Genomic DNA, 55,569 nt, shown 5'->3' on the forward strand with positions numbered 1-55,569 from the left:
TGCACGAGCAAGAAAGGAAGTCGCCCGCCGGGGCGAGTCCCGGCCAGCCACATCAGCAATAAAAACAATAGCCAAAATAGCCTGCAACGCAAGCCAGCCAATCGCCACAAGCTACAAAAGAAAGAGCACTCTCAGCATCAAGGCAGATCCTTGCTTGGATCCTCCCCCGCCGCATCCCGCGGCCCCACCACCCCCAAATGGCTCTTGAGCGACTGCGGCTGCCCCGTCAGCAGCGCCGCGTAGTTCACGGTGTTCGCCAGCACCTTCTTCACATAGTCGCGTGTCTCGCCAAACGGCACGTTCTCGGCCCAGATCGCCGCCTCCAGCACCGGACCGTTCCTCCAGTTGCGCGGGCGGCCCGGGCCGGCGTTGTACGCGGCGGCGGCCAGGGGCATGGAGCCCTGAAAGTCGTCCAGCGCCAGCTTCAGGTAGGCCGTGCCGATGGTGATGTTGGTGTCGGTGTCGTTGATCTGGTCGGGCGTGAAGCCGTCCAGGCCGATCTTGCGCGCCGTCCAGCGTGCCGTGGCGGGCATGACCTGCATCAGCCCCGAGGCGCCCACGCCGGAGCGCGCGTCCATGATGAAGCGGCTTTCCTGGCGGATCAGGCCGTAGACATAGGCCGTCTCCAGCCCGATGGCCCGGGTGCGCGCCAGCACGGCGTCGCGGTAGGGCGTCGGAAAGCGCTGCGCCATGTCGATGGCCGAGCGCGTGCGCTCGCTGGTGTTGATGCAGCGGTCCCAGACCTGGCGCTGGCAGGCGAAGTCGGCCGCGGCCAGCAGTTCGCGCTCGGCCATGCCGCCGGGGGTGTGCAGGTTGGTAGCGTAGTTCCACTCGCGCACGCCCTCGCTGCGCAGGCCCAGCAAGATGGCGTACAGGCCGCGGTTCAGGCTGGGGTTGGCGCGGGCGGCGGCCTTTTCCTCGGCCGTCAGCGGCGCGGGTGCGGGCGGCAGGGTGATGCGCGCGCCCAGCTCTTCCAGCGCCAGCTGCTCGTAAAAGCCCGTGGTGCCGGCGATGCGTTCATACAGCTTCCTGGCGTGGGCGCGGTCCTCGTCGCCGGGGCGGTCGGACATGTAAGCACGGGCGCGCCAGTAGGTCCAGGTGGGCTCCTCGCGCGCAGCGGGGCTCATGGCATCAATGCTCTTGGCCACCAGCTTCCACTGTCCGGCGCGCAGGGCGGCGCGGGTCTTCCAGCCCAGCATGTCGTCGGTCAGGTCGGCGTCGCGGCTGGCGTGGGCGAAGTAGCCCAGGGCGTCGGGGGACAGGCCCACGGCCGCCTGCTTGCCGATCAGGCCCCAGAGCCAGTTGCGCTCCTCGGCCGACAGATGCACGCCCCACTTGGCCTCCAGCAGCCGGGCGGCGCCGGGCGTGTCGGACACGGCCATGCGGGTCAGCGCCAGCACCACCAGCTCCTGGCGCTCGCGGCCGGTGGCGGTGGCGCGCCCGGTGAGGAATTTGGTCGGCGAATCCAGCGCCGCGCGCAGCGGGGTCAGCGCCTCGGGGGCAACGATCTCCACCGCCCGGCGCACGGCGCGCGGGCGGTTGGCCTCGGCGGCCAGGCGCGCCTTGCGCCACACGTCGATGGGCTTGATGCGGCCGGCGGCCAGCAGCTCGGAGGCGGCATAGGCGCAGCCGTCATCGGCGTCGCGCTGTGCGTACCAGTTGCTCAGCACCTGCTCGCCGGCATCGGCCGGGGCGCTGCCCTTCAGGTGCTCGATGGTCAGGGCGTAGCAGCGCACCTCGCGGTCGTCGCCCATGCGAAAGCGCGGGTGGTGCTCGGCAAAGCGCTCCCAGTCGCGCCGCTGGCCCAGCAGCAGCAGCCAGTCGTTGCGCAGGCGGTCTTCCTGGTAGGTGCCGGCCCAGCGCTGCAGGAAGGCGTCGACCTCGGGCGGGGTGGCTTCTTCAAGCCGCGCGCGCAGCTCCCAGTACGCGGCCCAGGGCTCCAGCGCATGGCCGCGCGCGGCCGGCAGCAGCTGCGCCAGGCGCAGCTTGTCGCCCTTGCGAAAGGCCTTTTGCATCTCCAGCACCGCCTCGTCACCCGACAGGGCCGCCGCGCCCGGCTGCTGCGCCTGCACCGCCGCGCCACCGCCCAGGGCGACAGCCACCAGCAGCGGTGTCAAAATCCCGAACCACTTTTTCATCGACAACACACTCCGGCCCGACTCCGCCCCCGCCAGGGGACAATGCGCCTGGAAGAGGCATGGCCCCCACCCAAGCTGTTCCGCCCGGTCAAGGGCATGGATAGAAACATCCGGGAAATTATGTGATGGACAAAGCAGCCCTGCGCCGCGCACTGGTGAATGAGCGCCTGCAATTACCCGACCGCATGGCCCGTGCCGAGCAGCTGCAGCGCGTGTTGCGCATTTGGCTGGTGGACAAGCCGCACACGGTGATCGGCGCCTATTGGCCCATCAAGGGCGAGTTCGACCCCCTGCCCGCGCTGCACCGCTGGAAGGAGGACGGCGAGCTGCTGGACGAGCCTCAGCGCCGGCGCATCGGCCTGCCGGTGGTGGACAAGGTGCACAAGACGCTCACCTTCCACGCCTGGTACCCCGGCTGCCCGATGGAGGAGGACGCCTATGGCATCCCCAAGCCCAAGGACACCGAGCCACTGGCGCCCACGCTGCTGTTCGTGCCCTGCGTGGGCTACGGGCCGGGGGGCTACCGACTGGGCTATGGCGGGGGCTTCTACGACCGCACCCTGGCCACGCTGCAGCCGCGCCCGGCCACGGTGGGGCTGGGCTACACGGCGGGCTACCTGGCCGAGTTCGAGCCCGAGCCGCATGATTTGCCGCTGGATGCCATCCTGAATGACAACGGGGTGGTCTGGCCGGTGGCCGGGACAACCCCCTGAGCGGCTGGCGCCGCTTCGCCCTTCTCTGGCGCACGCTACGCACGCTGGTAAGGGGGACGACGCCACCGGACCGGCGAAGCCGGATCCGCGGCGCCTGCTTGCACGGCCTGCTCCGCGGCCTTCTGATCGGATAACGCAGCTTCTCAACGTACCGAAGGGAATTTCCATGCTCCAGCTCTATATCGGCAACAAGAACTATTCGTCCTGGTCCATGCGGCCGTGGGTGCTGCTGCGACAGGCAGGCATCCCGTTCGAGGAAGTGCCGGTGCGCTTCGACAGCTTCGACGCCAGCTCGCAGTTCAAGCGCCAGCTGCAGGGCGTCTCGCCCACGGGCAAGGTGCCTGTACTGGTCGACGGCGACCTGACGGTGTGGGACACGCTGGCGATCGCCGAATACGTGGCCGAGACCTTCCCCGACAAGCAGCTGTGGCCGCAGGACATGGCCACGCGCGCCCACGCGCGCAGCGTGGTGGCCGAGATGCACAGCGGCTTTGCCCAGCTGCGCAGCCACTGCCCCATGAACATCGAGGCCCACCTGCCCGAGGTGGGCGCGCTGGCCTGGCGCGACCGCCCCGGCCTGCGTGCCGACGTGCAGCGCTTGGTGGAGATGTGGAGCGGGCTGTTGACGCGCCACGGCGGGCCGCTGCTGTTCGGCGCGCAGTTCACGGTTGCCGATGCTTTCTTCGCCCCGGTGTGCATGCGGCTGAAGACCTATGCCTTGCCCGTGCCCGCGGAGATCACTGCGTACGTCGAGCGCGTCTGCGCCCTGCCGGGCGTGAAAGCCTGGATCGACGGCGCCCTGGCCGAGGCCGACTTCCGCGAGTTCGAGGAGCCCTACCGCCTGCGGCGCGATTGAACGGGCCATGCAGATCCACCTTGTGGGCGGCGCGGTGCGCGATGCGCTGCTGGGCCTGCCGGCTGGCGACCGCGACTGGGTGGTCGTCGGCGCCACGCCCGAGGACATGGCCGCGCGCGGATACCTGCCCGTGGGACGCGACTTTCCCGTCTTTTTGCACCCCGAGACGCGCGAGGAATATGCCCTGGCGCGCACCGAGCGCAAGAGCGGGCGCGGCTACCGGGGCTTCACCGTGCAGGCATCGCCCGACGTGACGCTGGAAGAAGACCTGGCGCGGCGCGATCTCACTATCAATGCGATAGCTGCTCCCGCAGACTGGACGGGCGTTGGAGCCGTTTTTGACCCCTATGACGGCGTGGCCGACCTGCGCGCCGGCATCCTGCGCCACGTGACCGATGCCTTCCGCGAGGACCCGGTCCGCATCCTGCGCGTGGCCCGCTTTGCCGCGCGCTTTGCCGACTTCTCCGTCGCGCCCGAGACCATGGCACTGATGCGCGAGATGGTGGACGGCGGCGAGGCCGACCACCTGGTGCCCGAGCGCGTCTGGCAGGAGCTTTCGCGCGGCCTGATGGAGCGCACCCCCTCGCGCATGTTCGAGGTGCTGCGCGAGTGCGGAGCCCTGGCCGTGCTGCTGCCCGAGGTGCAGCGCCTATGGGGTGTGCCCCAGTGCGCCGAATACCACCCCGAGGTGGACACCGGCGTGCACCTGATGATGGTGCTGGACATGTCCGCGCGCCTGGAGGCGCCCCTGGCCGTGCGCTTTGCCTGCCTGACGCATGACCTGGGCAAGGGCACCACGCCCCGGGATGAGCTGCCGCGCCACATCGGCCATGAGCAGCGCAGCAGCCGGCTGCTCAAGGCTGTGTGCGAGCGCCTGCGCGTGCCCACCGACTGCCGCGAGACGGCCGACGTGGTCGCGCGCGAGCACGGCAACATCCACCGCAGCGGGTCACTGGGCGCCGCCGCCCTGCTGCGCCTGCTGGAGCGCTGCGACGCGCTGCGCAAGCCCCGGCGCTTTGCCGACGTGCTGCTGGCCTGCGAATGCGATGCACGCGGGCGCGGCGGCCTGCAGGAGCAGCCCTACCCGCAGCGCCAGCGCCTGGCCGCAGCGCTGCAGCAGGCCCTGGCCGTGTCCACGGCGGAGGTGGCGGCGCAGGCCGCCGAGCGTGGCGCCACCGGACCGCAGGTGGGCGAATGGATCCGCCGCGCCCGTGAGCGCGCCCTGGCCGCCTGGCTGGGGGATGCCGGCGGCGCGCCGCCCTCAGACGTTTGACTGCACCCAGCGCACGATGTCGGCGGCGCCCAGCGCACCGGAGATGCGCGCCACCTCCTGCCCGCCCTTGAAAACGATCATGGTCGGGATGCTGCGGATGGCATAGCGCCCGGCCACCTGGGGATCGGCCTCGGTGTCCAGTTTGGCCAAGCGCACCTGCGGCTCCAGCTGCCGCGCCGCCTGGGCGAAGGCCGGCGCCATCTGCCGGCAAGGCCCGCACCAGGGCGCCCAGAAGTCCACCACCACGGGAATCTGGCTGCGGCCCACGTGCCTGTCGAAGCGGGCACCGTCCAACGCCAGCGGCTCGCCGGTGAACAGCGGCTGGTGGCAGCTGCCGCAATCCGGCTGCGAGGCCAGCTGCGCGGACTGCACGCGGTTGGTGGTGTGGCAATGCGGGCAGACAACGTGCAGCGCCGTGGCGGAGGTGGGGTGGGCGGTCTGGGTCATGGCTTTTGCGGATCGGAAGGTGGCCCTGCAGCTGCAGGCCGGGCAGGGCTTTTTCAACCGGCCGGCCCCGCTTGGCCGGCAGACACCAGCTTGGGCCCCCGGCCTACACGGCGAGCGCGTACGTCCTGATACGGTTCCCGGCGATGCTGTTTCCACCTCCGCTCACACGGCGCCACGCGCTGTTTCTCGACTTCGACGGCACCCTGGCCGACCTTGCGCCGCAGCCCGACGCCGTTCGCCTGGCCCCAGGCCTGGCGCAGGATCTGCGCACACTGCACCACGTGCTGGGCGGGGCGCTGGCCATCGTCACCGGGCGCACCCTGGCCGACATGGACCGCTTCCTGGGCACGCTGGACTTGCCTCTGGCCTGCGAGCACGGCGCACAGCTGCGGCTGTCCACGGCGGACGGCCCGGCCGTGCCCACGCTGCCGCTGAGTGCCCTGCTGCACACCCTGGACGGCCTGGCCGCCCGCCATCCCGGCCTACTGGTGGAGCGCAAGAGCGCCGGCGTGGCCCTCCACTACCGCCAGGCGCCGCACCTGCGGCAGCTGTGCCACGACACGGTGGCGCAGGCCGTGGCCGAGCTGCCCGGCGCCGAGCTGCTGGCCGGCAAATGCGTGTACGAGATCAAGCCCGCCGGCACCGGCAAGGGCCGGGCGATTGCCCGCCTGATGCAGCAACCGCCCTTTGCCGGCCGGGTGCCGCTGTTCGTGGGCGACGACGTGACGGACGAAGACGGTTTCGCCGCCGTGCAGGCCCTGGGCGGCACGGGGCTAAAAGTGGGCGCCGGCGAGACGGCAGCGCGCACGCGCATTCCCTCGCCCGCGGCGGTGCGCGACTGGCTGCACGGCGCCGCACTGGCTCTGACCACCGACGCCTGCGAGGCCACGCCATGACGGCTACCGCGGACGGCGAGAACGCCCCCCACGCGCCTGGCACGGCCACGCCCTCGCTGGCGCTGGGCATGATCGGCAACTGCACCATCAGCGCGCTGGTGGACGCACGCGCCGCCATCGTCTGGGCCTGCATGCCGCGCTTTGACGGCGACCCGGTGTTCAACGCCCTCATCCATCCGGGCGCGGACGCGGGGCGCTTCGCCATCGAGCTGGAAAATTTCGCCTCCAGCGAGCAGTGGTACGAGCCCAACACCGCCGTGCTGCGCACGCGCATGACCGACACCGCCGGCAACTGCCTGGAGGTCACGGACTTCTGCCCGCGCTTTCACTCGCGCTCGCGCTTTTTCCGGCCGGTGTCGCTGGTGCGGCGGTTGCGCGTGGTGCGCGGCTCGCCGCGCATCCGCGTGCACTTGAACGTGCGCTACGACTGGGGCGAAACCACGCCCACGCTGACCCGCGGCAGCCATCACATCCGCTACGTGGGCGGCGCCCTCATCCTGCGTCTGACCACCGATGCGCCCGTGCCCTACGTGCTCTCGGGCGAGCCGTTCATCGTCTCGCGCGACCACAACTTCATCCTGGGCGCGGACGAGACATTGAACGAGGGCATCGCCGACACTGCCCGCTATTGGGAGCAGGAGACTGTCAGCTACTGGAAGCACTGGACCATGCGGCTGCACCTGCCGCTGCAGTGGCAGGAGGCGGTGATCCGCGCTGCCATCACGCTGAAGATGAGCCTGTTCGAGGACACCGGCGCCATCGTCGCGGCCATGACCACCAGCATCCCCGAATCGGCCAACAGCGGGCGCAACTGGGACTACCGCTACTGCTGGCTGCGCGATGCCTTCTTCGTGGTGCGCGCGCTCAACAGCCTGTCCGAAGTGGGCACCATGGAGGACTATCTGCGCTGGCTGGCCAACATCGTGGTCAAGGCGGGCGAAGGCCACATCCAGCCCCTGTATGGCATCGGGCTGGAGCACGACCTGCCCGAGTCCTTCGTGCCGCACATGGCCGGCTACCGCGGCATGGGGCCGGTGCGCGTAGGCAACCAGGCGGCCGAGCACTTCCAGCACGACGTGTACGGCAACATCGTCCTGGGCTCGGCCCAGGCCTTCCACGACCGGCGGCTGCTGCAGCCCTCGGGCGCGGCCGAGTTCTCGCGGCTGGAGCGCATCGGCGAGCTGGCCGTGCAGGTCTACGGCACGCCCGACGCCGGCATGTGGGAGCTGCGCACGCGCGCGCGCATCCATACCTCGTCGGCCCTGATGAGCTGGGCCGCCTGCGACCGGCTGGCAAAGATCGCCCACGCCCTGCTGCTGCCCGAGCGCGCCGCCTACTGGGCCGCTCACGCGCAGCGCATGCAGGAGGAGATTCTGGCGCGCTCATGGAACGCCGAGCGCGGCGTGTTCGCCGAAAGCTTCGGCGGACGCGAGCTGGACGCCAGCGTGCTGCTGATGGCCGAGGTCGGCCTGGTCAATGCGCGCGACGAGCGCTTCATGCGCACCCTGGACGTGATGGAGCAGGTGCTGTGTGACGGCCCCTTCATGCGCCGCTACGAGGCGGCGGACGACTTCGGCAAGCCCGAGACCTCGTTCAACATCTGCACCTTCTGGCGCATCGATGCCCTGGCGCGCGTCGGCCGGCGCGATCAGGCCCGCGAGATCTTCGAGTCCATGCTGGCCGTGCGCAACCCGCTGGGCCTGCTGTCCGAGGACACGCACGCCGGCACCGGCGAGATGTGGGGCAACTTCCCACAGACGTACTCCATGGTGGGGCTGATCAACGCCGCCATGCGCCTGTCCGCTCCCTGGGATAGCGTCATATAGAGGGCATCCCCGTGAGCGCCTGCGGCGCTTCCCCCTTCTCTCGAATGGCTACGCCTTTCGGGAAGCGGGACACCGCCAGTGCTGCGGGGCGGCCCTTGCACGGCGGTCCGCGCCTGGCGGGCGCGATTGCTGAGCTTGCGGTTGATGCGTACCTGGAAAGGGTCATCCCATGCGCCCGCAGTACGACGAACAATACCTAGGAGGATGTGTATGAGCCGACTTGTAGTCGTTTCCAACCGGCTGGCCGACCCGCGCCGCCCCGCCGCCGGCGGGCTGGCGGTGGCGCTGGGCGATACCTTGAACCGCACGGGCGGGCTGTGGTTTGGCTGGAGCGGCACGGTGGTGCCGGGCGGCGCGCCCGGTGAAGGCCAACTGCACGAGCGCCAGGCCGGGCGCGTCACCCTGGCCACGGTGGACCTGGCCGAGGAGGACTTCGCCAGCTACTACCAGGGCTACTCCAACAGCGTGCTGTGGCCGGTCTTTCACTACCGGCTGGACCTGGCGGACTTTCGCAGCGACTACGTGGAGGGCTACCGCCGCGTGAACCGTCTGTTCGCGCGCAAGCTGCTGCCGCTGCTGCGGGACGACGACGTGATCTGGGTGCACGACTACCACCTGATCCCGCTGGCGGCGGAGCTGCGCGCGCTGGGGTGTCGCCAGCGCATCGGTTTTTTCCTGCACATCCCCGTGCCGCCACCGCTGATCCTGGCCGCGTTGCCGCACCACGAGTGGCTGATGCGCTCGTTCTTCGCGTATGACCTGGTAGGCCTGCAAAGCCAGGCCGACGTGGCCCACTTCGGCCGCTACCTGCAGGACGAGAGCGAAGCCGAGCGGCTGGGCGAGAACCGTTTTGCCAGCCATGGCCGGCAGCTGCAGGTGGGCGCCTTTCCCATCGGCATCGACGTGCAGGAGTTCGAGCGCCTGGGCCGCGGGGCGGACGCCGTGCAGACCTACGAGGCCATGCGCCAGGAGTATTCGCGCCGCCAGCTGCTGCTGGGCATCGACCGGCTGGACTACTCCAAGGGCATCCCGCAGCGCGTGCGCGCCTTCCGCGAGCTGCTGGAACGCTACCCCGAGAACGAGCACAGCGCCACGCTGATCATGATCGCCTCGCCCTCGCGCGACGACGTGCACGCCTACGCCGACCTGCGCCAGGAGCTGGAGGGGCTGTGCGGCGCCATCAACGGCGACTTCGGCGATCTGGACTGGATGCCGCTGCGCTACATCCACCGCACCGTGGCCAGAAAGCGCGTACCCGGCCTGTGCCGCGTGGCGCGCGTGGGTCTGGTCACGCCGCTGCGCGACGGGATGAACCTGGTGGCCAAGGAATACGTGGTGGCGCAGGACCCCCAGGACCCCGGCGTGCTGGTGCTGTCGCGCTTCGCCGGCGCGGCCGAGCAGCTCAAGGAGGCGCTGCTGGTCAATCCCTACGACACCCAGGGCATGGCCGAGGCCATCCAGACCGCCCTGCGCATGCCCTTGCCCGAACGCCAGCAGCGCCATGCCCGGCTGATGGAGCGCATCCGGCAACAGGACGTGCACTGGTGGCGCCGCAGCTTCCTGGGCGCGCTGGGCGTGCAGGACGAGGTGCTGTCCGCCCCGCCCGTCGCGCCCCGTGCGGCGCGCTCGCACAGCGGCACGCGCTAGCGGGTGCCGCTGGCCTGCCCTGACAGCAGCGCCAGCGCCGCGTAGTCGCCCACCTGCGCACCCAGGCCGGCGGGCACGAGTTGCACGCCGCGCGTCAGCACGGGAAAGTGCTGGTGCAGCTGTTCGCGCAGCAGCGCCAGCAGCAGCGCCTGGTGGTGCAGAAAGACCGCACCGCCCAGGCTGATGCGCGCCAGGTCCAGCGTGGCCACCAGGTTGTAGAGCAGCCGCCCCATCAGCGTGCACAGGCCGCGCACCTGGGCCAGTGCCTGCGCGTCGCCCCGCTGGGCGGCAGCCAGCAGCGCCGGCCCCTCCACGCCCAGCCGGGCGGCCAGCGAGCCGCCGCCCACCAGCGACTCCACGTCGCCGCGGTTGCCGCAGCCGCACACCGGGGCACTCCCGGACACGTCGCCCACGAAGGTATGGCCCGCGTGGCCGGCGTTGCCGTTGCGCCCGGCCAGCACGCGGCCGTCCACGCACAGGCCCACGCCCACGCCGGTGCTCCATGTGACATAGGCGCAGTCGTCCACGCCGGTCAGGGCGCCCCAGCGGCGCTCGGCCTCCAGGGCGGCGACGGCGTCGTTGGCGATGTGCAGCGGTGTGCCGCCCAGGGCCTGGGCCAGCGGGGCCTGCAGGGGCACCTGCACCCAGTCGTTGTCCTGCGGCCCATCGGCCGCGCCGGCCAGGCCGCCGCAGATGTTGGGGTTGGCCACCTCGATGTGCCCCCCCTGCTTGACGAAGGGTCCGCAGCTGGAGACACCCACGCCGGCCAGCTGCGCGCGCCCCAGCTGCTGGCGGGCGCAGACCTCATCGAGCAGCGCCAGCGCCTGGCGCGCCAGGGCGTCCGGGCCGCCCGTCTTGGCGGTGGGCTGGTGCACGCGGTCCAGGATCTGCGGCGCGGCACCCGCGCCACCCGGGCGAGCCAGGCACACGGCCACCTTGGTGCCGCCGATGTCGATGCCGGCCAGCAGGCCGTTGGAAGAGGAGGAAGCGGGAGTCTGCGCCATGCCGCCATCATGCGGCGCGCCGGCCGGCGGCGCTGTCAGCCAATGGCACCAGCGCGGATCACTCCGTTTTTAATAGCTGCCGGCGCTTACTCAGCAAGGGCTGGAGGCCAAAAACACTCAAACTTTCACAGCCACTTCACGGCCAGCGCCACCAGCGAGCTGAGCACCACCGTGCTGGCCAGCGGCACCGACCATTCGCGCCCGAACAGGCGGAAGTGGAAATCCCCCGGCAGCCGCCCCAGCCCCAGGCGGCGCAGCCACGGGGCCAGCCCCTCGATCAGCACCAGGGCCAGGAAGACGACGATGAGCCAGCGCACCATGCGGCCAGTGTAGATGCCCATAATCGCCCGCCATGCGTCTGCGCCACATCGAAGTGTTCAACGCCATCATGCGCACCGGCAGCGTGAGCGCTGCGGCACGCACGCTGAACGTGACGCAGCCGGCCGTCAGCCGCACGCTGCAGCACGCCGAGCTGCAGCTGGGCTTCGCCCTGTTCGCGCGCACCGCCGGGCGGCTGCAGCCCACGCCCGAGGCGCTGGCCCTGCACCCGCATATCGAGCGGCTGTTCGACCAGCTGGACGACGTGCAGCGCCTGGCCGCCGGGCTGAAGGCCGGGCGCGGCGTGCTGCGCGTGCTCACCGTGCCCAGCCTGGGCCATGAGATCTTTCCGCGCGCCATGCAGCTGTTCCGCGCACGGCATCCGGACGTTCTGGTGCAGCACCAGGCGCTGCACACGCCGCAGATCATCTCAGCCCTGGTGCTGCAGGAGGCGGACGTGGGCTACACCCTGCACGCCGCCAGCCACCCGGCACTGGCGCAGGAGCGGCTGGCCGAACGCCGCCTGATGTGCGTGGCGCCCAAGGGCATGCTGGACGCCGCCACGCTGCAGGGCCAGGCCGTGGAGCTACCGGCCCTGGCCGGCCTGCCGCTGATCGCCCTGGACGGCCGCGACCCGCTGGGCATGGTGCTGGAGCACGCCCTGGGCGAGCAGGCCGCGCCGCTCGTGCCGGTGGTCACCGTGCAGACCTACCACGTGGCCCTGGCGCTGGCGCAGCACGGCATGGGCGTGGCGCTGGTCGATGGCTGCACCGCCGCGTCGGCCGACCGCACGCGGGTGGACGTGCTGCCCGTGGTGCCGGCCATCACCACCGGCGTGCACGCCCTGCGCGCGGCCCAGCGGGCGCAGCCGCTGACGGTGCGCGCCTTCACCCGCAGCCTGCAGCAGGCGCTGCAGCAGGTAGGGGCGGCGTAGCGCCGGTCGCTGTCAACCGCGCAGGCGGACGATCTGCGCGGCCACGCGCTGCGCGCTGCCGAAGGCCAGCGTGAAGCCCAGCGCGCCGTGGCCGGTGCTGGCGAACAGGTTGGCCGGCCCGCCGTGCAGCCGGCCGAGCACCGGCGTGCCCGTGGGCGTGGCCGGGCGCAGGCCGGCCCAGGGCTGGGCGGATCGGTAGTCGCCGCCGCCGGGGAAGACGTCCTGCGCCGTGGCCTGCAGCGAGGCGATGCGCCGCGGGTCGATGGCCCAGTCCTGCGCGTGCGTCAGCTCGGCCATGCCGGCCACGCGCAGGCGATCGCCCAGCCGCGCGAACACCACCTTGCGCGCGGCGTCGGTCACGTTCACCCGGGGCGCTGCACCCGGCAGGGCGCTGGCGGGCGCGGTGAAGCTGTAGCCCTTGAGCGCCTGCACCGGCACCTGCCAGGCCGCGCCCAGGCCCAGCGGCCGCAGCAGGGCCGGCGAGTCGGTGCCCAGCGCCAGCACGAAGGCGTCGGCCTGCAGGCGCGTGCCGCTGGCCGTCTGCACGTAGGCGATGCGCCCGCCGCCCTCGATCAGGGCGGTGGCCTGCTCGCCTAGCAGGAACTGCACGCCCCGCGCGCGCAGCACGCGCTCCAGTTCCAGGCAGACCTTGTGGCAGTCGGCCGCGCATTCGCCGGGCGTATGGATGGCGCCGGCGATGCGCGGCGCGTAGTGCTGCAGCGCCGGCTCGACCTGCACGCACTGCGATGGCGTCAGCGCCTGCTGCACGCTGCCCAGCTGGCGCTGCAGCTCCATCTGGCGGCGGGCGCCGGCAAAGGATTCCTCGCTGGCATACAGCACCAGCTTGCCCGTGGCGGAGAAGTCGCAGGCGATGCGCTCCTCGCGCAAAAAGGCATCGAAGCCGGCGCGGCTCTCGCCGGCCAGCTGCAGCAGCGCCTCGGTGCTGCGCCGCGACACGCTGGCGCGGCAGGCCGCCAAAAAACGCAGGCCCCAAGCCCACTGCCAAGGGTCCAGCCGCAGGCGCAGGGTGAGCGGCGAGTCGCGTGCCAGCAGCAGCTCGGGCAGTTGCAGCCACAGGGAGGGGTCGGCCAGCGGCTGCACGTAGGCATAGCTCAGCTGCGCGCCGTTGGCGCCGCTGGTGCCCTGGCCGGTCCCGGTGGCGCGGTCCACCACGGTCACCGTCATGCCGGCTCGCACCAGCTCCCAGGCCGCCGCCAGCCCGGCAATGCCGGCGCCCAGGACGCAGACATGCAGGCGGGGGGAGGACTCGGGTATGTGCATGGCTGCCACTGTAGGCAGCACAGCGCCCGCGCGCCCATGCCGATTGCAGGCCGACCCATGCCTGCAGGTTATGGCCAGGGCGCGCCGGCGGGCGGCGGCACCCGGCGTGCAGACGCACACCCGGCTGCTGGTTTACCCGGTGCGGCGCGGGCAGGGTCGGCAGCTATGGTCAACCGTACCCGGGCACGGCACGGGCCGCCCACCTGTTGAACACGAAGAAAGGACTGCCTTCCATGACCGCCCATCCTCTCGCCAAGACAGCCCTCAAGGCCCTGGCCCCTCTGGCCCTGGCCTGCGCCTGCCTGGGCGCCACGCCCGCCGCGGCCCAGCAGAAGTTCGTCACCATCGGCACCGGCGGCGTGACCGGGGTGTACTACGCCGCCGGCGGCGCCATCTGCCGCCTGGTCAACAAGGACCGCGCCAAGCACGGCACGCGCTGCTCGGTGGAATCCACCGCCGCCTCGGTCTTCAACGTGAACGCCATCCGCACCGGTGAGCTGGACTTCGGCTTCACCCAGTCGGACGTGCAATACAACGCCGTCAAGGGCCAGGCCCAGTTCAAAGACAGCGGCCCCGTGGGCGACCTGCGCGCCGTCTTCGCCGTGCACCCCGAGCCTTTCACCGTGCTGGCGCGCAAGGAGGCCAACGTCGCCAAGTTCGAGGACTTCCGTGGCAAGCGTTTCAACGTGGGTAACCCGGGCTCGGGCACACGCGCGTCCATGGAGGAGCTGCTGGCCGCCATGGGCTGGAAGATGTCGGACTTCTCCCTGGCCTCTGAGCTGAAGGCCGACGAGCACGGCCCGGCGCTGTGCGACGGCAAGATCGACGGCTTCGTCTACGGTGTGGGACACCCGAGCGCCAACATCCAGGACCCCACCACCACCTGCGGCGCCAAACTGGTACCCCTGGCAGGCCCGGTGGTGGACAAGCTGGTGGCCGAGCGGCCCTACTACGCCAAGGTCAATATCCCCGGCGGCCTGTACCCGGGCAACCCCGAGCCCACCGCCACCTACGGCGTGCTGGCCACCGTGGTCGCCTCAGCCAAGACGCCGGCCGACACCGTCTACGCTGTAACCAAGGCGGTGTTCGATAACTTCGACGAGTTCAAGAAGCTGCACCCGGCGCTGGCGCACCTGACGCCCGAGAGCATGGTCAAGGACGGCCTGTCCGCACCGCTGCACGAAGGCGCCGCCCGCTACTACAAGGAAAAGGGCTGGATCAAGTAAGCCGCGGCACGCCGCCCTTCGGCCTTTGACCGCCCCCAGGGGCGAAGCCCCGCCGCTTCGCCCCTTTTTGCATTCTTGAAGGACCGCACCATGGCCTCTGAAATGGACAAGGCCCCCGAGGCCCTGCAGCAGCTCGTCGCCGACACCGACACCGGCGGGCGCCAGCCCCGGGGGCTGGTCAGGCACCTGCTGTTCGCCGTGGCACTGGCCTGGGCGCTGTTCCAGTACTGGTATGCCTCGCCCCTGCCCTTCGCCCTGGGTTTCGGCATCCTGAACGACACCGAGGCGCGCGCCGTGCACCTGGCCTTCGCCATGTTCCTGGCCTTTCTTGCCTGGCCGGCGTTCAAGCGTTCGCCGCGCCAGCGCGTGCCGCTGCTGGACTGGCTGTTCGCCGCGGCCGGCGCCTTCGCCGCGGCCTACGTCATGCTGTTCTACGCCGAGCTGGCCAACCGGCCCGGCAACCCGACCACGGGCGACATCGTGGTCGCCTGCACCGGCCTGGTGCTGCTGCTGGAGGCTACGCGCCGCGCCGTGGGCTGGCCCATGGCGGTGCTGGCGCTGGTCTTCATCGGTTACAGCATGGCCGGGCCCTGGCTGCCGGAAGTCATCTCGCACAAGGGCGCCTCGCTCAACCGCATGCTGACCCACATGTGGCTGACCACCGAGGGCGTGTACGGCATCGCCCTGGGCGTGTCGGCCAGCACCATCTTCGTGTTCGTCCTGTTCGGTGCGCTGCTGGACCGCAGCGGCGGCGGCAACTACATGATGCAGGTCAGCTTTGCCGCCCTGGGCCATCTGCGCGGCGGGCCGGCCAAGGTGGCGGTGGCCTCGTCGGCGCTCAACGGCATGATCTCCGGCTCGTCGGTGGCCAACGTGGTGTCTACCGGCATCTTCACCATCCCGCTGATGAAGAAGGCCGGCTACGGCGGCTTAAAGGCCGGAGCCATCGAGACCATGTCCTCGGTGGACGGACAGATCATGCCGCCCGTGATGGGCGCCGCGGCCTTCCTGATGGTCGAGTACGTGGGCATTCCGTACTCGGACATCGTCAAGCACGCTTTCCTGCCCGCCATCCTGTCCTACCTGGGTCTGTTCTACATCGTGCACCTGGAGGCCCTGCGCATGGGCATGGAGCCCATTGCTCAGCGCCGCCACCGCCCCTGGCGCGATCGCATCGTGCGCAACCTGTTCGGGGCCTTCGGGACCGTCATCGTGGTGGGCGCGCTGTACTACGCCATCGGCGCCATGAAGGCGCTGCTGGGTGCCGCCGCGCCCTGGGCGGTGGGCGCCACGGTGCTGGCGCTGTACCTGTTCGCCGTGAAGCAGGCGGCCAGTTGCCCCGACCTGCCCACCAGCATCGAGGGCGCGTCCGAGGGCGGCCACCTGCGCGACACCTGGCCCACGGTGCGCGCCGGGCTGCACTTCATCATGCCCATCGGCATCCTGGTGTGGTGCCTGATGGTCGAGCAGATGTCGCCCTCGCTGTCGGCCTTCTGGGCCGTCACCTCGCTGGCCGTGCTGATGCTGACCCAGCACCCGCTGACGGCGCTGTTTCGCGGCCGGTCCACGGCCGGCACCTGGGGCGAGAGCGGCCAGGCCGTGGTGGAGGGCTTTCACAACGGCGCGCGCAACATGATCGGCATCGGCATCGCCACGGCCACCGCGGGCATCGTGGTGGGCGGCATCACGCTGACCGGCCTAGGCCTGCGCATGACGGAATTCGTGGAGTTCATCAGCCAGGGCAACGTCATCGTCATGCTGCTGTTCGTGGCCTTCACCTGCCTGGTCATCGGCCTGGGCGTGCCGACCACGGCCAATTACATCCTGGTGGCCACGCTGATGGCCCCGGTGGTGGTGGAGCTGGGCGCGCAGTCGGGCCTGGTGATCCCGCTGATTGCCGTGCACATGTTCGTTTTCTATTACGGAATCATGGCGGACATCACCCCGCCGGTGGGGCTGGCGACGTTTGCCGCCTCGGCCATCTCGGGGGAGAGCTCGCTGGCCACCGGCATCCAGGGCGCCGTCTACGCCTCGCGCACGCTGATCCTGCCCTTCATCTGGATCTTCAACCCGCAGCTGCTCTTGATCAACATCGACGACGGCTTCGAGGCGCTGCGCTTGATCGCCGCCAGCGCCCTGGCCATGCTGCTGTTCGCCGCGGTGACCATGCGCTGGTTCCGCGTCAGGAGCCGCTGGTGGGAGACGCTGGCGCTGCTGGCCGCGGTGGTGCTGCTGTTCCGCCCCGACCTGTTCATGGACCGCATCACGCCCGAGTACCGCACCGCACCGGCCGCCAGCGTGTACGACGTGGCGCGCGAGCAACCTGCCGGCGGGCGTCTGGTCATGCGCATCGAGGGCATGACGCTGGAGGGCGAGGACCGCAGCAAGACCGTGGCCGTGGTGCTGGGCGGCAAGCCGGGCGACGACGGGCGCAAGCGCCTGGCCGACGCCGGGCTGCAGCTGGTGCCGCTGGGCGATGCGCTCCAGGTGGGTGCCGTGCGCTTCGGCTCGCGCGCGGCCAAGAGCGGTTTCGAGCAGGGCTGGGACGTGCAGGACATCCAGGTGCGCACCGACCGGCCCTCGCCGCACTGGTTCTACCTGCCCGCTCTGGCGCTGGTGGTACTGGTGTGGTGGACGCAGGGTCGGCGCCGGCGCGGCGCCACGTTGCCGCCCGCGGCGGGCGTGGGGGTGGCTGGTTGAGCCGGTGAGTTAGCGCGGCGCGGCCAGGCGCGCCGCCTGCGGCTGCTGCTGGCCGGCGAGCTGGAACACGGCCACCGTTTGCACCAGCACCTGCGCCTGTTGGTTCAGACTGACGGCGGCGGCCGCCATCTCCTCGACCAAGGCGGCGTTTTGCTGCGTGGCCTGGTCCATCTGCGTGATGGCCTCGCCCACCTGGCTCACCCCCGAGCTCTGCTCCCGGCTGGCGTCGCTGATCTCGCCCACGATGTCCGTCACCCGGCGGATGCTGTTCACCACCTCCTGCATGGTGGTGCCGGCGCGGTCCACCAGCTGCGCGCCCTGCTCGGCGCGCTGCACGCTGTCGGTGATCAGACCCTTGATCTCCTTGGCCGCGGAGGCAGAGCGCTGCGCCAGCGTCCGCACCTCGCCGGCCACCACGGCAAAGCCGCGGCCCTGCTCGCCGGCGCGGGCCGCCTCCACGGCGGCATTCAGCGCCAGGATGTTGGTCTGGAAGGCGATGCCGTCGATGACGCCGATGATGTCCTGGATGCGCTGCGAAGCGGTGTTGATCTCGCGCATGGTGTTGACCACCTCGCCAACGACCTCGCCCCCCTGCGCCGCGACGGCGCTGGCATTCACGGCGAGCTGGTTGGCCTGCTGCGCGTTGTCGGCGTTTTGGCGCACGGTGGCGGTCATCTGCTCCATGGAGGCCGCGGTCTGCTCCAGGGCGCTGGCCTGGCTTTCCGTGCGCGCCGACAGGTCCTGGTTGCCCTGGGCGATCTCGCTGCTGGCCGTGGCCACGCCCTCGGCATTGCGGCGCACGTCGGTGACGATGCGCGCCACGCTGTCGCGCATGGCCTGCACGCCGTGCAGCACGCTGTCCGGGTGCTGCACCCGGGGCATCTCGACGCCCAGGTTGCCCTGCGCGATTTGCTGGGCGATGGCGTTGAGCGTGCCGGGCTCGGCACCGAGCTGGCGCAGGATGCTGCGGCTGATGAGCCAGCTGGCGCCTACCAGCAGGAGCAGCAGCACCAGGGTCACGCCCGCCGCCTGCAGCAGCCGCTCCATGAACACGGCCTGCACGTTGTCCACGTACACGCCCGATCCGATCACCCAGCCCCAGGGGGCGAACCCCTTCACGTAGGACACCTTGGGCACCGGCTTGTCGTGCCCCGGCTTGGGCCACAGGTAGTCCACGTAGCCTTCCCCGGCTTGCTTCACCACGTTGACGAACTCGACGAAGATGCGCTTGCCGTTGGGGTCCTTGCGCTCGCTCTGGTCCTTGCCCTCCATGTCGCGCACGATGGGGTGCATGAGCACCTTGGTCTGCATGTCGTTGACCCAGAAATATTCGTTGCCGCTGTATCGCAGCGTGCCCACGGCCTCCAGGGCGCGCTGCTGGGCCACCGACTCCTCCAGCAGGCCGTCCTTGGCCAGGCCGTGGTAGTAGGCGACGATGCCGTGGGCGGCGTTCACCACCGCGCTCACGTTGGCCGAGCGCTCGCGCATCAGCATGCCGCGCTCGCTCACCAGCAGGGTGGTCAGCAGAGCCGCCACCACCACCAGCATCAGCACCAGCAGCAGCGCCAGCCGCCGCACGATGGTCAGCCGATTGAGAAATTGCATGGTCTCCCCTGTGTCAATATGTAATTGACGCCATCTTGCCACCGCCGGCGCGCCATTGGATAGGGGATTTATCCAAGCAAGTTTCTCGCCGAACGGCCGGTGGGTGCTCCTACAGCCGGTGCGTGCGATCGCCCTGGACGAAGCCCAGGGGCTGCCAGTGCGCATCGGCCGCGCCCAGGGCCAGCACCTTGAACAGCTCGCCCATTTCGTGCTCCATGATCAATTTGGCCGCTTGCGCCCGCCCCGCCTGCGGCAGCAGCTCCAATTTTTGTAGCAAGCCGCAGTTGATCAGGAAGTGCCCCTGGGTGGTGTAGCCCAGCACCTGCAGGCCGGCGTCCTGCGCCGCCAGGGCCGCGCCGGTGAAGTTGACGTGGGCGGTGATGTCCTTGTGGCCCACGTCTGCCAGCGGGTCGGAGTCCACCCGATGCGCGCGGTGGCACACCAGCGTGCCCATGTGGCGCTGTGGGTGGTAGTACTCGCCCTCGGGAAAGCCGTAATCGATGAGAAAGGCGGCGCCACGCACCAGATGCGCCGCCAGGGTGCGCACGAAGCCCTCGGCCTGCGGGTGGATCTCGGTCAGGTAGTCGTGCTCGCCCTCTACCTCCACGGGCGGGCGCAGGTCGGTGGGCCGGTCGGCCCAGGCAAAGGCACCGTCCTCGGCCAGCGCCACGCCGCGCTCGTGCCACACGCCGGCGCTGCGCTGCAGCAGCTGCACGGGCATGGCGTCCAGCACCTCGTTGCCCACCACCACGCCCTCAATGGCCGAGGGCAGCCGGTCGGCCCAGGCCACGCGCTCGCCCCAGGGCGCCAGGCGCTCGCGCTGGCGCGCGCGCAGGCTGCCCGACACGTCGACGATGGTGTAGCGGTGGACCTGCCCGCCCAGCGCGCCCAGCAGCTGCGCGGCCAGGGCGCCGCTGCCGGCGCCGAACTCCCAGACTTCGTGGGTGCCCGTGGCCTGCAGCGCCTGCGCCACCTGGCGCGCCAGCAGCTCGCCGAAGACCGGCGATAGCTCGGGCGCGGTGACGAAGTCGCTGCCGCTGTCCGGCATGGCGCCGAACTTCGGCGTCTCGCGGGCGTAGTAGCCCAGGCCCGGCGCGTACAGCGCCAGCTGCATGAAGCGGTCAAAACCCATCCAGCCGCCCGCGTCATGGATGGCGCGGGCGATGAGCGCGTGCAGGGGGCTCGGTAAACTCGGGCGTTCGGTGGCGGCAGTGTTCGTCTGTTTCACGCGCCGGATTGTCGCGCCAATGCCTTCCACTCCTCCCTCCCGCCCCCGTACCGTGCTGGTCACCGGCGCCGCCCGGCGCCTGGGCCGCGCCATCGCCCTGTATCTGGCGGGCGCGGGCTGGCAGGTTGCCGTGCACTACCGGTCCTCCATCGAGGATGCTATTGAAACAGTAGCTGCTTGCGCAGAACTGGCGGGCGCTAGCGCCCATTTTGATGCAGATTTCGAGGACGAGGCCGCGGTGCGCGCCCTGCTGCCGCGCGTGGCAGCGCACTTCGGCGCCGTGGACGCAGTGGTCAACAGCGCCTCGCTGTTCGAGCATGACGAGGCCGCCAGCTTCGGCTACGCCCTGGCCGAGCGCCATCTGCGCAGCAATGTCGGCGCGCCGGTGCTGCTGGCGCAAGCCCTGCACGAGCACCTGCAGCAGCGCGCGGGCGCTGGCGAGTCCGACGCCAGCGGCGCCGTGGTCAACTTGCTGGACCAGAAGCTGTGGAACCAGAACCCGGACTTCGTCAGCTACACCCTGTCCAAGGCCGCGCTGGAGGCCGCCGGCACCATGCTGGCGCTGGCGCTGGCGCCGCGCGTGCGCGTGGTGGGCGTGGCCCCGGGCCTGACGCTGACCAGCCACATGCTGAGCGAGGAGCGCTTTGCCCAGCTGCACACCCTGAGCCCGCTGGGCCGCTCGTCCACACCCGAGGACGTGGCGGGCGCCGTGCGCTTCGCGCTGGACAACCGCTCGATCACCGGTACCACGCTGCTGGTGGACGGCGGCCAGCACCTGATGCGCTTCCCGCGCGATTTTTCCCTGATGTGAGCGCTTTGCTCGTCGCACCATGCACCACGCCGCCGGCACCCAGATCCTGACGCTCACCGGGCTGCGCTTTGACGCCAACCTGGGCATCCTGTCGCACGAGAAGGCGGCGCCCCAGCCCATCCAGGTGGATGCCGAGCTGAACCTGGGCACGCAGCCCCTGGCGCCGCCCGACGACGACATCCTGCATGTGCTGGACTACCGCAAGGTGCGCCAGATCATCATCGACGAGTGCCAGGCCGAGCACGTGAACCTGCTGGAGAGCCTGATCGGCAAGCTCAGCGCCCGGCTGATGCAGCTGCCCGGCGTGCTGGGCGTGCGCGTGCGCATCGCCAAGCTGGAGATCTTTGACGATTGCGAGGTCGCCATCCGCGTGGAAAGCGGGCAGTGGTGAGCGCCCTCAGGCCAGCCGGGCAGCCGCATCGCGCTCGCTCAGGAACGCCTCCAGCTGCACCGCGGGCAGCGGCCGGCTGAACCAGTAGCCCTGGTAGAGGCGACAGCCCCACTGCGCCAGCAGGTCGCAGTGCGCCTGGGTCTCCACGCCCTCGGCGATCACCTCCAGCCCCAGGCTGTCGCCCAGGGCGATCACGGTGCGGGCGATGGCCGCGTCGTTGTGGTCCTCCAGGATGTCGCGCACGAAGCCCTGGTCGATCTTGAGCTGCTGCAGCGGCAGGCGCTTCAAATAGGCCAGCGATGAAAACCCGGTGCCGAAGTCGTCCAGCGAAAAGCGCACGCCCAGCCTGCGCAGCTCCTTCATGCGCTCGATGACGGGGCCGATCTCGTACAGCATCAGGCTCTCGGTCAGCTCGATCTTCAGCCGGTCGGCCGGCGCGCCGGTCTGCGCCAGCACCTCCTTGACCTGGTCCACGAAGTCGTCCTGCTGGAACTGCCCGGCGCTCACGTTCACCGCCATGTCCAGGTGGCGGCGCAGCGGCTCGCGCGACCACTGCGCCAGCTGGCTGCAGGCGGTGTGCAGGATCCAGCGGCCCAGCGGCACGATCAGCCCGGTCTTCTCCGCCAGCGGAATGAACTCAGCCGGCGACACCATGCCCTGGCCCTGCAGGGGCCAGCGCACCAGGGCCTCCACGCCGACCACGGCGCCGCGCTGGTCCAGCTGCGGCTGGTAGTGCAGCTCGAAGTTCTGCTGCTGCAGCGCCTCGCGCAGGCTGCGCTGCAGCCGCGCCCGGCTGCTGACCTCGTCCTGCATCTGCGGCTCGAAGAACAGCACCACGCCCGGGCCCGTGGCCTTGGCCTGGTTCAGCGCCAGGGCCGCGCGGCGCAGCAGCTCGCGCGACTCCTGATGGCTCTCGTCCAGCACCACGATGCCCACGCCCACGCTCAGGCTGTGGCGCGTGCCCTCCACCTCCAGCGGCTGGCCCAACAGCTCGGCCAGTCGGTGGGCCATGGCCTCGGCGGCGCGCGCGGCAGCGCCCAGCGGCCCGGGCAGGTCGGACAGCAGCACCAGGAATTCGTCGCCCCCCAGGCGCGCCAGCGGGCCCTGGCCGGCGATCTCGGCGCCGATGCGCCGCGCCACCTCGCGCAGCAGCTGGTCACCGTGCTCGCGGCCCTGGCTGTCGTTGACGGTCTTGAAGTCGTCCAGATCCACACACAGCAGCGCCGCCAGGCGCTGGCCCAGCAGGCAGCGGCCCTGCGCCTGCTCCAGCTGCTGCAGAAACTCCTGCACGTTGGGCAGGCCGGTGAGCTGGTCGGTGGAGGTCAGGCGCCGGATGTGCTCGCTGGCGGCGCGGTCGGCCGTCACGTCGTGGGCCACCCAGAGCATGCAGGGCTCGCCAGCCACGTCCAGCAGGCTGGCGCTGAGCAGCACCGTGACCGGCGTGCCGTCGCGCCGGTACAGGCGCTGCTCGATGTCGACGGCCATGCCCTCAGTCAGCACCTGCTCGACGAACTGCGCGCGGATGGCGGCGTCGCCCTCGTTCCACACCCCCAGTTCCAGGCCCGAGCGGCCCAGCACCAGCTCGCGCGGCCAGCCGAACAGCCGCTCGAAGCCGGCATTCACATCGATGTGCACGCCGTCGGACACGCGCGTGATGTCCAGCGAGTCCGGGCTGATCTGGAAGGCCGCCTGGTAGCGCTGCTGGCTCTCGCCCAGCGCCTGCTGGCGCTGGCCCAGCTCGGCCAGCAGGTGGTTGCAGCCGCGCACCAGCTGGGACAGCTCGCGCGTCTTTTGCGGCGCCAGGGGCTGCAGCGGCGCGCCGTCCTCGGCCATGGCGGCCAGCGTGTGGCCCATCTGCTCCAGTGGCTGCAGCGCGCGGCGCAGCATCCACCACAGCCCGCCGGCGGCCAGCAGTGTGAGCACCAGCGCCGCCAGCAGGATGTGCTGGCGCATTGCGTCCAGCGGGGCCGTCAGCTGCGCCAGCGGCTGCGAGACCACGACCAGCCAGGGCACGGCCGTCAGGTGGCGTACCGAGGCCAGCCGGGTCTGTTCGCCGATGGGCCGGATGATGCTGCCGTCGCCACCGGCCAGGATGCCGTCCAGCTGCGCGTCCTGTCCGGCAGCCGGCAGCGATTGCAGCACCAGCTGCTCGGCACTGGCGGCCACGACGGTGCGGGTGCGCCGGTCGATGACGGCGTAGTCCTGTCCCTCCGAGCCGGGCAGGGGCTGCAGCAGGCCGTCCTCGCGCAGCTTGACCACGCCCACCAGCGTCCCCGCGGGCCGGCCGTCGGCCCCTGGCACCGGCGCGGCGATGGCCACCTCGGGCCGGTTGGCCACCAGGCCCGGCATGGGGTCGCTGACAGCGATCTGTCCCGCCAGGGCCTCCTGCACATGGCGCCCGGGCGCGTGGCCGCGCCGCTGCGGCGCCAGCTGCGGCGGGTAGGCGGCGATGGCCTGGCCCTGGATGTCGGTCACGTAGTAGCCGGCGGTGAACATCTGCTGCAGCACCGGCTGGCGCGCCAGCAGCCCGGTCAGCTCCTGGGCGCTGCCGTGCAGGCCGCGGGCCACTACCTCCAGCGCATTGCCGCGCTCGCGCAGGGTGCGCTCCACCTCGCGCCCCAGCAGCGCGGCCACGGCCTGCTGCTGCGCCTGCAGCTGCTCGCGCATGTCCTGGCGCAGCCGGTGGTCGGCATACCAGGCCAGCGACCACATGCCCGCCAAAAGGAAGACCAGGACCAGCGCAGCGATGCGCGTGGTCAGCGAATGCGGAAGGGGCTGGCGCATCGACATGGGCGCTGGCTTGTTTGTTTCCGGATGCAACAACATTACCATGCACCGGCAACGCAGCGCGGCTGCGAAAACCCTGCGGCGCACCGCTACGGCGCCAATGCAGGGAAAATCCCGACCTTTGGCCGCCGTGGGCGGCCAGCTGCCTTTTCTCCCTCCCTGCCGCCATGAACGCCGCCACCGAATCCCCCTGGCTTGCCGAAGCCACCCCACCCACTGCCACCGAAACCGCCGGCGCCAAGCCCAAGATCGAGCGCGAGGCGCACAAGCTGGAAAAACGCCTGTGCCGCGAAGTGGGCCGCGCCATCATGGACTTCAACATGATCGCGGAAGGCGACCGGGTCATGGTCTGCATGTCCGGCGGCAAGGACAGCTACACGCTGCTGGACATCCTGCGCAAGCTGCAGCGGCGCGCCCCGGTGCAGTTCAGCATCGTGGCCGTGAACCTGGACCAGAAGCAGCCCGGCTTTCCCGAGCACGTGCTGCCCGACTACTTCAAGAGCATCGGGGTGGACTTCCACATCGAGAACCAGGACACCTACAGCGTGGTCAAGCGCGTGGTGCCCGAGGGCAAGACCACCTGCAGCCTGTGCTCGCGCCTGCGCCGCGCCATCCTGTACAAGGTGGCGGACGAGCTGGGTGCCACAAAGATTGCCCTGGGCCACCACCGCGACGACATCGTGGCCACGCTGATGCTCAACATGTTCTACGGCGGGCGCATGAAGGGCATGCCGCCAAAGCTGGTCAGCGACGACGGCAAGCACGTGGTGATCCGCCCGCTGTGCTACGTGCCCGAGAAAGATACGGCGCGCTGGGCGCAGTACCAGCAGTTCCCCATCATCCCGTGCAACCTGTGCGGCAGCCAGGACGGCCTGCAGCGCGTGGCCGTGAACGAAATGCTGCGCGAGTGGGACAAGAAGTTCCCCGGCCGCATCGAAAGCATGCTGCGCGCCATGGGCCACGTGGTGACCACCCACATGATGGACCCGCGCCTGCACGACTTCCAGAATGCCAAGGCCACGGGTGTGGCCAGCCCGGATGGCGACATGGCCTTCGACCATGAGGAGTTCCCCGTTGCCCCCGGCCTGCCAGGCCTGCAGGTGGTGCAGTTGGGTTGACCGCCGCGGACACGCCTGCGGCGCTCCGTCCGGCGCCGCGCCGTCGCCCCAGTTCGTAGCATGGATTGCCAAGGAGCCACTGCCATGTCCTACCTGCGCCGCCTGTTGTCCACCACCCTGGTGCTGTGCGCCGCGGCCTTGCTGGCCGCCTGCGCCGGACCGCGCCTCGTCGAGAGCGACGTGCGCAGCTTCTCCACCCTGGCCACCCTGCCCAGCCCGCCCACCTACCGCATCGAGCGCCTGCCCTCGCAGCAGGCCCGGCCCGATGCCTTCGCCGCCATCGAGGCCGAGGCCGTGCGCGCGCTGGCCCGCGTCGGCCTGCAGCGCGACGAGGCCCGCGCCAGCCTGGTGGCGCAGATCGGCGCGGAGGGCGGCTATGCCGTGCCGCGCGACTGGCCGTACTACGCCACCGACCCGTTCTACGGCCGCTTCGGCTGGGGCCTGGGCTGGGGCGGGCGTGGCATGGGCGTAGGGCTGGGCATGGGCTGGATGATGGACGGCCCGCCCACGCTGTACCACCGCAAGGTCACGCTGGTGCTGCGCGACGCGGCCAGCCAGCAGGTGGTGTACGAGACCTCGGCCGTGTACGAGGACGTTTGGACCAGCGACCCGGCCATCTACGGCGTGCTGTTCGACCAGGCCCTCAGTGGCTTTCCGCGCCCGCCCGCCACCGAGCGCCGCGTGCGCACCGAAGTCATGCCGCCGCGCTGAACGCGCCGCACGTCCCGCCCGACCGCCGATGGAGCAGCAGCAAGCCACGCGCATCATCGCCATCCGCCATGGCGAAACCCCCTGGAACGTGGACACCCGCATCCAGGGCCACCAAGACATCGCGCTGAACGACACCGGCCAGCGCCAGGCCCGCCGCGTGGCCGCCGCCCTGGCCGGCGAAAGCGTGGCCGCCATCTACAGCAGCGACCTGCAACGCGCCTGGGCCACGGCCCAGGCCATCGCCCAGGCCACCGGGGCGCCCCTGGCGGCCGATGCTGGCCTGCGCGAGCGCGGCTTTGGCGACTTCGAGGGCCGCACCTTTGCGCAGATCGAGAAGGAATCGCCGCAGCACGCCCTGCTGTGGCGCAAGCGCGACCCCGACTTCACACCCGCCGGCGGCGGCGAGTCGCTGACCGCCCTGCGCGAGCGCGTGCAGGAGACGGTGCACCGCCTGGCCGCGCGCCACGGCGGCGAGCAGGTGGTGCTGGTGGCCCATGGCGGGGTGATGGACGTGCTCTACCGCCTGGCCACCCGGCTGGATCTGCAGGCCCCGCGCACTTGGCAGCTGGCCAACGCCGCCATCAACCGCCTGTTGTGGACACCCGGCGGCCTGTCGCTGGTCGGCTGGGCCGACACCCAGCACCTGGAGGACGGCGGCCTGGACGACGAGGCCCACGCCTGATCTTCTAGCCCTGCGCCGGCCACGGCAGCGCGCACAGCTCCTGCAGCATCTGCGCCAGCGCCTGTCCTGCCGCCTCCACCACCGCCCGGCCCTTATCCGCGGTGGCCGCGGCGGCGTTGCCCACGGCGCCGCTCGGGTGGTAGTCCTGCATGGCCCAGCCCATCTTGGCGCTGCGGCCGTTGCCCAGCAGGGCCAAGCGCTCGGCCCGGTCCTGCGAGGACGAGCGCCACTGGTCCGCACGCTCCATACGAACCGCCTGGGGCGCCAGGTGCAGCATCATCGAAGTCTCGATCTCCCCGCCGTGGATGCCGAAGCGGAGCTCCTCGGCGCTGAACAGCCCCTGCACGGCATCGGGCAGCGGCAGGCTGAACCAGCTGCTGCTGTAGACCAGCAGGCCGCAGCGCTGGCGCAGCTCGCGCGCCGCGATGTCCATGGGCGCCACGTTGCCGCCATGGCCGTTGAGCAGCAGCAGCTTCTGCACGCCGGCGCGCGCCACGCATTCGCCCAGTTCCGTCCACAGCGCCAGCAGCGTGGCCGGTGCCAGCGTAAGCGTGCCAGGATAGGCCAGGTGCTCGGTGGACAGGCCGATGTTCTGCGGCGGCAGCAGCAGCACCGGCAGCTCGTGCGGCAACAGCGGCAGCGCCGCGCCGATCACGCCCTGCAGCAGCGTGGCGTCCACATGCAGCGGCAGGTGCGGGCCGTGCTGCTCGACGGCGGCCACGGGCAGCACCGCCACCGTTCGCGCCGCCAGGCCCGAGACCATGGCCTCGGAAAAGTCATGCGTGGACAGGTCGGACCAAAAGCGTGAGGGGTATGGCATGGGGTGGATGTTAGGCGGCACGGGCCTGGCCGATGGCAAACCTGCCCGCTGCCCGCCATCGGTGGTCGGCATCTGCCGACAGCCGGGGCCACGGCCTGCCGCCAGCATCGCGCGATGCCCAGCTCTCCCGCTTCCGTCGCCCGTGGTGCCACCGGCACGCGCGACCTCACGCACGGCGCCATCGCTCCCACCCTGCTGCGCTTTGCCCTGCCCATCCTGGGCGGCAACGTGCTGCAGTCGCTCAACGGCTCGGTCAACGCCTACTGGGTCGGCGGACATCTGGGCGAGGCGGCACTGACCGCCACGGCCAACGCCAACAACATCCTGTTCCTGCTGATCGGCGCGGTCTTCGGCATCGGCATGGCGGCGACCATCCTGGTGGCGCAGGCCGTGGGCGCGCACGACCTGCGCCAGGCGCGCTGCGTCATGGGCACCAGCGCCACCTTCTTCGGCGCCGCGGCGCTGCTGATCGCCGCCGTGGGCATGCCGCTGTCGCGTCACATCCTGGCGGCCATGGGCACGCCGGCCGAGGCGCTGCCGCTGGCGGAGAGCTACCTGCGCATGCTGTTCCTGTCGATTCCGTTCCTGTACCTGTTCACCTTCGTCTCGGCGGTGCTGCGCGGCGCGGGCGACGCACGCACGCCGTTTTTGTTCCTGCTGCTGGCCGTGGCGCTGGACGTGGTGCTCAACCCGCTGCTCATCTTCGGCATCGGGCCCTTCCCGCAGATGGGTATCGCCGGATCGGGCCTGTCCACGGGCGTGGCCAACGCGTTGGCGCTGGCCGCGCTGCTGGGCTGGCTGCGCTGGCGCCACCATCCGCTGTGGATCGCCCGCACGGACTGGCGGCTGTTCGTGCCGCGCCGGGCCATCGTGCGCACGCTGTTGGCCAAGGGCCTGCCCATGGGGGCGCAGATGGTGCTGATCTCGGTGTCCATGCTGATGATGCTGGGCTTGGTCAATGCCCATGGCGTGGCCACCGCTTCGGCCTATGGCGCGGCGCTGCAGCTGTGGACCTACGTGCAGATGCCGGCCATGGCCATCGGCGCGGCCTGCTCGTCCATGGCGGCGCAGAACGTGGGTGCACAGCGCTGGGACCGGGTGGCGGACGTGGCACGTTGGGGGGTGGGCTTCAACTTCCTGCTCACCGGCGCGCTGGTCGGCGTGGTGCTGGCGGCCCAGCGCCCGGTGCTGGCGCTGTTCCTGCCTGCGGGCAGCCAGGCGCTGGAGATCGCACGCCACCTGAACGTCATCGCGCTGTGGTCGTTCCTGTTCTTCGGAGTGAGCTTCGTGCTCACGGGCGTGGTGCGGGCCACAGGCGCCGTGCTGGCGCCCCTGGCCATTCTGGCCGTAGCCCTGTGGGGCGTTCGCGTGCCGCTGGCCTGGGGCCTGCAGGACCGGCTAGGCACAGACGCCATCTGGTGGAGCTTCCCGGCCAGCGCCCTGGTCGCCATGGCCATGACCATGGCCTATTACCGCTGGGGCCGATGGCGCCGCGCCCGGCTGCTGGCGCCGGGCGAGGAGGAAGAACTGGCCACGCCCGCCGAAGTGGGCGGCCTGCCGCCCGCACCGGTGTGCGCCACGGCCGGCGACGTGCCGCACCAGGTGCCCCGGCCGGTGCCTGCCTGAGACAGGCGGCTCTGGCTAGTGCTGGTGCGCCGGCGCATGCGCGCCGCCCGGCGCTACCTGGCGCACCTCGGCCTGCAGCGTGCGCTCGGTGCGGGCGCCGGCGGCGTCCTCGAAACGCAGGGTCAGCGGGATGCTGCGGCCGGCGGCCAGGGGCTCCTTCAAATCCATCAGCATGACGTGGTAGCCGCCGGGCGCCAGCTGCACGCTCTGGCCGGGCGGCAGGTCCAGCCCGGCGATGGGGCGCATGCGCATGGTGCCGCCGTCCATCTTCATCTCGTGTACTTCAGCCACGCCGGCAACGGGGGATGAAACCCCCACCAACCGCGCGCCGGCCGGGGCCTGCAGCGTCATGAAGGCGCCGGTGCCGCCCTGGCCGGCGACGGTGGCGCGCACCCACGGGTTCTTCACGTCCACGGCGGCGGTGCCGGCCGCCAGCACCTCCAGGCGGGCGGCGGGTCGGGCCAGCTTGGCCGTGTCGCCGGCGGCGGGCACCTGGTCCCAGCGCACCTCGCCCACGTCGCACACCTGGTGCACGGGGATGTAGAGCACGCCCGGTGTGGCGGGCAGCACGCCGCGCACGGTGAAGGCCCCCTTGTCATGGCCGCGCAGCGCGCTGGCGGCGGACGCCGCCGTCCAGCGCACCTCGCCGCCCTGGCTGCCGGCCGGGGGCGCGGTCAGCGTCCAGCCGGGGCGCGGCACGGCTTCGGTGATGCGAAAGCCGGCCGGCAGCTGCACGGCCAGCGCCGTGGTGGCCTGCGCGCCCTGGCAGGCGTGGCCGACGGTGAAGGTGGCGTCGTAGCTGCTGCCCGCGGGGGCGCCGCCCGCAGGCAGGCCGACATGGGCCACGGCGCCCGGTGCGGCCAGGCACAGGGACGCCAGGAGCTGGAGGGAGAGGTGGATGCGGTTCATGGAAATCTCGTACGAAAAAAAGAAGGCGGCGCCATGCGCCGCGCGCCCGCTCCGAAGCAGGAAGCGGTGAGGGCGCGAGGATCAGGAAAGGCGTGCCCGGGGCACGCGAAGCGGCGTCAGGCGGCCGCTGGCGGGCCGCGCGCGGCCAGCGGCGCCGCCGTGGTGATGGCGATGGGCGCGGTCGGGGCCGGCCGCAGCACCCGCGACACCACGGGGCGCGGCGGGGGCGCGCCGTGCGGCGCGGGCGGCAAGGGCGCGGCCAGCGGCAGGCACAGGGGACAGTCCAGATGGGCCGCGCTGGCCGTGCGGGGCACCCCGCCGGCATCGGCCACCGCCAGCTCCACCATGCCGGCGCTGGTGCAGACCATATCCAGCGACCCGGCGGCCGCCGCCTGCGGCTGGGCCAGGGGCGAGGCGATGGCCACAGCCAGCGACAGCGCGAACCACGCCAGCGCCACCCGGCCCGCCAGGGCGCGGGCCATCAGGCGCAAGCGGTGAAGGAGCGGCGTGCCGTGCATGGGTGGATAGAGCGTTGGAGCGCTGGAGCCGGGCATGATAGACGCCGGCCCGCGGACCCGCCTGGGCACGGCCACACGCATGGGAGCGCGTCGGCCCCGGCCCGCCGCAGGCAAACCCTGTCGCCCCGAGCCCGAGGTTGCTCTTACAGTCATAGCACCAAGAAACCGACCTGGAGACGCGCATGGCTGGTGCCGGAGGGGACTGGAAAGACTTTTACGCCGCCGCCGAGCGCGGTGATCTGCATTGCGTGCGCTACCACCTGCGCAACGGTGTGGATGTCGACTACCAGCATCCGGAGGTGATGCAATCCGCCCTGTTCATCAGCGTGCTGCACCGCCACGAGGCGGTCGCCCGCGCCCTGCTGGAGCACGGCGCCGACCCGAACCTCCCCGCGGAACTGGGCAGCGTCACCCCGCTGCAGGCCGCGCGCCAGGTCCGCAGCGAGGCGCTGCAGGCGCTGCTGCTGGCCTTCGGCGCCCGCACGAGCCGCCCGGCAGCGCGCAGCCCGTGGTGGCTGCGCTGGCTGCCGCAGGTGTGAACGACGCGGCACTACCATTGCCGCCACCATGACCCAGGATCTCTTTCGCCAAGACGGCTACCTGCGCGAGTGCAGCGCCCGCGTGACCGCCCTGACGCCGCAGGGCGGCGTGGTGCTGGACCGCACCGTGTTCTACCCGCTGGGCGGCGGCCAGGCAGGCGACGCCGGCACGCTGGTGCGCGCCGACGGCAGCCTGCTGGCCATCGCCGACACCCGCAAGGGCCAGGACGCCGAGGGCCGCCCGACGGCGGACATCGTGCACCTGCCCGCTCCCGGCCAGAGCCTGGGCCTGGCGGTGGGCGACGAGGTGACCGCGCGCATCGACTGGGAGCGCCGCCACCGGCTCATGCGCTTTCATACCACCACCCACCTGCTGTGCCATGTGGTCGCGCAGCCGGTGAACGGCTGCTCCATCACCCCCGAATACGCGCGATTGGACTTCCACATGGACGGCGCGCTGGACAAGGACGCGCTCACCGCCGCGATCGCGCGCCTGGTGGCCGAGGACCTGCCCGTGGCCATCGGCGAGATCACCGACGCCGAACTGGACGCCAGCCCGCAGCTCGTCAAAAGCATGAGCGTGCAGCCCCCGCGCGGCACGGGCGTGGTGCGCACCGTGCGCGTGGGCGGCCCCGGCACGCAGATCGACCTGCAGCCCTGCGGCGGCACGCACGTGGCGCGCACGGGCGAGATCGGCGCGGTGGTGGTGACCAAGATCGAGAAGAAGGGCGCCATGGCGCGGCGCGTGGTGCTGGGCATGGCCTGAGGGCCGCCCAGGAACCAAAGCCCCTCCCCGCCGCTCCCATCCCTGCCATGTTCCACTGCCTTCCCCGGCGCCTGCTAGGCGCTCTGTTTTTCATAGCTGCCAGCGCTTTATCCACGGGCGCTGGAGCCCAATTTCTCTTAAAGTCCTCGGGCAGTGCCGGCGCCAGCGTGGTGACCACGCCCTACGTCAGGGCCGAGCTGGTGGCCCATGCGCCCCAGGGCATCGCGCCGGGCCAGCCGCTGCAGCTGGGCCTGCTCATCGCCCACCAGCCCGATTGGCACACCTACTGGAAGAACCCCGGCGACTCGGGCCTGCCCACGCAACTGGACTGGCAGCTGCCTGCCGGCCTGGACGCCAGCGAGATCGCCTGGCCGGCGCCGCGCAAGTTCCCCATCGGCAACCTGGCCAACTACGGCTACGACGGCCAGGTGCTGCTGCCCGTGGCGGTCACGGTGCCGCCCGGCTGGCGCGCCGACCCGCTGGCCACCGAGGCCACCTTCCAGCTGCACGCCTCCTGGCTGGTGTGCCGCCAGGAATGCATCCCCGAGGAAGGCCGCTTCACCCTACAGGTGCCCCTCCAGGGCACGACGGCGCTGCACGCCGCCGCCTTCCAGGCCGCGGCCGAGGCCCATCCGCGCCCGCTGCAGCCGGCCGACGGCAGCAGCGCCCGGGTGCAGGACGGCGCCCTGCTGCTGCGCGTGGCCGGCCTGCCCGCCGCCTGGCAGGGGCGCGAGCTGGGCGTGTTCCCCGAAACCCCCGGCGTGGTGCAGACCGCCGCCAGCCCCGCCCAGCAGTGGCAGGACGGCGGCGTGTGGACGGCCAGCGTGCCCCTGTCGCCCCAGCGCAGCGAGGGCCCCGAGCCCCTGCCCCTGGTGCTGACCGAGGGCGGCGCCGGCGTGCAGCTGGCGCTGCCCGTCGAGGGCGGCTGGCCACCCGCGGCGGCACTGGCCACCGTCTCGCCGGCCCTGGCCGCGGCGCTGGCGGCCAATGCCCAAAACGCCCCGGCGGCGCCAGCGGGCGCCGGCGTGACGGCCGCGCCGCTGCCCACCTGGCTGGCGGCGCTGGCCGGAGCGCTGCTGGGCGGGCTGCTGCTGAACCTGATGCCCTGCGTCTTTCCCGTGCTGGCCATCAAGGTGTCCGGCTTTGCCCGCCATGGGCAGGACCTGCGCGCGCAGCGCCTGGGCGGCCTGGCCTACGCCGCCGGCGTGGTGCTGTCGTTTTCGCTGCTGGGTGCGCTGATGCTGGCCCTGCGCGCCGCCGGCGAGGCCGTGGGCTGGGGCTTTCAGCTGCAGTCCCCGGCCGTGGTGGCCGGCCTGGCGGCGCTGTTCACGCTGATCGGGCTGAACCTGGCCGGCGTCTTCGAGTTCGGCCGCATGCTGCCGTCTTCGCTGGCCAGCCTGCAGGCGCGCCACCCGGTAGCCGACGCCTTCCTGACCGGCGTGCTGGCCGTGGCCGTGGCCTCGCCCTGCACGGCGCCCTTCATGGGCGCCTCCCTGGGCCTGACGGCCACGCTGCCGGCGGCGCAGGCGCTGACCATCTTCGCCGCTTTGGGCGTGGGCCTGGCCCTGCCCTACGTGCTGGCTGCCTGGCTGCCGGCCGTGGCACGCGCCCTGCCGCGCCCGGGCGCGTGGATGGATACGCTGCGCCGGCTGCTGGCCTTCCCCATGTTCGCCACCGTGGTCTGGCTGACCTGGGTGCTGGGCCAGCAGGTGGGCATCGACGGGGCGGCGGCGCTGCTGATCCTGCTGGTGCTGCTGGCGCTGGCCGTGTGGACGCTGACGCTGCGCGGGCGCACGCGGGCCGTGCTCGCTCCTCTTTCGATAGCTGCCGGCGCTTGCGCAGCATGGGTTTGGGCCCCAAAACTCGTTGAAATCCAACCCCTGCCCGTTGCCGCCGCTGCGGCGCAGGCCGACGGCACCTGGCAGCCCTGGGCCCCTGAGCTGCCGGCGCAGATCGTGGCCAGCGGCCGCCCGGTCTTCGTGGACTACACCGCCGCCTGGTGCGTGACCTGCCAGTACAACAAGCAGACCACGCTGTCCGACGAGGCCGTGCTGCAGGACTTCGCCGCCAAGGGCGTGACGCTGCTGCGCGCCGACTGGACGCGGCGCGACCCGGCCATCACCGCCGCCCTCGGCGAGCTGGGCCGCAGCGGCGTGCCGGTGTACGTGCTGCACGCCCCGGGCCGCGCGCCGGTGGTGTTCAGCGAGATCCTGGGCCGGCGCGAGCTGCGCCAGGCGCTGGCCGCGCTGTGACGGGCCGCCCCGCGGCGGCGCCCCTGCGCGTCGTCGACTCCATCACCGAGCTGCGCCCCGGCGACGCCGGCTGCGTGGCCGTGAGCGGCTCTCACGGCGGGCACAGCGCCGCGCAGTACGCGATCGCCGCCCGGCCGCTGCTGTCGGTGTTCAACGATGCCGGCGTGGGCCGGGACGATGCCGGCATCGCGGCGCTGCATCTGCTGCAGGCCCAGCGCCTGGCCGCCGCCCTGGTCGGCCACGACAGCGCCCGCATCGGCGAGGCACGCAGCACGCTGGAAGACGGCGTGATCCGCCACGCCAACGCGCTGGCGCGCGCCCTGGGCGTGCGGCCGGGCATGCGCTGCAGCGAGGTGGTGCGGCTGCTTTGTGGCTGAGGTCGCGCGCTTGAATCCGCGCCTGCCGGTCAGCCCTTGAAGCTGTCGGAGAACTCCGGCCCGATCTTGAACACGCCGCTCACGCGCGCGCAGGGCGTGCCGTCGGCGCTGACCAGGCCCTGGGCGAACACCAGCGAGCGCGTGGCGCGCAGCAGCTCGGCCGTGCCCTCCAGCCAGCAGCCCAGCGGCGAGGGGGCCAGGTAGTCGATCTGCAGGCTGATGGTGGGCAGGAAGCGGCCCTTAACCGGCCCCGGCTGGCCCAGCACCGCCATGGGCAGCAGCATGTCGCAAAGGCTGGCCATCATCCCGCCGTGCAGGATGCCCATGGGGTTGCAGTGGCGCTGCTCCACGCGCAGGCCAAAGCGCAGCTGCGCCCCGCCCCGGCGCACGTACAAGGGGCCGTTGGCCTGCATGAAGGGGCCGCCGGCCTCGAAGGCCTCGAAACCGGGCGGAATGGCGGGGGCGGTCATGCCTGGGTCTCCTGGCGCACTTCGGCGGTGAAATCGGCGCCCGCCAGCTGGGCCTGGTCCATGAGGCCGGGGTACAGGCGGGCGAAGTCCGCGGCGATGTCGGCCAGCGGCAGGTCGTCGAAGCTGCCGCGCTGGTGCACGTATTCCATGTGGCGCTGGCCGGCGCGGTCGTAGGGGTGGTAGATGGAGTCCTGCCGGCCGTCGAACTCCAGCGGCAGCAGGCCGAAGCGCTGGCACAGCTCCACGTTGAAGGCCGGCGTGGCCTTGACCCAGCGGCCCTCCAGCCACAGCTCGGTGTAGCCGTGCCAGTAGAAGACGTCGGTCTGTATGACGCGGCGCATGCGCTCGGTGCTCAGGTGGTTGCGCACATCGGCAAAGCCCAGCCGCGCGGGGATGCCGGCGGCCCGGGCGGCGGCGGCCAGCAGCACCGCCTTGGGCACGCACCAGCCGTAGCCCTGGGCCAGCGCCTGGCTGGCGGACATGCCGCGCGTGCTCAGGTCGATGCGGTAGGGGTCGTAGCGCAGGCCGTCGCGCACCGCCAGGTACAGGGCCACGGCCTGCGCGCGGGCGCCGTCGCCCTGGGCGTGCCGCTGCGCGAAATCGCGCACGGCGGGGTGGTCGGCATCGATGGCCGGGGTGGGCTGCAGGTGTTCGGGGCGCGGCGTGTCCATCGGCCCACGATAGCGCACGCCGCCGGCGCCGCTGTCGTGCGTGCGACTGGGCGGTCAGCAACCCCACGCGGCGCTGTATCGCAGGCGCGCTGGCACACTTCGGTGCAGGTTTGCACCGACGATCATGACCCGCCGCCTTCTCCCCCGCTCCCTCCTCGCCTGCGCTGCCGCGCTGCTCGCCCTGCCGCTGCTGGCCGCGCCGTCCACCGGCAACGGTGCGCCGCTGGCGCAGCAGCTGCGCTTCAAGATGCAGTCGCCCCAGGTGCGCGAGCTGCAGGTGCGCCTGCGCCAGGCCAAATACCTCGCGGTGCTGGACGTGGAGGACCGATTCGGCATGCTCACGCGCGAGGCCGTGCGCAAGCTGCAAGGAGACAGCGGCCTGCCCGCCACCGGCGTGGTGGACCAGGCCACCTGGGCAGCGCTGGCCGCGCGCTCGCGCGCGCCTACGCAGGCCGAGCTGAACAACACCGACATCGGCCCCTGGTTCGTCGCACCCGCCGAGCCGGGCTTCATGAGGGAGCTGCAGCACCGGCTGAAGCAGGCCGGGCTGTACCAGGGGGCGCTGGACGGCGCCTTCGACGACGCCACGCGCCAGGCCATCGCCGCCTGGCGCACGCGCATCGGCCTGCCGGCCAGCGAGGTCATGGACGAGCGCGCCTGGACGCCCCTGATCCGCCGCACCCGCCTGCCGCGCTACGCCGAGCTGTTCGACGCACCGCCGCAAAGCAGCCTGACGCAGGAGCTGCACGCCAGGTGCGCCACCGGGCGGGTGGTGTGCATCTCCAAGCAGCAAAAGAAGATGTCCTATGTGGAGGACGGCCGCGTGCGCTTCACGCGCGAGGCACGCTTTGCCATGCCGGGCTGGGACAGCCCCGAGGGCGAATTCCGCATCTGGTACATGAACCACGAGACGGTGTCGAAAATCTTCGGCGAGCGCACGCCCATGCCCTATGCCATGTTCTACCAGGGCAACGTGGCCATCCATTTTTCGCAGGACTTCGCCGACAAGGGCTACGGCGGCGGCTCGCACGGCTGCAGCCAGCTGCGCGACTACCAGGTGGCCAAGTGGCTGTACGAGCAGGTCAAGGTGGGCGACCGGGTCGTCGTCTATTGATTGACGCCGGTCAAGGGCTTGCATGGCGGCGAGCACAGGGCCGCTGCGACAATCCCGGGCCATGACGACTTCCAGCTCTTCCTTCGCGCCCCTGACGAACGACACCTTCCTGCGCGCCTGCCGCCGCCAGGCCACCGACTACACCCCGCTGTGGCTGATGCGCCAGGCCGGGCGCTACCTGCCGGAGTACAAGGCCACGCGCGCCCGGGCCGGCAGCTTCATGGGGCTGGCGACCAACGTCGACTACGCCACGGAAGTCACGTTGCAGCCCCTGGAGCGTTTCGCGCTGGACGCTGCCATCCTGTTTTCCGACATCCTCACCGTGCCCGACGCCATGGGCCTGGGATTGAGCTTCGCCGAAGGCGAAGGCCCGCGCTTCGCCCGGACGGTGTGCACCGAGGCCGACGTGGCTCAGCTGGCCGTGCCCGACATGGACAAGCTGCGCTACGTGTTCGACGCCGTCACCAGCATCCGCCGGGCACTCAACGGCCGCGTGCCGCTGATCGGCTTTTCCGGCAGCCCCTGGACGCTGGCCTGCTACATGGTCGAAGGCCGGGGCTCGGACGACTACCGCCACGTCAAGAGCCTGATGTACGCCCGCCCGGACCTGATGCACCGCATCCTGGCCGTGAACGCCGATGCCGTGGCGCAATACCTGAACGCGCAGGTCGATGCCGGTGCCCAGGCGGTGATGGTCTTCGACAGCTGGGGCGGCGTGCTGGCCGACGGGTGCTTCCAGCAGTTCAGCCTGGCCTACACCCGGCGCGTGCTGGCGCAGCTCAAGCGCACCGGCGTGGACGGTCAGGACGTGCCGCGCATCGTCTTCACCAAGGGCGGCGGCATCTGGCTGGAGGACATGGGCCAGCTCGACTGCGAGGTGCTGGGCCTGGACTGGACGGCCAACCTGGGGCGCGCCCGCGCTGCCGTGGGCGGCCAGGCTGGCGGCCCCGGCAAGGCGCTGCAGGGCAACCTGGACCCGAACGTGCTCTTTGCCCCGCCCGAGGCGGTGGCGCGCGAGGCGCGGGCGGTGCTGGACAGTTTCGGCAAGCCCCACACCGACCCGGCCACCACCGGTCCCACGCACATCTTCAACCTGGGGCACGGCATCAGCCAGTTCACCCCGCCGGAGCACGTCACGGCACTGGTCGAGGCAGTGCACGGCCATTCGCGTGCCATGCGCCACGCGTAACGCCAGTTATGCACACCAGGGCCGGCGCGGGCCGGCCCGACACGGGAGGTGACAGATTTCTGCTCAGCCGTGGGAACTCTGTCCGAAGCAGCGCTAAGTCCTTGATTTGCAATGCCTTCCCCGGCCTGCCTTTTTCCTGTGCAGCCTAAGCAAAGCACGGCCTGACAAGGGTTTGCGGGCCTCGCCCCGCAGCTATCAACAAAGTTATCCACAGATAATCTGAACTTCTGTGCAAACACTTGCAAAATCAAGCACTTGTCGCCGGATGTGCATGCGTTTTCCGGATTTGGCTCGGGGGGCCTAACATAAAAAGAGTCGACCAAAAGCCCTTGACAGCGCACTTGTTCACATGTTTAGCGGAGCGGGCGGCTCGTGCAGCCTTGCAGAGGCAGCCCCGGGGATTTTTTTGCACCGCAACATAGCTCTTTGATTTCATTGGCGTTTTTACGCGCTTGCAGGCGCTTCGCCATAGCACGCAATGCCCGCCCCACAAGGCCTGCAGGCGTTTGACGGCCTGCTTTCCACAAAGTTATCCACAAGCAGGCGCGGCGCCGGCGTGGCAGCCGGCACAATGCAGGCTTCGCACACGGCGCCGCCGATTCACGTTCCCGTCTTGTCCTCCTCCCCGCCTCCGCCCGACGACGCTCCCTACCTGGTGCCCGTGGCCGTCAGTACGCCCGCCCACAGCAGCGTGGGCGAGCCGCTGAGCTACGCCAGCAGCGCCCCCCTGGCGCCCGGCACGCTGGTGCGCGTGCCCCTGGGCGCGCGCGAGGTGCTGGGCGTGGTGTGGGACGCGCCGGAGCAGGCCGCGCCCCTGCCGCCCGGCGTGCAGCCCCGCGCCGTGGCCGGGGTGCTGGAGGACATCGACCCGCTGGCGCCGGCCTGGCGCCGGCTGGTGGCCTTTGCCGCGCGCTACTACCAGCGCGCCGTGGGCGAGGTGGCCCTGGCCGCCCTGCCGCCGCAGCTGCGCGACCTGGGGCCGCAGCAGCTGGCACGCCGGCTGCGCCGCGCGCCGGCGCCGGCACACCAGCCAGGTGCTACGGAAAGCGTAGCGCTCAGCGCAGAACAGGCAAGCGCCGTGGCCGAAATTCATGCCCAACCCGGCCCCTTCCTGCTGTTCGGCAGCACGGGCAGCGGCAAGACCGAGGTCTACCTGCAGTGCGTGGCCCAGGCGCTGGCCACCGACCCGCAGGCGCAGGCCCTGGTCATGGTGCCGGAGATCAACCTCACGCCCCAGCTGGAGTCGCGCGTGCGCCAGCGCTTCGCGCCGCTGTACGGCGACGCGGCCGTGGTCGCCATGCACAGCGGCATGACACCGGCGCAGCGCCTGAAGAGCTGGCTGGCCGCCCACACCGGCGCCGCGCGCATCGTGCTGGGCACGCGCATGGCGGTGTTCGCCAGCCTGCCGCGGCTGGCCATCATCGTCGTCGACGAAGAGCACGACCCCAGCTACAAGCAGCAGGAGGGCGCGCGCTACAACGCCCGCGACCTGGCGCTGTGGCGCGGGCGCGAGCAGGGCGCGCGCGTCATCCTGGGCAGCGCCACGCCGTCGCTGGAGAGCTGGCACGCCAGCCGGCCGCCCTCGGCGGACGACCCGCGCGGCGGGCGCTACCAGCGCCTGTACATGCCCAGCCGCATCGGCGCCGGCCAGCTGCCGCGCGTGTGCGTGGTGGACATGGGCCAGCAGCCGCGCGGCGCCGTGTTCTCGCCGCCGCTGCTGGCCGCCATCACCGAGCGCGTGCAGCGCGGCGAGCAGTGCCTGGTGCTGCTCAACCGGCGCGGCTTCGCCCCGGTGCTGCACTGCCACGCCTGCGGCTGGAAGAGCGACTGCCCGCACTGCAGCGCCCACCAGGTGTTCCACAAGATCGACCGCACGCTGCGCTGCCACCACTGCGGCGCGGCCAGCCGCGTGCCGCGCGCCTGCCCGGCCTGCGGCAACCTGGACATCGCCCCCATCGGCCGGGGCACCGAGCAGCTGGAGGAGCAGCTGGCCGCCCTGCTGCGCAACGTGATCGTCGAGCCCGCCGGCCGCGCCGTGCGCGTGGGCCGCATCGACGCCGACACCACCCGCGCCAAGGGTGCGCTGGAGGAGCAGCTGGCCCAGGTGCATGCCGGCGAGGTGGACGTGCTGGTGGGCACGCAGATGATCGCCAAGGGCCACGACTTTCGCCGCATCACCCTGGTAGCGGCCGTGCAGCCGGACGGCGCCCTGTTCAGCAGCGACTTCCGCGCCCCCGAGCGGCTGTTTGCCCTGCTGATGCAGGCCGCCGGCCGGGCCGGGCGCGACGCGCGCTACGTCGCCGCCCAGGGCCAGGGCGCGGAGATGTGGATACAGACCTGGCACCCCGAACACCCCGTCTACGCCGCCCTGCGCCGCCACGACTGGCCGGCCTTTGCCGCCCAGCAGCTGGCCGAGCGGGCGGATGCCGGCATGCCGCCCTTCGCCTACCAGGCACTGGTGCGCGCCGACGCGCGCACGCAGGAGGCCGCCCAGGGCTTTCTCACCGCCGCGGCCGAGGCGGCCCGCGTGGCGCAGCTGCAGGGGCTGGAGCAGGTCTTTTTGTTCCCGCCCGTGCCGCTGACCATCCAGCGCGTGGCCGGCGTGGAGCGCGCGCAGATGCTGCTGGAAAGCCCCTCGCGCGCGGCCCTGCAGCACTTCCTGGCCGCCTGGCAGGCCCTGCTGCACGCCGAGCGCCCGCGGCACAAGGGGCTGGTACGCTGGCTGGTGGACGTGGATCCGCAGGCGATTTAATAAGCGTTTTTTGCCTCCAGCGCTTATGCAGCAAGCGCTGGCAGCTATCAAAAACGCAGCGTCAGGCCAGCAGCGCCACGGCGGCCGAGAAGCTCACGAAGGCCAGCGCCGTGCTGGCCAGGATGATGCGGGCGATGCGCCCGCCGTGGGCCTCGAAGCGCTCGGCCAGCAGCGACACGTTGCTGGCGCTGGGCAGGGCGGCCACCAGCACCAGGGTGGTCACGGCCAGCGGCGGCAGGGCCAGGCCCAGGGCCAGGGCGGCCTGGCAGGCCAGCCACATCAGCACCGGGTGGACGAGCAGCTTGGCCAGCGCCAGGGGCAGGTAGTCGCGCACGGCGACGCGCTCGTGCGCGTTCATCTGCGAGCGCGCCAGCACGGCGCCGATGGTGAACAGCGCCACCGGCGAGGCGGCGTCGGCCAGCATGGCCACGGTGCGATCCAGGGGGCCGGGCAGCGTGAACGAGGCGGCCGAGGCCAGCGCGCCCAGGGCGATGGACCAGGGCAGCGGGTTGGCCAGCACGCCCTTGAGAGCCATGCGCAGCGCCCGCCCCGCGCTGCCCCCGCCCAGGCCCAGGCGCGACAGGGCAATGCACAGCGAAGTGGTGACGATCATGTCCAGCGCCATGGTCGGGATGACGGTGCCGGCGCTGGCCTCGCCCAGCAGCGCCACCAGCAGCGGCACGCCCATGAAGCCCGAATTGGGGAAAGCCACCACCAGCGCGCCGAAGGCGGCGTCGTTCCAGCCCCAGCGCCGCCGCGTGGCGGCGACGGCCCCGGCCACCAGGGCCAGGCCGCACAGCAGATACACCAGGGCCACCACCGGGTCCAGCAGCTGCCCGATGGGCGTCTGTGCGCCAAAGCGGTACAGCATGCACGGCAGGGCGAAATACAGCACGAAGCTGTTCAGCCCGGCGATGGCAGGCAGCGGCAGCAGCCCCCGGCGCGTGGCGGCAAAGCCGGCCAGCACCAGGGCGAAGAAGGGAAAGGTGACCGACAGGACCGACAGCACGGCCGCGATTGTCGCAGCCGCACGGGCCCAATGGGCCCTCGCTATCATCGTGCGCTCCGCGCCCGTTCCTCCTCTCTTCTCCCCCGCCTCTGCCTCCCCCATGTCCGGTCTGAATCTGGCCCAGCTGCAAGCCGTGCACTACACCGAAGGCCCCTGCCTGGTGCTAGCCGGCGCCGGCTCGGGCAAGACACGGGTCATCACGCACAAGATCGCGCGGCTGATCGAGACCGGCTTGGCGCCCCGGCGCATCGCCGCCATCACTTTCACGAACAAGGCCGCGGCCGAGATGCGCGAGCGCGCCGCCGGCCTGATCGGCCGCCAGGCCAGGGACGTGCTGGTGTGCACCTTTCACGCCCTGGGGGTGCGCATGGTGCGCGAGGACGGGCACGTGCTGGGCCTCAAGCCCAACTTCAGCATCCTGGACCAGGACGACGTGACCGGCATCCTGAAGGACTGCGCCGGCGGCACCACCGACGCGGCCACGGCGCGCCAGTGGCAATGGACGATCAGCGCCTGGAAGAACCAGGGCTGGGACGCGCGCAAGTCGCTGGCCATGGCCAAGGACGACCACGAGCGCAGCATCGCCCTGATCATGCAGCGCTACGAGGAGCGCCTGGCCGCCTACCAGAGCGTGGACTTCGACGACCTGATCGGCCTGCCCATGCGCCTGCTGCGCGGCCACGCCGAGGTGCGCGAGAAATGGCAGCGCGTGCTGGGCCACGTGCTGGTCGATGAATACCAGGACACCAACGCCACGCAGTACGAGTTGCTGAAGATGCTGGTGGGCGAACGCGCGCGCCTGACGGCGGTGGGCGACGACGACCAGAGCATCTACGGCTGGCGCGGCGCCACGCTGGACAACCTCAAAAAACTGCCGGTGGACTTTCCGCATTTGAGAGTCATCAAGCTGGAGCAGAACTACCGCTCGACCAGCGCCATCCTGCGCGCGGCCAACCACGTGATCGGGCCCAACCCCAAGCTGTTCCCCAAGACCTTGTTTTCCGAACTGGGCGAGGGCGAGCCGGTGCGCGTGCAGGACTGCGACAACGAGGAGCACGAGGCCGAGCGCGCCGTGGCGCGCATCCTCAGCCTGCGCGCCGCGGCCAATCCGCCGCCCAGCTGGAAGAGCTTTGCCATCCTCTACCGCGCCAACCACCAGGCCAAGCCGTTCGAGAAGGCGCTCAGGAAGGCCAACATCCCGTACAAGGTCTCGGGCGGCACCAGCTTCTTTGACCGTGCCGAGATCCGCGACCTGTGCGCGTGGTTCCGGCTGTGGATCAACAACGACGACGACCCGGCCTTCCTGCGCGCCGTGGCCAATCCGAAGCGCGGCATCGGCCACACCACGCTGGGCGCGCTGGGCGCCTTTGCCGCGCAACACCGCACCAGCATGTTCGGCGCGCTGTTCAACGGCATGCTGCCGGCCGCCGTCCCCAAACGCGCGCTGGACGGCCTGACCGAGTTCGGCCGCGCCATCAACGACCTGGAGTACCGCGCCCGCCACACGCACGGCTTTGAAGACGCGCGCGCCTTTCTGGCCGACTGGCTGAAGGACATCGGCTACGAGCAGCACCTGTACGACGCCGAGGACAGCGAGAAGGTGGCCGCCGCCCGCTGGAGCAATGTGCTGGAGTTCTGCGACTGGATGGCCCAGCGCGCCGGCGGCCAGATAGAGGACGCTGCCGGCACCACGACCCAGAAGGAAACCAAGAGCCTGCTGGAAGTCGCCCAGACCATCGCCCTGCTGTCCACCATCTCCGAGCGCGAACAGGAGCAGGACATGGTGGTGCTGTCCACCCTGCACGCCAGCAAGGGCCTGGAGTGGCCGCACGTCATCCTGGCCGGCGTGACCGAGGGCATGCTGCCCTTCAAGCTGGACGACGACGAGGGCCGCCAGCAGAAGGTGACCGAAGACATCGCCGCCCGCCTGCAGGAAGAGCGCCGGCTGATGTACGTCGGCATCACCCGCGCCCAGCGCACCCTGGCCGTGAGCTGGACCAAGAAGCGCAAGCGCGGCCGCGAGATGGTCGCCTGCCAGCCCAGCCGCTTCATCGCCGAGATGAAGCTGGACGCCGCCACCGCCCGCGAGGACCCGCGCGAAAAGCTGCGGCAACTGCGCGCAGAATTCGCCGCCCGGGCGGACGCGGCCAAGGTGTGATACCGCCACTCCCCTATTCATAGCTGCCAGCGCTTGCCCAGCAAGCGTTTGAGGCAGAAAACACCACCAAACATACGCCATGAACACCTTCACCCCCCTGGGCGCCGCCGCGCTCGCCGCCCTGCTGCCCCTGGCCGGCCACGCGCAGGCCGCACCCGCCGCCGGCACTGCCGACGCCGGCTGGCGCCAGTGCTCTTCCCTGCAAGACGGGCAGGCGCGCCTGGCCTGCTTCGATCAATGGGCCGGCCAGCTGGCCTGGGCCGCGCCCGCGGCCAGCGCCAGCATGGGCACGGGCGGCGGCGACGCCGCCACGGCGGCCGCGCTGGCGGCGCTGCCCGCGCCGGAAAGCGCGCCACAGCCCGAGCCCCAGATCACCGTCAAGGCGGCCGCCGGCTGCCGCGACGGCGACTACACGACGCTCTCGCGTTTCTGGGAGCTGGAAGAGGGCAGCGACTGCGGCATCTTCCGCTTCCGCGGCTACCGGCCGTTGAACGTGTCGGTGGTGGGCGCAGACACCGTCAACCGCCAGCCCAGCTCGGACAACCCCAACAACAGCGCCAGCAGCCCGGTGGACTACCGCCGCGCCGAGATGCGCGTGCAGCTGTCGGTGCGCACCAAGCTGGCCAGCGGGCTGCTCACCGGCAACGACCAGCGGCGCGACTCGCTGTGGGTGGGCTACACGCAGCAGTCGTACTGGCAGCTGTTCTCGCACGAAATCTCGCGGCCGTTTCGCAACACCGACCACGAGCCGGAAGTCATGTACGTCTACCCGACCGATGCCCAACTGCCCTTCGGCTGGCGCTGGCGCTACAGCGGCATTGGGCTGGTGCACCAGTCCAACGGCCAGAGCGATCCGCTGTCGCGCAGCTGGAACCGCGCCTACCTGATGACCGGCTTCGAGCTGAACGACCACTGGAGCCTCACCGCCCGCGCCTGGAAGCGCCTGCACGAGAGCGCCGAGAGCGACAACAACCCCGGCATCAGCGACTATGTCGGCCGCACCGAATTCGCCCTGGGCTGGAACGTGAACAAGGACAACCGTGTGACGCTGACCACGCGCCACAGCTTCGGCCACAGCGACCGCACCTCCGCGCGCCTGGACTGGCTGAGCACGCTGGGCACGCAGCTGGTCGGCCCGCGCAGCAACCTGCGCCTGCACACGCAGCTGTTCTCGGGCTACGGCGACAGCCTGATCGACTACAACAGGAAGCGCACCGTGTTCAGCATCGGCCTGAGCCTGGTCGATTTCTGAGAACGGCCTCCGCACCTGACACCCTGTTACGCCTTGGCGCCGCCATTGGCTTGTGGCAGGGGGGTACAGCTTCCACAATCGGCCCCCAGGCACCGATAGCACCAGCCTGGTGCGTGCAACTGGCGCCCCAATACGGCCGTATTCGGCGCATTGGCGGGTGGCGGGCTTCGCACAATCGGTCCCGGAGGAGATCGACCATGGAACTGCAATACCAGCTCAGGGCCGGCAGCTACTACCTGTACGACCTGCGCGACACGCCCAGCGCCGTCACAGGCGAGCGCCGCTTCAAGCTCAAGACGGACAACGTGGCCATTGCCTTTGACCGCCATACCGGCCACGTGCACCAGCACGGCAGCCCGGCGCGCATCCAGTCCTGGGCCACGCACACGCGCCGGCGCCTGCGCGCGGCCGGCCTGCTGCAGGACGCCAACGACCTGGTCGTCGTCTCCGGCCCGCTACCGGTCGAGGAGATCAACAAATGCCTGTGGGTGGCCGGCTACTGCCGCCGCCTGCTGACCCGCTTGGCCAGCCTGCCGCACGGCAAGCTGCAGCGCGCGGGCGATCCGGCTTCCGCATGGAAAAAAGCGGCCTGAGCGCACACCAGACAAGCGCCAGCAGCTAGCGAAAACATAGCAACCACACATAAAAAACGCCGGGCAAACCCGGCGTTTTTGCGTGGTAGGCCGAGCCGCTTCAGACTTGCGCGTCCGCCTCGGCGTGCTTGACCACCGTGACCGGCACCGGGCTCATGTGCACCAGCTGCTGCGACACCGAGCCCAGCAGCGCCCCGCGCAGGCCGCCCAGGCCGCGCGCGCCGATGAACAGCGCGTCGCAGCCGCAGCGCTCCACCATGTCCACCAGCGTGGCGGCCACCGGGCCCAGGCCCAGCTCGGTCTCGTAGGGCACGCCGGCCGCCTCCACCAGCGCCACGGCGCTGGCCAGCAGGTGGCTGCCGGCCTCGACGCTGGCCTCGGCCACGGCGTCGGCGCCCTGGGTGGCCAGCTCCAGCAGGGTGGCTTCTTCCTGCACGTGGCCCAGCACCAGCGTGGCCTGCAGGCCGCCTCGGCGCACCAGCTCCAGGGCGTGGTGCACGGCATCCAGCGCCAGGTCCGAGCCATCGACGGCGATCATGATTCTGAGCATTCGTTCTCTCCTTGGGGTTGCCACTGATGCGGCCAGTGTAGGGGGCCCCGCTCTGGGACAATTCAAACCCTATGCTGCAATTCGACCTGCTCGCCACCGACCCCGCAAGCCACGCCCGGCGCGGCGCCCTGACGCTGAACCACGGCGTGGTGCAGACCCCCATCTTCATGCCCGTGGGCACCTACGGCACCGTCAAGGGCGTCATGCCGCGCAGCCTGCACGAGATGGGCGCGCAGATCATCCTGGGCAACACCTTTCACCTGTGGATGCGCCCCGGCCTGGACGTGGTGAAGGGCTTCGGCGGCCTGCATGCCTTCGAGCAGTGGGACAAGCCCATCCTGACCGATTCCGGGGGCTTTCAGGTCTGGAGCCTGGGCGCCATGCGCAAGATCACCGAGGAAGGCGTGCACTTCCAGAGCCCGGTGAACGGCGACAAGCTGTTCATGTCGCCCGAGGTCAGCATGCAGATCCAGACCACGCTGAACTCCGACATCGTCATGCAGCTGGACGAATGCACGCCCTATGAGACCAACGGCCACCTGACGACCGAATCGGAAGCGCGCAAGAGCATGGAGATGAGCCGGCGCTGGGCCCTGCGCTCCCAGGCCGAGTTTGAGCGCCTGGGCAACCCGAACGCGCTGTTCGGCATTGTGCAGGGCGGCATGTTCGAGCACCTGCGCCAGGAGTCGCTGGAGGCCCTGGTGGCGATGGACTTCCCCGGCTACGCCATCGGCGGCGTGAGCGTGGGCGAGCCCAAGGACGAGATGCTGCGCATCATGGCCCACACGCCGCACCGCCTGCCGGCGGCGAAGCCGCGCTACCTGATGGGCGTGGGCACGCCCGAGGACCTGGTGGAGGGCGTGGCCCAGGGCGTGGACATGTTCGACTGCGTCATGCCCACGCGCAACGCGCGCAACGGCACCCTGTTCACCCGCTTTGGCGACCTGAAAATCCGCAATGCCCGGCACAAGGACGACCACCGCCCGCTGGACACCACCTGCACCTGCCACGCCTGCGCCGGCAGCACCGGCGTGAGCTGGGACGACGGCGGGCGCGGGGGCTTCTCGCGCGCCTATCTGCACCACCTGGAGCGCTGCGGCGAAATGCTGGGGCCCATGCTCACCACCATCCACAACCTGCACTACTACCTTCAGCTGATGCAGGAGATCAGGGACGCGCTGGACGCCGGCACCTTCGCCCAGATGCGCGCGCGCTTCAAGGCAGAACGGGCGCGCGGCGTATAAAGCGCCCTTCCCTCCTCGACAAGACCGCTCATGCTGACCGTCCACCACCTCGAAACCTCGCGCTCGCAGCGCATCCTGTGGCTGCTGGAAGAGCTGGGCGTGCCCTACGAGATCAAGCGCTACCAGCGCGATCCGCGCACCCGTCTGGCACCGCCCGAGCTGAAGGCGGTGCATCCGCTGGGCAAGTCGCCAGTGATTGAGGACGACGGCGAGGTGATCGCCGAGTCCGGCGCCATCATCGAATACCTGGCCGAGCGCTACGGCGCCCAGGCCGGCGGCGACCTGGCGCAGCTGGTGCCCGCGCCAGGCACGCCGGCGCACCGGCACTGCCGCTTCTTCATGCATTACGCCGAAGGGTCACTGATGAACTGGCTGGTCATGAAGCTGGTCTTCCAGACCCTGCCGCGCCAGCCCATGCCGTTCTTCGTGCGTCCCATCGCGCGCCTGCTGTGCGCAGGGGTGCAGCAGAAGCTGGTCGATCCCAACCTGGCGACAGCCACGGAGTTCCTAGAAGGCCACCTGTCACGCAACAGCTGGTTTGCCGGTGAGCAGCTGAGCATTGCCGACTTTCAGATGAGCTTTGCCGTGGAGGCCCTGCTGGCGCGCAGCGCAGGCACTGCGCGCCAGCCCCATCTGCTGGCGCTACAGGAGCGCATGCACGCCCGCCCGGCGTGGCAGCGCGCCATTGCCAAGGGCGGGCCGGTGGTGATGGGCTGACCCCACCGCCCGCCCGGGCCTCGTCAGCGGGGCGCGACCTCCAGGATTCGCCCGCTGCGGTTGCCCACCAGCAGCAGGTTGCCGTCGTCCGCGCGCACCCAGTGATAGCCGCGCGGCGGCTGGCGCAGGCGGTAATGGCGGTAGTCGCGCACCACGCTCACCGGGCCGTGGTAGCGCTGGCCGCGCTCCCAGCGCGGTCCGTGCCCATGCGGGCCGCCCTGCCTCTCGCGCCAGGCTTCGGCGCGGCGGTAGGTCTCCTCGTCGTGGCGGCGCTGTTCGCGCAGCGCCTGGCTCAGGTCCGGTTCGCCGTGCCGCGGATGGTATTGGGCATAGCGCTGCGGCGCTTCGCCGCGCCAGCCGTTCGGAGCCGGCTGGGCCACGGCACTGGCGGCCAGGGCGGTGGCGGTCAGCGCCAGGCCCCAGTGGATGAGTCGGGAGGGACGGTTCATGGTCGATGCTCCTGCGGTGGTGGCCTGCCGGCTTGGCGGCGGGCCGTTTTTCCTAAAACGGCGACCAGCATCCCCCCGCCGCCGGCCTTGCCGCGTCAGCCAGCAGGCCTTGCTTGTGTCCCACAGGCGTGACAGAAGCGGGCGAAGGCGCTCTTGCGTGTGCTGCAGGCGCCGCAGCGGTCGAACAGGCCGATGCCGCAGTGCGGGCAGAAGTCGATGGCCTCATTCTTCAGGTCCACCGGCCGCTCGCAGCCCGGGCACACGCCCTTGGCCAGGCGCGCCAGGGCCACGTCATAGCCCAACTCCTGGCGGCGCTGCTGGTCGGGCAGGCTCTCGGCCTGGCGCTGGCGCTCCAGGTAGCGGTTCAGCGCCACGATGGCGTAGCGCCCGACCAGGGCGGTGACGATGATGCCTACCACGTAACGCACGTAGCCGCCGTAGCTGGGCAGATAAGGCACCAGCTCGACGAAGAAGGCAAACAGCGCGAAGTAGATGAAGCCCCAGACAAAGGGCCACCAGGTGCTCTGGCGCTTCTTGGCGAACAGCCAGCCGGCCACGGCCAGCAGCGGCAGCGTGAGCGCCAGGCGGTACAAAAAGACGCGCAGCTCCACGCGGCGCTGCTCGGCGGCCATGCGCTGGTAGCCGGCGTCCTCCAGCTTGGACAGCTGGGCGCGGGCCTGGCTGGCGCTCTGGCGCGCGTCCAGCAGCGCCTGCTCCTGCGCCTGCACGGCTTGGCGGGCGCGCTGCTCGCCGGCCTTCAGGGCGTCCAGGCGCTGGGTGCGGGCGATGACCTCGGGGTCGTGCTCGGCGCGCTGCGTGGCGCTGCGCGCGGCCAGCCAGTTGTTGAAGGTCTCGCGCTCGGCCTGGGTTTCGCTGCGCGCCTTGGTCAGCTGCAGCCGGGCCTGCTCCAGCGCGGTGCGCGCCTCGTCCTCGGCCTGGCGCGCGGACTGGGCCTGGGCACGCAAAGGCCCCACGGCCGCCGGGTCCAGGAAGTCGTCCAGCGCCAGCGGCGCCTCCACCTTGGGCAGGTCGCCCACGATGGTGCCGCCCAGGCCGATCAGGAAGCCGGCGAAGACGAAGGCCACCAGCCACAGGCCGCGGCGAAACCATTTCTCGGATAGGCGCAGTGCCTTGCTCATGGGAGTTCTCCTGCTGTTTAACTATTGTTTTGATAGCTGTCAGCGCTTACCTGACGGGCGCTGGAGCCTGTTTTCTTCATAAAACCGGCTCAACCCAGCGCCAGCAGCCCGGCCACCCGCTCGCGCAGGGGTTCGGGCTGCACCTGGCTGGCTGCCAGCTGCGGGCCGACGTTCAGCCCCACGCGGCTGAGCACGCCGCGCCTGAACGGCCGCACCATGGCCCCGCCGTTTTCGATGCGGCTGAAGAACGAGCCCCACAGGTGGGTGAGCGCCATGGGCACGACGGGCACCTCCAGGCCATCGGCGCGGGCGCGTTCCAGGATCTTCATGATGCCGCCCTTGAAGGGCTGCAGCTGCCCGTCGCGGGTGATGCCGCCTTCGGGGAAGATGGCCAGCAGGTCGCCGTCCTTGAGCACCTGCGCGGCGCGCTCGAAGGCGGCTTCGTAGGTGGCCGCGTCCTCGCGCTGGGGCGCGATCGGGATGGCCTTGGCCAGGCGGAACAGCCAGCCCAGCACCGGCACGCGGAAGATGCGGTGGTCCATGACGAAATAGATGGGCCGGGGGCTGGCGGCCATGAGCAGCACGGCATCGACGAAGCTCACGTGGTTGCAGGCCAGGATGGCGGCGCCCTGCGTGGGGATGTGCTCGTCGCCGCGCACCTTGAAGCGGTACACGCAGCGCGACAGCACCCAGGCGACGAAGCGCAGCAGGTATTCCGGCACCAGCAGGAAGATGTAGAGCGCCACCACGGCGTTGGCGATGCCCGTGAACAAAAAGATCTGCGGCACCGTGAAGCCCGCCGACAGCAGCGCCCCGGCCAGCACGGCGCTGGCGATCATGAACAGCGCGTTGAGGATGTTGTTGGCCGCGATGATGCGGGCGCGGTGCGTGGGCTGGCTGCGCAGCTGGATCAGCGCGTACATGGGCACGCTGTACAGGCCGGCGAACAGGCTCAAACCCGCCAGGTCGGCCATCACGCGCCAGTGCGCGCGCTCGGCCAGGAAGGCGGCCAGGCCCATGACCGGCCCGCCGGCCGGCGCCGCCAGCCCGCGCGAGGCGAAGTACAGGTCGATGGCGAAGACGCTCATGCCGATGGCGCCCAGCGGCACCAGGCCGATCTCCACGTGCCGGCGCGAGAGCACTTCGCACAAGAGCGAGCCGGTGCCGATGCCGATGGAAAACACCACCAGCAAAAGCGACGCCACCTGCTCGTTGCCGTGCAGCACCTCCTTAGCGAAGCTGGGGAACTGCGACAGGAACACCGCGCCGAAGAACCACATCCACGAGATGCCCAGCAGCGAGCGGAACACCACCGGGTTGCCGCGTGCCAGTTGCAGGTTGCGCCAGGTCTCGCTCACCGGGTTCCAGTTGATGGCCAGGTGCGGGTCGGTGGCCGGCGCGGGGGGAATGGCCTGCGCCACGGCGCGCCCGGCCAGGGCCAGCAGTACGCAGGCCGCGGCCACGGCGCCGTGGCCGACGCCGGGCAGGGCCACCAGCAGCCCGCCGGCCACGTTGCCCAGCAGGATGGCGACGAAGGTGCCCATCTCCACCATGCCGTTGCCGCCCGTCAGCTCGCGCTCATTCAGGGCCTGCGGTAGGTAGGCGAACTTCACTGGCCCGAACAGCGTGGAGTGCAGCCCCATCAGGAACACGCAGGCCAGCAGCACGGCCGCGCTGCCCGCCAGGAAGCCGGCCGCGGCCACCAGCATGATGGCGATCTCCAGGTTCTTGACGAAGCGGATGATGCGCGTCTTTTCCAGCTTGTCCGTGACCTGCCCGGCCGTGGCCGAGAACAGCAGGAACGGCAGGATGAACAGCGCTCCGATCACCAGGCCCGCCAGTGAGGGCGGCAGCCACGCTACCTGCAGCTGGTAGGTCACCATGACGGTGAAGGCGAACTTGAACAGGTTGTCGTTGGCGGCGCCGGCGAACTGCGTCCAGAAGAACGGCGCGAAGCGGCGCTGGCCCAGCAGGGCGAACTGGTTGGGGTGGGGCTGCGCGGTGTGCTCGGTCATGGAAACGGGCCTGGAGGTGGCAGGAAGGTGGCGCATTGTGCAAACAAAGCCGGCCGGCGCCGGTGCCGCCATGCGCCGGGTGTCTGCGCCACGCCACCTTTGGTATCGCAATGCGATACTTTGGCCCCCATGAGCACTACCGCAGACCTGGTCGCCGCCCTCAAGCAGGAGCTGAAGGCCGCCCGCATGACCTATGCCGACCTGGGCCGCGCGCTGGGCCTGGCCGAGTCCAGCGTCAAACGCATGCTGGCGCGCGGCGAGATGCCGCTGTCGCGCGTGGACGCCATCTGCCGCGTGTTGAAACTCGACTTCGCCGACCTGGCGCGGCGCGTGGCCGACAGCCGCCCGCTGCTGAGCGAGCTGACGCAGGAGCAGGAGCGCGCCGTGGTGGCCGACAAGAAGCTGCTGTTGATGGCGATCTGCGTGCTCAGCCAGTGGACGCTGGCCCAGGTGCTGGCCACCTACCGGCTGAGCGAGGCCGAGGGCGTCAAGTACCTGGCGCAGCTGGACCGCATCGGCATCATCGAGCTGCGCCCGGGCAACCGCTACCGCCTCAAGCTCGCCAAGACCTTCCGCTGGCGCCCGCGCGGCCCGGTCATGGACTACTTCCGCGAGCACGCGCTGCTGGACTATTTCGGCGGCGCCTTCGACGGCCCCGGCGAGGGCGTGCTGCTGGTGCACGGCAGCATCGCCCGCGGCCAGCTGGCCGCCTTCACCGAGCGCCTGCAGCGCGTGGCGCAGGATTTCGCCCAGCAGCACCTGGCCGACCAGCGCCTGCCCGAGGCCGAGCGCGAGGGCTGCACGCTGCTGATGGCGCTGCGCGGCTGGGAGTTCGAGGCCTTCACCGCCATGCGCCGCGTGGCGCCGCCGCCGCCCGCGCCAAGCCGGCAGGCGTAAGCAAACGTCTATCAAAACAATAGCTGCCCGCGCTTGACCAGCAAGGGCTGGAGGCCTTTTTGACCCTTATCACCCGCTGCACGCGCAGCGCGTGTGTGACGTCTGCTCACAAACATTTGCGCAGTCGCTACCAAGGCTGCCGCCGGCCTTCACGCAGGCGCGGGACCATGGCCTCCATCGGGCAACCGAGTCCAACAAGGAGGATCACCATGAACCGCATCACCCCCGCCCTCGCCGCCGCAGTCGCCGCCCTCGCCCTGGGCCTGGGCGCCAGTGGCGCCGCGCACGCCGCGCCCAGCGCCACCGTCGTCATCCAGACCGGGCCGCAGGCCGTGCAGCCGGCCTACGTGGTGCAAAGCGCCCCGCCCCCGCCGCGCTATGAGCGCGTACCCGCCCCGCGCCGCGGCATGGTCTGGTCGCAGGGCCACTGGGAATGGCGCGGCCACCTCTACCACTGGGTCCCCGGCCAGTGGATGCGCGTGCGCCACGGCCAGCACTATCGCCAGCCTCGCTGGGAACAACGCCATGGCAAATGGCAGTTCAACCAGGGCCGCTGGGACCGTGACGGCGACGGCGTGCCCAACCGCTACGACCGCCGTCCTAACGACCCGCGCCGCCACTGATGGCGCATCCTGCTACGATGCGCGCCGCAGGAGAGCCAGCGGCCGGTCACGGCTGCTGCACCGAAGGCGCAAACTCCCATACACGCTCAGGTACCGTACTGCACACACAGCAATAGCCGTCTGGAGAGCCGCCCCCGCACACGGGGCGCACCGAAGGAGCAAGCCCACCGCACAGTGCGAGGGCGAATCTCTCAGGTCACAAGGACAGGGGGAGCGGCAGCCAGACCTCTTGGCGCGCCCTGCTTCCCCGCTATTTTTTCGATAGCCGCCGGCGCGCGCCTGGTCTGCGCAAACCTTGAAAAAGGCTTGTAGAACCATGCGCGTTATCGTTCTGGGCGCCGGCGTCGTCGGCACCGCTTCCGCTTATTTCCTGCAGCAGCTCGGCCACGAGGTTACCGTCATCGACCGCCAGGCCGTGCCCGGCGCCGAGACCAGCTTTGCCAACGGCGGGCAGATCTCCGTCAGCCACGCCGAGCCCTGGGCCAATCCGTCGGCGCCGCTGAAGGTGCTGTCCTGGCTGGGCAAGGAGGATGCGCCGCTGCTGTTTCGCCTGCGCGCAGACATGCGCCAGTGGCTGTGGGGCCTGCAGTTCCTGCGCGAATGCACGCCGGCGCGCACGCGCCACAACATCCACCAGATCGTCCAGCTGGGCACCTACAGCCGCGCCGTGCTGCGCGAGCTGCGCGAGCAGCTGGGCCTGCAGTACGACCAGCGCACGCAGGGCATCCTGCACTTCTACACCAGCGAGCGCGAGTTCGAGTGCGCCCTGGGCCCGGCCGAGCAGATGCGTGCCCTGGGCTGTGAGCGCCAGGTGGTCAGCGCCGAAGAGGCCATCCGCATCGAGCCGGCCCTCGCCGCCATGCGCGAGCAGCTGGCCGGCGCCACCTTCACGGCCGAGGACGAGTCCGGCGACGCCCATCTGTTCACGCGCGAGCTGGCCCGCGCGGCCGAGGCCGCCGGCGCGCGCTGGCGCATGGGCTGCCACATCACGGCCCTGCGCGAGACAGGCGGGCGCATCGACCACGTGGAGATCACCAACGAAGAGGGCCGCTACGAGCGCGTGCAGGCCGATGCGTACGTGTTGGCGCTGGGCTCGCACAGCCCGCTGCTGGCGCAGCCGCTGGGCATTTCGCTGCCCATCTATCCGGCCAAGGGCTACTCGGTCACGCTGCCGGTGCGCGACGCCGCCCTGGCCTACCAGACCAGCCTGACGGACGACGAATTCAAGCTGGTGTTCTCGCGCTACACGCGCCCCGCGCAGGGCGGGCAGGAGGCGCGCGACGTGCTGCGCGTGGCCGGAACGGCGGAGCTGAACGGCTATTCGCGCGCCCTGAGCGAGGTGCGCTGCGCGGCCATCGTGCGGCGCGTGGCGCAGCTGTTTCCCGGCGCCGCCGACACGGCCGCTGCGCAGTACTGGTCGGGCCTGCGCCCGGCCACGCCGAGCAACGTGCCGCTGATCGGCCGCACGCGCGTGTCCAACCTGTTCCTGAACACCGGGCACGGCACGCTGGGCTGGACGCACGCCTGCGGCTCGGGCCGCTCCATCGCGCGCATCGTCAGCGGCCTGGCGCCGGAGCTGGACTTCGCCTTCTGCGGCCCGCGGGGTGCGGGCGCCACCCTGCAGCCTGCGCAGCTGCCGGTCTGAAGCGGAACTTCAAGCGCCGCGGCCTCTCACTTTTTGATAGCTGCTGGCGCTTGACTGGCGAGCGTTAGAGCTACTTTTTAGTAGTTTACTTGGCCGCCGCCTTCTTGGCCGCCGCCGGCTTGGCTGCGGCGGGAGCGGCGCGCGGGGCACGGGACTGGGCCGGCGCGGCGGCATCGCCCCCGGCCGCCTGCACCCACTGCGTGGCCATGTCGCTGGCGGTCTTGAGCGCGCCGCTGGCCATGTCGCGCGTGGCATCGAACGCCGCCTGCTGCGTGGCCGCGTCCTGCATGGCGTGGGCGGCGATCTGCTGGAACTGCTGGGTCAGCGCGCCCCACCACTGCAGCGGGTCGGCGGCGGCGCCGGGCGCGGCCTCGGGCTTTTCGCTGCCCGCTTCCTGCTGCGGCTGCGGGGCGGGTGCAGGGGCCGGCGCGGCAGCCGGTGCGGGCGCTGCGGCCGCAGCGCCCAGGCCGCCGAAGGCCGCCGCCACGTCGCCCATGGCGACGTTCATGCCCTGCAGCGTGGCCAGGGTCATCTTTTGCACCTCCAGCGCCTGGACCGTGGCGGTGAGCGCGCGGGCGTTCTGCTCCAGCCAGAACTGCACGGCCTTCAGCTCCTGGATGCGCTTGTCCAGCTCCTGGACGCTGGCCGTGGGCGCCACCCAGCCGGGCATGCCTGACACGCCG

At 70.9% G+C, this 55,569-nt stretch carries 49 protein-coding genes and 1 riboswitch (1 of these 50 only partly in view); of the genes, 30 read left to right on the forward strand and 19 right to left on the reverse strand.

Translation table 11 applies throughout. From position 1 onward, the window contains the following. Positions 1-137: 137 nt before the first annotated feature. Positions 138-2,138, reverse strand: coding sequence for a transglycosylase SLT domain-containing protein (locus tag RT282_RS15460; RefSeq protein WP_313315728.1), 2,001 nt, complete (start codon positions 2,136-2,138; stop codon positions 138-140). Between the two features lie 125 nt (positions 2,139-2,263). On the opposite strand from RT282_RS15460, the gene RT282_RS15465 reads away from it, so the two are divergent. The 3 genes from RT282_RS15465 (at position 2,264) to RT282_RS15475 (ending at position 4,980) form a co-directional block, all read left to right on the forward strand. Next, the gene (locus RT282_RS15465; RefSeq protein WP_313315729.1) at positions 2,264-2,851 is read left to right on the forward strand and encodes a 5-formyltetrahydrofolate cyclo-ligase; all 588 of its coding nucleotides are present in this window, start codon (positions 2,264-2,266) and stop codon (positions 2,849-2,851) included. A 166-nt stretch (positions 2,852-3,017) separates the two neighbouring features. Beyond that, positions 3,018-3,707 (forward strand): glutathione S-transferase family protein, encoded by a 690-nt coding sequence (locus tag RT282_RS15470; RefSeq protein WP_313315731.1) that lies wholly within the window; start codon positions 3,018-3,020, stop codon positions 3,705-3,707. Positions 3,708-3,714: 7 nt separating this feature from the next. After that, positions 3,715-4,980: a multifunctional CCA addition/repair protein gene (locus RT282_RS15475; RefSeq protein WP_313315733.1), complete on the forward strand. Its 1,266-nt coding sequence runs from the start codon at positions 3,715-3,717 to the stop codon at positions 4,978-4,980. On the opposite strand, the gene trxC is transcribed toward RT282_RS15475, so the two are convergent. Beyond that, positions 4,969-5,427: a thioredoxin TrxC gene (gene trxC, locus RT282_RS15480; RefSeq protein WP_313315734.1), complete on the reverse strand. Its 459-nt coding sequence runs from the start codon at positions 5,425-5,427 to the stop codon at positions 4,969-4,971. The genes RT282_RS15475 and trxC overlap by 12 nt on opposite strands. Positions 5,428-5,570: 143 nt before the next feature. Here trxC and otsB point away from each other — a divergent pair, with 143 nt between their 5' ends. The 3 genes from otsB to otsA all read left to right on the forward strand — a co-directional run bounded on the left by otsB (position 5,571) and on the right by otsA (position 9,796). After that, positions 5,571-6,323, forward strand: a complete 753-nt coding sequence (otsB, locus tag RT282_RS15485; RefSeq protein ID WP_313315736.1) for a trehalose-phosphatase — start codon at positions 5,571-5,573, stop codon at positions 6,321-6,323. Then, positions 6,320-8,149 carry a glycoside hydrolase family 15 protein gene (locus RT282_RS15490; protein WP_313315738.1) on the forward strand — a complete coding sequence of 610 codons (1,830 nt, stop codon included), beginning with the start codon at positions 6,320-6,322 and terminating at the stop codon, positions 8,147-8,149. The genes otsB and RT282_RS15490 overlap by 4 nt, the downstream gene beginning before the upstream one ends. Positions 8,150-8,359: 210 nt before the next feature. Continuing rightward, complete coding sequence (gene otsA, locus RT282_RS15495; RefSeq protein WP_313315740.1) at positions 8,360-9,796, forward strand: alpha,alpha-trehalose-phosphate synthase (UDP-forming); 1,437 nt, start codon at positions 8,360-8,362, stop codon at positions 9,794-9,796. Here otsA and RT282_RS15500 read toward each other — a convergent pair. Both RT282_RS15500 and RT282_RS15505 read right to left on the reverse strand, forming a co-directional pair. Continuing rightward, the gene (locus RT282_RS15500; protein ID WP_409519498.1) at positions 9,793-10,800 is read right to left on the reverse strand and encodes an ROK family protein; all 1,008 of its coding nucleotides are present in this window, start codon (positions 10,798-10,800) and stop codon (positions 9,793-9,795) included. The two genes, otsA and RT282_RS15500, sit on opposite strands and share 4 nt — an antisense overlap. Before the next feature lie 125 nt (positions 10,801-10,925). Further along, complete coding sequence (locus tag RT282_RS15505; RefSeq protein WP_312306823.1) at positions 10,926-11,120, reverse strand: DUF2905 domain-containing protein; 195 nt, start codon at positions 11,118-11,120, stop codon at positions 10,926-10,928. A 32-nt stretch (positions 11,121-11,152) separates the two neighbouring features. On the opposite strand from RT282_RS15505, the gene RT282_RS15510 reads away from it, so the two are divergent. Continuing rightward, positions 11,153-12,052: a LysR family transcriptional regulator gene (locus RT282_RS15510; RefSeq protein ID WP_313315742.1), complete on the forward strand. Its 900-nt coding sequence runs from the start codon at positions 11,153-11,155 to the stop codon at positions 12,050-12,052. A gap of 12 nt (positions 12,053-12,064) precedes the next feature. Here the strand turns inward: RT282_RS15510 and RT282_RS15515 are convergent, their stop codons facing one another. Then, entirely contained in the window at positions 12,065-13,333 is a 1,269-nt protein-coding gene (locus RT282_RS15515) for a D-amino acid dehydrogenase (protein WP_313315744.1), read from the reverse strand. A gap of 233 nt (positions 13,334-13,566) precedes the next feature. Here RT282_RS15515 and RT282_RS15520 point away from each other — a divergent pair, with 233 nt between their 5' ends. Both RT282_RS15520 and RT282_RS15525 read left to right on the forward strand, forming a co-directional pair. Continuing rightward, the gene (locus RT282_RS15520) at positions 13,567-14,559 is read left to right on the forward strand and encodes a TAXI family TRAP transporter solute-binding subunit (RefSeq protein ID WP_313315746.1); all 993 of its coding nucleotides are present in this window, start codon (positions 13,567-13,569) and stop codon (positions 14,557-14,559) included. A gap of 90 nt (positions 14,560-14,649) precedes the next feature. Beyond that, positions 14,650-17,259 (forward strand): TRAP transporter permease, encoded by a 2,610-nt coding sequence (locus RT282_RS15525; protein WP_313315748.1) that lies wholly within the window; start codon positions 14,650-14,652, stop codon positions 17,257-17,259. A gap of 9 nt (positions 17,260-17,268) precedes the next feature. On the opposite strand, the gene RT282_RS15530 is transcribed toward RT282_RS15525, so the two are convergent. Both RT282_RS15530 and RT282_RS15535 read right to left on the reverse strand, forming a co-directional pair. Then, complete coding sequence (locus RT282_RS15530) at positions 17,269-18,864, reverse strand: methyl-accepting chemotaxis protein (protein WP_313315750.1); 1,596 nt, start codon at positions 18,862-18,864, stop codon at positions 17,269-17,271. Between the two features lie 109 nt (positions 18,865-18,973). After that, on the reverse strand, positions 18,974-19,996 hold the full coding sequence (locus RT282_RS15535; RefSeq protein WP_313315837.1) for an SAM-dependent methyltransferase: 1,023 nt from the start codon (positions 19,994-19,996) through the stop codon (positions 18,974-18,976). 115 nt (positions 19,997-20,111) lie between these two features. Between RT282_RS15535 and RT282_RS15540 the strand changes: the two genes are divergently transcribed. Then, positions 20,112-20,903: an SDR family oxidoreductase gene (locus RT282_RS15540; protein WP_313315752.1), complete on the forward strand. Its 792-nt coding sequence runs from the start codon at positions 20,112-20,114 to the stop codon at positions 20,901-20,903. Positions 20,904-20,922: 19 nt separating this feature from the next. Next, positions 20,923-21,294 carry a dihydroneopterin aldolase gene (locus RT282_RS15545; RefSeq protein ID WP_313081910.1) on the forward strand — a complete coding sequence of 124 codons (372 nt, stop codon included), beginning with the start codon at positions 20,923-20,925 and terminating at the stop codon, positions 21,292-21,294. Positions 21,295-21,300: 6 nt separating this feature from the next. Here the strand turns inward: RT282_RS15545 and RT282_RS15550 are convergent, their stop codons facing one another. Next, on the reverse strand, positions 21,301-24,084 hold the full coding sequence (locus tag RT282_RS15550) for an EAL domain-containing protein (RefSeq protein WP_313315754.1): 2,784 nt from the start codon (positions 24,082-24,084) through the stop codon (positions 21,301-21,303). Positions 24,085-24,248: 164 nt separating this feature from the next. Here RT282_RS15550 and ttcA point away from each other — a divergent pair, with 164 nt between their 5' ends. From ttcA to RT282_RS15565, 3 genes are all read left to right on the forward strand, one after another. Continuing rightward, positions 24,249-25,199 (forward strand): tRNA 2-thiocytidine(32) synthetase TtcA, encoded by a 951-nt coding sequence (ttcA, locus tag RT282_RS15555; RefSeq protein WP_313315755.1) that lies wholly within the window; start codon positions 24,249-24,251, stop codon positions 25,197-25,199. 84 nt (positions 25,200-25,283) lie between these two features. Then, complete coding sequence (locus RT282_RS15560) at positions 25,284-25,910, forward strand: hypothetical protein (RefSeq protein ID WP_313315756.1); 627 nt, start codon at positions 25,284-25,286, stop codon at positions 25,908-25,910. A gap of 28 nt (positions 25,911-25,938) precedes the next feature. Next, a complete protein-coding gene (locus tag RT282_RS15565) occupies positions 25,939-26,592 on the forward strand; it encodes a histidine phosphatase family protein (protein ID WP_313315758.1) in 654 nt (217 codons plus the stop codon). 4 nt (positions 26,593-26,596) lie between these two features. On the opposite strand, the gene RT282_RS15570 is transcribed toward RT282_RS15565, so the two are convergent. Further along, positions 26,597-27,412: a creatininase family protein gene (locus RT282_RS15570; RefSeq protein WP_313315760.1), complete on the reverse strand. Its 816-nt coding sequence runs from the start codon at positions 27,410-27,412 to the stop codon at positions 26,597-26,599. A 114-nt stretch (positions 27,413-27,526) separates the two neighbouring features. Here RT282_RS15570 and RT282_RS15575 point away from each other — a divergent pair, with 114 nt between their 5' ends. After that, positions 27,527-29,038, forward strand: a complete 1,512-nt coding sequence (locus RT282_RS15575; RefSeq protein ID WP_313315762.1) for an MATE family efflux transporter — start codon at positions 27,527-27,529, stop codon at positions 29,036-29,038. A 15-nt stretch (positions 29,039-29,053) separates the two neighbouring features. Here the strand turns inward: RT282_RS15575 and RT282_RS15580 are convergent, their stop codons facing one another. Then, positions 29,054-29,947: a copper chaperone PCu(A)C gene (locus RT282_RS15580; protein WP_313315764.1), complete on the reverse strand. Its 894-nt coding sequence runs from the start codon at positions 29,945-29,947 to the stop codon at positions 29,054-29,056. 116 nt (positions 29,948-30,063) lie between these two features. After that, entirely contained in the window at positions 30,064-30,501 is a 438-nt protein-coding gene (locus RT282_RS15585; protein WP_313315766.1) for a hypothetical protein, read from the reverse strand. Between the two features lie 146 nt (positions 30,502-30,647). Here RT282_RS15585 and RT282_RS15590 point away from each other — a divergent pair, with 146 nt between their 5' ends. From RT282_RS15590 to RT282_RS15605, 4 genes are read left to right on the forward strand one after another with little or no spacing between them, the layout of a single operon-like run. After that, positions 30,648-31,004: an ankyrin repeat domain-containing protein gene (locus RT282_RS15590; protein ID WP_313315768.1), complete on the forward strand. Its 357-nt coding sequence runs from the start codon at positions 30,648-30,650 to the stop codon at positions 31,002-31,004. Between the two features lie 28 nt (positions 31,005-31,032). Further along, positions 31,033-31,770 carry an alanyl-tRNA editing protein gene (locus tag RT282_RS15595; RefSeq protein ID WP_312759837.1) on the forward strand — a complete coding sequence of 246 codons (738 nt, stop codon included), beginning with the start codon at positions 31,033-31,035 and terminating at the stop codon, positions 31,768-31,770. Positions 31,771-31,817: 47 nt separating this feature from the next. Beyond that, positions 31,818-34,022, forward strand: a complete 2,205-nt coding sequence (locus RT282_RS15600; protein WP_313315770.1) for a protein-disulfide reductase DsbD family protein — start codon at positions 31,818-31,820, stop codon at positions 34,020-34,022. After that, positions 34,019-34,399 (forward strand): hypothetical protein, encoded by a 381-nt coding sequence (locus RT282_RS15605; protein ID WP_313315772.1) that lies wholly within the window; start codon positions 34,019-34,021, stop codon positions 34,397-34,399. Before RT282_RS15600 ends, RT282_RS15605 begins: the two co-directional genes overlap by 4 nt. Before the next feature lie 29 nt (positions 34,400-34,428). On the opposite strand, the gene RT282_RS15610 is transcribed toward RT282_RS15605, so the two are convergent. Together RT282_RS15610 and RT282_RS15615 are read right to left on the reverse strand one after the other, a co-directional pair. Next, entirely contained in the window at positions 34,429-34,869 is a 441-nt protein-coding gene (locus RT282_RS15610; RefSeq protein ID WP_313315774.1) for a PaaI family thioesterase, read from the reverse strand. Beyond that, positions 34,866-35,540 carry a transglutaminase family protein gene (locus RT282_RS15615; RefSeq protein WP_313315776.1) on the reverse strand — a complete coding sequence of 225 codons (675 nt, stop codon included), beginning with the start codon at positions 35,538-35,540 and terminating at the stop codon, positions 34,866-34,868. Before RT282_RS15615 ends, RT282_RS15610 begins: the two co-directional genes overlap by 4 nt. Before the next feature lie 124 nt (positions 35,541-35,664). Between RT282_RS15615 and RT282_RS15620 the strand changes: the two genes are divergently transcribed. From RT282_RS15620 to priA, 3 genes are all read left to right on the forward strand, one after another. After that, entirely contained in the window at positions 35,665-36,654 is a 990-nt protein-coding gene (locus RT282_RS15620) for a peptidoglycan-binding protein (protein ID WP_313315778.1), read from the forward strand. Positions 36,655-36,715: 61 nt separating this feature from the next. Next, complete coding sequence (gene hemE, locus RT282_RS15625; RefSeq protein WP_313315780.1) at positions 36,716-37,843, forward strand: uroporphyrinogen decarboxylase; 1,128 nt, start codon at positions 36,716-36,718, stop codon at positions 37,841-37,843. Positions 37,844-38,414: 571 nt separating this feature from the next. Then, on the forward strand, positions 38,415-40,595 hold the full coding sequence (gene priA, locus RT282_RS15630; protein ID WP_313315782.1) for a primosomal protein N': 2,181 nt from the start codon (positions 38,415-38,417) through the stop codon (positions 40,593-40,595). A gap of 61 nt (positions 40,596-40,656) precedes the next feature. Here priA and RT282_RS15635 read toward each other — a convergent pair whose 3' ends face one another. Further along, on the reverse strand, positions 40,657-41,604 hold the full coding sequence (locus tag RT282_RS15635; RefSeq protein ID WP_313315784.1) for an AEC family transporter: 948 nt from the start codon (positions 41,602-41,604) through the stop codon (positions 40,657-40,659). A 100-nt stretch (positions 41,605-41,704) separates the two neighbouring features. Between RT282_RS15635 and RT282_RS15640 the strand changes: the two genes are divergently transcribed. From RT282_RS15640 to RT282_RS15650, 3 genes are all read left to right on the forward strand, one after another. After that, complete coding sequence (locus RT282_RS15640; protein ID WP_313315786.1) at positions 41,705-43,762, forward strand: UvrD-helicase domain-containing protein; 2,058 nt, start codon at positions 41,705-41,707, stop codon at positions 43,760-43,762. 79 nt (positions 43,763-43,841) lie between these two features. Next, complete coding sequence (locus tag RT282_RS15645; RefSeq protein ID WP_313315788.1) at positions 43,842-45,014, forward strand: phospholipase A; 1,173 nt, start codon at positions 43,842-43,844, stop codon at positions 45,012-45,014. A gap of 197 nt (positions 45,015-45,211) precedes the next feature. Then, positions 45,212-45,607 (forward strand): hypothetical protein, encoded by a 396-nt coding sequence (locus tag RT282_RS15650; RefSeq protein WP_313315790.1) that lies wholly within the window; start codon positions 45,212-45,214, stop codon positions 45,605-45,607. A gap of 100 nt (positions 45,608-45,707) precedes the next feature. On the opposite strand, the gene RT282_RS15655 is transcribed toward RT282_RS15650, so the two are convergent. Continuing rightward, a complete protein-coding gene (locus RT282_RS15655; RefSeq protein WP_313315792.1) occupies positions 45,708-46,157 on the reverse strand; it encodes a universal stress protein in 450 nt (149 codons plus the stop codon). A gap of 71 nt (positions 46,158-46,228) precedes the next feature. Here RT282_RS15655 and tgt point away from each other — a divergent pair, with 71 nt between their 5' ends. Together tgt and RT282_RS15665 are read left to right on the forward strand one after the other, a co-directional pair. Next, entirely contained in the window at positions 46,229-47,401 is a 1,173-nt protein-coding gene (gene tgt / locus RT282_RS15660; protein WP_313315795.1) for a tRNA guanosine(34) transglycosylase Tgt, read from the forward strand. Positions 47,402-47,431: 30 nt separating this feature from the next. Beyond that, on the forward strand, positions 47,432-48,118 hold the full coding sequence (locus RT282_RS15665; protein WP_313315797.1) for a glutathione S-transferase: 687 nt from the start codon (positions 47,432-47,434) through the stop codon (positions 48,116-48,118). 23 nt (positions 48,119-48,141) lie between these two features. On the opposite strand, the gene RT282_RS15670 is transcribed toward RT282_RS15665, so the two are convergent. The 3 genes from RT282_RS15670 to RT282_RS15680 form a co-directional block, all read right to left on the reverse strand. Then, positions 48,142-48,567: an RcnB family protein gene (locus tag RT282_RS15670; RefSeq protein WP_313315798.1), complete on the reverse strand. Its 426-nt coding sequence runs from the start codon at positions 48,565-48,567 to the stop codon at positions 48,142-48,144. A 95-nt stretch (positions 48,568-48,662) separates the two neighbouring features. Beyond that, on the reverse strand, positions 48,663-49,706 hold the full coding sequence (locus RT282_RS15675) for a serine endopeptidase (protein WP_313315800.1): 1,044 nt from the start codon (positions 49,704-49,706) through the stop codon (positions 48,663-48,665). 89 nt (positions 49,707-49,795) lie between these two features. Further along, entirely contained in the window at positions 49,796-51,721 is a 1,926-nt protein-coding gene (locus RT282_RS15680; RefSeq protein WP_313315802.1) for an MFS transporter, read from the reverse strand. A 129-nt stretch (positions 51,722-51,850) separates the two neighbouring features. Here RT282_RS15680 and RT282_RS15685 point away from each other — a divergent pair, with 129 nt between their 5' ends. The 3 genes from RT282_RS15685 (at position 51,851) to RT282_RS15695 (ending at position 54,886) form a co-directional block, all read left to right on the forward strand. Beyond that, entirely contained in the window at positions 51,851-52,618 is a 768-nt protein-coding gene (locus RT282_RS15685) for a helix-turn-helix transcriptional regulator (RefSeq protein ID WP_313315804.1), read from the forward strand. A gap of 209 nt (positions 52,619-52,827) precedes the next feature. After that, positions 52,828-53,241: a YXWGXW repeat-containing protein gene (locus RT282_RS15690; protein ID WP_313315808.1), complete on the forward strand. Its 414-nt coding sequence runs from the start codon at positions 52,828-52,830 to the stop codon at positions 53,239-53,241. A gap of 110 nt (positions 53,242-53,351) precedes the next feature. Further along, positions 53,352-53,459, forward strand: a riboswitch (glycine riboswitch). A 98-nt stretch (positions 53,460-53,557) separates the two neighbouring features. Continuing rightward, complete coding sequence (locus RT282_RS15695) at positions 53,558-54,886, forward strand: D-amino acid dehydrogenase (RefSeq protein ID WP_313315810.1); 1,329 nt, start codon at positions 53,558-53,560, stop codon at positions 54,884-54,886. Positions 54,887-54,971: 85 nt separating this feature from the next. Here the strand turns inward: RT282_RS15695 and RT282_RS15700 are convergent, their stop codons facing one another. Beyond that, on the reverse strand, positions 54,972-55,569 hold the 3' portion of the coding sequence (locus RT282_RS15700; protein ID WP_313315812.1) for a PhaM family polyhydroxyalkanoate granule multifunctional regulatory protein. Its footprint extends 83 nt past the window's final position; 598 of the gene's 681 nt are visible here — the last part of the coding sequence; its start codon lies beyond the right edge, outside the window — the gene reads right to left on this strand; the stop codon is at positions 54,972-54,974.

Source organism: Pulveribacter sp. (assembly GCF_032079985.1).
Lineage (GTDB): Bacteria > Pseudomonadota > Gammaproteobacteria > Burkholderiales > Burkholderiaceae_C > Melaminivora.

Coding starts and splice junctions, on each gene's coding strand:
- RT282_RS15460 (WP_313315728.1), bottom strand. CDS start 2,138: ATGAAAAAGTGGTTCGGGATTTTGACACCGCTGCTGGTGGCTGTCGCC.
- RT282_RS15465 (WP_313315729.1), top strand. CDS start 2,264: ATGGACAAAGCAGCCCTGCGCCGCGCACTGGTGAATGAGCGCCTGCAA.
- RT282_RS15470 (WP_313315731.1), top strand. CDS start 3,018: ATGCTCCAGCTCTATATCGGCAACAAGAACTATTCGTCCTGGTCCATG.
- RT282_RS15475 (WP_313315733.1), top strand. CDS start 3,715: ATGCAGATCCACCTTGTGGGCGGCGCGGTGCGCGATGCGCTGCTGGGC.
- trxC (WP_313315734.1), bottom strand. CDS start 5,427: ATGACCCAGACCGCCCACCCCACCTCCGCCACGGCGCTGCACGTTGTC.
- otsB (WP_313315736.1), top strand. CDS start 5,571: ATGCTGTTTCCACCTCCGCTCACACGGCGCCACGCGCTGTTTCTCGAC.
- RT282_RS15490 (WP_313315738.1), top strand. CDS start 6,320: ATGACGGCTACCGCGGACGGCGAGAACGCCCCCCACGCGCCTGGCACG.
- otsA (WP_313315740.1), top strand. CDS start 8,360: ATGAGCCGACTTGTAGTCGTTTCCAACCGGCTGGCCGACCCGCGCCGC.
- RT282_RS15500 (WP_409519498.1), bottom strand. CDS start 10,800: ATGGCGCAGACTCCCGCTTCCTCCTCTTCCAACGGCCTGCTGGCCGGC.
- RT282_RS15505 (WP_312306823.1), bottom strand. CDS start 11,120: ATGGTGCGCTGGCTCATCGTCGTCTTCCTGGCCCTGGTGCTGATCGAG.
- RT282_RS15510 (WP_313315742.1), top strand. CDS start 11,153: ATGCGTCTGCGCCACATCGAAGTGTTCAACGCCATCATGCGCACCGGC.
- RT282_RS15515 (WP_313315744.1), bottom strand. CDS start 13,333: ATGCACATACCCGAGTCCTCCCCCCGCCTGCATGTCTGCGTCCTGGGC.
- RT282_RS15520 (WP_313315746.1), top strand. CDS start 13,567: ATGACCGCCCATCCTCTCGCCAAGACAGCCCTCAAGGCCCTGGCCCCT.
- RT282_RS15525 (WP_313315748.1), top strand. CDS start 14,650: ATGGCCTCTGAAATGGACAAGGCCCCCGAGGCCCTGCAGCAGCTCGTC.
- RT282_RS15530 (WP_313315750.1), bottom strand. CDS start 18,864: ATGCAATTTCTCAATCGGCTGACCATCGTGCGGCGGCTGGCGCTGCTG.
- RT282_RS15535 (WP_313315837.1), bottom strand. CDS start 19,996: ATGGGTTTTGACCGCTTCATGCAGCTGGCGCTGTACGCGCCGGGCCTG.
- RT282_RS15540 (WP_313315752.1), top strand. CDS start 20,112: ATGCCTTCCACTCCTCCCTCCCGCCCCCGTACCGTGCTGGTCACCGGC.
- RT282_RS15545 (WP_313081910.1), top strand. CDS start 20,923: ATGCACCACGCCGCCGGCACCCAGATCCTGACGCTCACCGGGCTGCGC.
- RT282_RS15550 (WP_313315754.1), bottom strand. CDS start 24,084: ATGTCGATGCGCCAGCCCCTTCCGCATTCGCTGACCACGCGCATCGCT.
- ttcA (WP_313315755.1), top strand. CDS start 24,249: ATGAACGCCGCCACCGAATCCCCCTGGCTTGCCGAAGCCACCCCACCC.
- RT282_RS15560 (WP_313315756.1), top strand. CDS start 25,284: ATGTCCTACCTGCGCCGCCTGTTGTCCACCACCCTGGTGCTGTGCGCC.
- RT282_RS15565 (WP_313315758.1), top strand. CDS start 25,939: ATGGAGCAGCAGCAAGCCACGCGCATCATCGCCATCCGCCATGGCGAA.
- RT282_RS15570 (WP_313315760.1), bottom strand. CDS start 27,412: ATGCCATACCCCTCACGCTTTTGGTCCGACCTGTCCACGCATGACTTT.
- RT282_RS15575 (WP_313315762.1), top strand. CDS start 27,527: ATGCCCAGCTCTCCCGCTTCCGTCGCCCGTGGTGCCACCGGCACGCGC.
- RT282_RS15580 (WP_313315764.1), bottom strand. CDS start 29,947: ATGAACCGCATCCACCTCTCCCTCCAGCTCCTGGCGTCCCTGTGCCTG.
- RT282_RS15585 (WP_313315766.1), bottom strand. CDS start 30,501: ATGCCCGGCTCCAGCGCTCCAACGCTCTATCCACCCATGCACGGCACG.
- RT282_RS15590 (WP_313315768.1), top strand. CDS start 30,648: ATGGCTGGTGCCGGAGGGGACTGGAAAGACTTTTACGCCGCCGCCGAG.
- RT282_RS15595 (WP_312759837.1), top strand. CDS start 31,033: ATGACCCAGGATCTCTTTCGCCAAGACGGCTACCTGCGCGAGTGCAGC.
- RT282_RS15600 (WP_313315770.1), top strand. CDS start 31,818: ATGTTCCACTGCCTTCCCCGGCGCCTGCTAGGCGCTCTGTTTTTCATA.
- RT282_RS15610 (WP_313315774.1), bottom strand. CDS start 34,869: ATGACCGCCCCCGCCATTCCGCCCGGTTTCGAGGCCTTCGAGGCCGGC.
- RT282_RS15615 (WP_313315776.1), bottom strand. CDS start 35,540: ATGGACACGCCGCGCCCCGAACACCTGCAGCCCACCCCGGCCATCGAT.
- RT282_RS15620 (WP_313315778.1), top strand. CDS start 35,665: ATGACCCGCCGCCTTCTCCCCCGCTCCCTCCTCGCCTGCGCTGCCGCG.
- hemE (WP_313315780.1), top strand. CDS start 36,716: ATGACGACTTCCAGCTCTTCCTTCGCGCCCCTGACGAACGACACCTTC.
- priA (WP_313315782.1), top strand. CDS start 38,415: ATGCAGGCTTCGCACACGGCGCCGCCGATTCACGTTCCCGTCTTGTCC.
- RT282_RS15640 (WP_313315786.1), top strand. CDS start 41,705: ATGTCCGGTCTGAATCTGGCCCAGCTGCAAGCCGTGCACTACACCGAA.
- RT282_RS15645 (WP_313315788.1), top strand. CDS start 43,842: ATGAACACCTTCACCCCCCTGGGCGCCGCCGCGCTCGCCGCCCTGCTG.
- RT282_RS15650 (WP_313315790.1), top strand. CDS start 45,212: ATGGAACTGCAATACCAGCTCAGGGCCGGCAGCTACTACCTGTACGAC.
- RT282_RS15655 (WP_313315792.1), bottom strand. CDS start 46,157: ATGCTCAGAATCATGATCGCCGTCGATGGCTCGGACCTGGCGCTGGAT.
- tgt (WP_313315795.1), top strand. CDS start 46,229: ATGCTGCAATTCGACCTGCTCGCCACCGACCCCGCAAGCCACGCCCGG.
- RT282_RS15665 (WP_313315797.1), top strand. CDS start 47,432: ATGCTGACCGTCCACCACCTCGAAACCTCGCGCTCGCAGCGCATCCTG.
- RT282_RS15670 (WP_313315798.1), bottom strand. CDS start 48,567: ATGAACCGTCCCTCCCGACTCATCCACTGGGGCCTGGCGCTGACCGCC.
- RT282_RS15675 (WP_313315800.1), bottom strand. CDS start 49,706: ATGAGCAAGGCACTGCGCCTATCCGAGAAATGGTTTCGCCGCGGCCTG.
- RT282_RS15680 (WP_313315802.1), bottom strand. CDS start 51,721: ATGACCGAGCACACCGCGCAGCCCCACCCCAACCAGTTCGCCCTGCTG.
- RT282_RS15685 (WP_313315804.1), top strand. CDS start 51,851: ATGAGCACTACCGCAGACCTGGTCGCCGCCCTCAAGCAGGAGCTGAAG.
- RT282_RS15690 (WP_313315808.1), top strand. CDS start 52,828: ATGAACCGCATCACCCCCGCCCTCGCCGCCGCAGTCGCCGCCCTCGCC.
- RT282_RS15695 (WP_313315810.1), top strand. CDS start 53,558: ATGCGCGTTATCGTTCTGGGCGCCGGCGTCGTCGGCACCGCTTCCGCT.